The sequence below is a fragment of the Miniphocaeibacter halophilus genome (assembly GCF_016458825.1).
Taxonomy (GTDB): Bacteria; Bacillota; Clostridia; order Tissierellales; family Peptoniphilaceae; genus Miniphocaeibacter; species Miniphocaeibacter halophilus.
In genome coordinates this window covers 1,157,923-1,215,593 of sequence record NZ_CP066744.1, presented here as the reverse complement: position 1 = coordinate 1,215,593, position 57,671 = coordinate 1,157,923, and the positions used below count along the sequence as shown (strand labels likewise).

Sequence of the window (57,671 nt, the reverse complement as noted above, 5' to 3'; positions counted from 1 at the left end):
TACTCCTGCATCATATTTTACAACATGACCTTTTTCTATTACACCGTCCTCTGGAATAGTAAGTCTTGCACCGTTGGGACCTGTAGAAAACATGGACCAACTACTAGGCACACAAACTCCTGATTTTATTACATATTCCTTAAAACATTGGGACATTTCCTTTTCAGTAGTTCCGATACCAACTATTTTACTTACTTCATAAAATCCATTATCTGCTACTTTGCAAATAGTTCTAAATATTTCTATTTCCTCTTCAGTCTTAACTGATCTTGAAAAAATAAATAAATCCGATATGTTTTTAAATTCTGCAAGGGGCAGTTTTTCCTTTAATTGATTGTAGTAATTAATTGGTAAATAATCCAATTCTAAACCTATAACTTTATTTTCTAAATCCATTTCTTTTATTGACTCTAACATCACTTCAAAGGAATTTACAAATTTAGGCTCTTCCGGAACTGTGCCCTTAAGCAAATCTGACCATTGTCTTACCCCAACCCAAGTTGTGTATTGTTTTATAATATGGGTGTTATCTTCATTCTTTTTTACAAATGTAGGATATTCAAAATCCATAGTTATTCCATGGGTCTTTATTTTTTCATCAGATGACATTACTGCTAGAGTAAAACCAGCTTGGCGTGAAACCGTATGTTGATGTCCTCCAAAACCAAGTATATAATGAACGTTTTCCGGTGATGATACTATAGCTCCATCTATACCTTTTTCTCTTAATAATTTTTTAAACTTATTTTGTTTAGACTTCATTTTTAACCTCTTTTTAAAACCTTTACTTAATAAAAAATAGATGCTCCTGGTCCAATTGGTAATCCCAGTAGATACCAAATTATAAACATAATTATCCAACTTACTAAAAATCCTAATGAATAAGGTAACATTGTTGAAACTACCGAACCAATTCCTGCTTTTTTATCATATTTTTGGAAAAATGCCACTGTTAAAACAAAAAACGGCATTAATGGTGCAATTATATTTGTGCTGGAGTCTCCTATTCTATAAGCTAACTGGGTCATTTCAGGAGAAATTCCTAACTGCATAAACATTGGAACAAAAATCGGTGCCATCATTGCCCATTTAGCTGAATCAACTGCAATAAATATATTTATAAATGCAGTTAATATGATAAATGCAATTAATAACGGAAGCCCAATAAACCCAATATTTTGTAATAAATTTGCTCCTTTAACAGATAGTACTATTCCCATATTGGAGTATTCAAAAGCTCCATTAAACTGTGCTGCAAAGAAGATTAATACAATAAAACTGGCTAATCCTGAAATGGCCTTTTCCATTAATTTTATAATATCTTTTTCGCTTTTTAATGTTTTTGCTCCGTAACCATATGCAATACCCGGTATTAAGAATAAAAGCATCATTATAATAATAATACTATTCATAAATGGAGATTTTAATATCCCACCAGTTTCTGGATCACGAAGTAATCCATTTGTTGGTATTACTAAAACCGCTACTATAATTAAATAAATTAAGGTAGCAATACCAGCAAATTTAATTCCTCTTTTTTCATCAGCTGTAACAGAGTCAGCTTCTTCTTTTACGTCTGGTTTATATGCCGGAAGTCTTGGTTCTATTATTTTATCTGTAATAAAAGTTCCCACTATTACTAATAAAAAGGTTGACGCAAACATAAAATACCAGTTTGCTACTGGCTGAACTACATAATTAGGGTCTAATGTTTGTGCTGCAGCTGTAGCCATACCTGCAAACATCGGGTCATTACTACCAATTAAAAGGTTGGCACTCCATCCACCGGAAACTCCGGCAAAAGCAGCTGCCAAACCGGCAATTGGATGTCTACCAAACGCCATAAATAAAATGGCTCCCAAAGGTACTAATACAACATAACCTGTTGAACTAGCTATATTTGACATTATTCCTAGAAAAATGACTACAGAAGTAATCAATGCCTTTGGAGTATTTAAAGCCACTCTTCGCATTAATGCAGAAATTAATCCTGAACCATCTGCAACACCAACCCCTAGCATTATAGTAAGTACAGTTCCCAATGCAAAGAAACCGGTAAAATTGCCTATGGCACTTGTTAAAATATGTACTAAGCCATCTCTACTTAAAAGATTTTTTACTAAAACTGTTGTTTCTTCAAGTTTACCATCAACAATAGCATCATAGGTAACTTTAGTACCTAGCTTGTTAAAAACAAATGATAGAATTATTACTATTAAAAATAGTATAAAAAATAAAGTAGCAGGACTTGGCAATGCATTTCCAACTCTTTCAACTCCATCAAGCATTCTTGACGATAATTTCCCTTCTTTTTTCTTGCCCATATTACCCTCCTTTTCTTATAAAAACGTTTTTCTATACTAGACAATATATTAGTTATATTATCCTTTAAACGATAATATAACTAATTAACTGTTAAGTCAATTAACTATATAGTATATAGTATATATTTAAAATAGACTTTAATATTTATAATTATTTTAAACTAAATATTTTTCCAATAAAAACCTTTTTTCTTCCTTATCTACCTTTAGTGCATTTTCTATATAACCATCTAAGGAGCCATATATCTCATTAGCCTTATTAATAGAGGAGATTAAATATTCCTCTTTTACATTTAATGCTATGTCCATGGCTCTCAATTCATTTTCTTTAAAACCTAATTCTTTCATTTTAGATATTATTCTATTATTTTCTTTTTCCCTCATTTTATTAGTTAAAAGATAGTCGTATAATATGTTTTCTTTAGATACTCCTAATATATTTAAAATAATAGCTGCAGCAAAGCCAGTTCTGTCCTTACCGGCAAAACAATGAAAAACTAAGGAACCATTATTTTGATTTAATAATAGATCAATAAATTGCCTATAACCTGTAATTGCCCCTGAATCAACAATAAAATCTTCATAGGTTCTATTCATTAAATTGTTAATAACTTCCGGACTAGGCTCTTCTTTAAAATTTTTCAAAGATGTAGCCCCATTAGAGTTGTTTTTTAAAATATCTATGTGAAAATAATCCACTCCATCGATTTTTGTATCCGGTGCTTGTTCTTTTTCCTCTTCACTTCTAAAGTCTACTATGGTTCTAAGGTCATAATTGTTGAGTAATATATTTTTATCCCTTTCAGTAATATTGGTAATTTCTCCGGAACGAAGTAAGGTCATTTTCTTAACAGTCTTTCCTTCCATTCCTTCATAGCCACCTATATCCCTTAAATTTACAGGCCTTTCTACTAATGTCATAATAATCACCTTCTTATATATTTTAAAATAATATCTTAATATTATCATTTATTATTATATTAAACCATATTACTTAAAAAAGCTGAAATAATTATATAATTACTTCAGCTTTCTACCTATCTATCCTTATTTTTTCTTTTTTTAAAATAAACTATTCCTATACCTGTTACAGCGACTACTGTCACTGCTCCTAATAAAAATATTTTTCTTAAACTTATATAGCCTCCACCTGTTCCTTCTACAGCTTCTAGTTCCATAAATGTTGGACCTTTTAAAAGTCCTATATGATTTTGTTTATCCTTTGCATAAGCAGAATAGTAAAGATAGATTTCCTTGTCCTTTATTGCCAGTGATGATTTGTATATATTATTATTATCAAATCCATCTTTTGTCGGTTCAATTACCTTTACCGGATTTTTAAAATTAATTCCATCTTCTGAGTCAAAGGCAAACAACACCGCTCCCTCTGCCTTTTCTTGTGGATAGGCCATATTCAATGCATAATATTTTCCATTTATATAATCAATTTCAATATGCCATGCATGAAAATTGCTCCAAGTTGGACCATAATCGAACGTTACGGCTGCAGGTTCTGTCCAGTTTTTAGTGTCTTTAGACTTTCTATATACATATCCTTCTCTAGTCATGTCCATATGCTCCCTATAGTAAAGATTGTATTCTCCATCCTTAAATACTATAGTTGATGCACCATAACCATAACCACCTGTGCCATAATCAAATATTACTTCTTCCTTGGACCAATTTATTAAATCCTTAGATTTTATTCTACATAATTTTGACAGTCTTTTTTCTTTATCACTTTGACGATACCATAGTTCTATTTCCTTACCATTTATGAAAATATCCGGATCTGAATAGTGGGTATTTTCCGGTACAACTTTTCCCACTATTGGATTTTCCAATCCTTCTGGATTTTTCCAGTTTATCCCATCTTCCGATACTACTATACTAGGATTTTCCTTTTGGTCATCCATAAAACTATAAGGAGTAAATACCATTATCCAAGGATATTTAAATTGTTTATTCTTATCGTAGATAACCCTAGGATGTACTGCATGGTTGTCAAATTTCACATAGGTTTTAATATCCAATGGTTTTTTTGGATTACCGTTTTTCCTTTCATTACCCTTGGATAAATCCCCTAAAAGTCCTATTTCTACAGATGCTTCTGTAGGATTTTCTTGTCTTACTTCATCTGCCTGTGCATTGTTTTTTATAATATTTATATTAAAAATACCTACTAATAGTAGGATTATTAAAATCTTCTTCTTCATATTATTTATCCTCAATTCCTAATTTCCTCTTACAATTTTCATCCGTTACATATGATATCATACAATTCTTTTAATATATCTAACAATTTTGTAATATAAGCTTTGAAATATTTTTTAATTGGCGTAAAATAGAATGATAACAAGGAAAGGATAAATTTATGTTTTCTCTTTTAAAATATGCAAAAAAATATAGAGTTCAAATAATACTCGGTCCAATTTTCAAATTTTTAGAAGCTGTTTTTGAATTGTTATTGCCTATTTTCATGGCAAAACTAATTGATGAAGGAATTAATAACAAGGATTCAAGCACCACTATAAAAATGGCCCTTGCCATGTTTGTAATGACCTTAATAGGTTTGGTTTGTGTGCTTATTTGTCAATATTTTTCTTCTATTGCTTCTCAGGGATTTGGAACTGAACTTAGAAATGAAATGATGAGGAAAATCAATAGTTTTTCCCATGTTGAAATTAATGAATATGGTACCTCAACTTTAATTACAAGAATTACCAACGATATTAATCAATTACAATTGGCTTTAGCTATGCTTATTAGATTAGTTGTAAGGGCACCTTTTTTAAGTATTGGTTCCATCGTAATGGCTTTTATAATAAATCCTAAAATAGCCTGGATTTTTGTAATTACTTTACCGCTATTTAGTATTTTATTATTTTTCATTATGAAAAAAACAGTGCCTTTGTACAAGAAAGTTCAAGAGAAACTAGACTCCCTAAATCTAGTTGTTAATGAAAATTTAAGTGGAGTTAGGGTTATTAGAGCCTTTGCTAAAAAAGATGAGGAAGCAAAAAAAGTAGCCTCTGTTACAGATGATTTAGCAATATCTTATAAAACCGTTGCAAATATATCGGCTCTTTTAAATCCTATTACAACTTTAATTATGAATGGAGCAATAATCTTTCTTCTTTATATTGGTGGTAATCAAGTAAATATTGGTGGAATGAAACAAGGGGAAGTTCTTGCTTTAATTAATTATATGACACAAATGCTACTTGCCTTAATTGTTGTAGCTAATTTAGTGGTTATTTTTACAAGAGCCTTTGCTTCTGCTAATAGAGTTAATGAAATTTTTAATACAGAGCCTTCTGTTACAGACCTGGTAGACCAATCTGCCTCTTGGAAAAAGGAAAATGAAGTTTTAAAATTTTCCAATGTAGGTTTTAAATATACTGAAAAAAGTGGCTATACTTTAAAAGATATTAATTTTTCCTTAAAACAAGGAGAAACCCTAGGTATTATTGGTCCAACGGGAAGTGGAAAAAGTGCTTTAATTCAACTTATTCCACGCTTTTATAATATAAATAAGGGTAGTTTGAAAATAAATAATAAAAATATTATAGATTATACTTTAGAAGTATTAAGGGACCATATTGCAGTAGTCCCACAAAATTCGGTTTTATTTACCGGAACTATAAGAAGTAATCTATTATGGGGTAAAGAAAATGCCACTGATGACGAGTGTTGGAAAGCTTTAGAAATAGCTCAATGTGCTGACTTTGTAAAATCCTTGCCGGAAGGTTTAGATTATAAGGTCCTTGCCGGAGGAAAAAACTTTTCCGGTGGTCAAAAGCAAAGAATTGCAATAGCACGAGCTCTTATTAAAAATCCCAATATTTTAATTTTAGACGATTCTTTAAGCGCCTTAGATTATAAGACGGACTTAAACTTGCGAAATGCTTTAAACAATTCTATGAAGGAGACTACTTTAATAATTGTTTCCCAAAGAATTAGCTCTGTAAGGTCTGCCGATAAAATTTTAGTATTAAACGATGGAAAGCAAGATGGTTTTAATAACCATGAAAACCTCTTACAAATATCAAAAACATATAATGCTATTGCAAAATCTCAAATTGAAAAGGAGGAATTGTAATGAGTAAAAAGATTTTTAAAAGATTCTTCCCCTATTTGAAAATATATAAAAAAGAAATATTCTTTGCCCTCTTTAGTGGAATTATTTGCGGAGCTACTTCCGTCTTAATTACCTATTTTATTGGTAAATCCGTTGACACTATGACTGGACTTGGAAAAGTAGATTTAACTCTACTTATTAGTATTATTGGATTAATAGCTCTTTTAATTATTACAAATGCAATTTCCCAGTGGTTTGTTCAAGTATTGGGAAATAGGGTAGCTTATTTATCTGTTGCCGAATTAAGGAAGGATATGTTTAATCACTTAAATACCCTACCCTTAAAATATTTTGATAATACCTCCCATGGCAATATTCTCAGTAGATTTACAAACGACTTAGACTATGTTTCAGAGGCTACTACTGCAATTTTTAATAATATTTTCAGTGGAATGACAATTGTTATTATATCTTTAATTACAATGTTAGTACTTAATATGCCCCTAACTCTTGTTGTAATTATTGGTACTATTTTAATTTTTATAGTGAATTATATTGTTGCAAAAACCAGTCAAAGTAAATTTATGACTCAACAAAAAATCGTCGGCGATATTTCAGGTTATATTTCTGAAATTGTAGGAAACCAAAAAATAGTTAAGGCCTTTCAATATGAAAATAGATCCCAAAAAACTTTTGAAAATATAAATAGTGAATTATATACCGTTGGAAAACAAGCCCAATTTGCTTCTTCTTTAACTAATCCTTTGTCGAGATTTATTGATCATATAAGTTATTTGTCAATAGGTTTAGTTGGAGGATTATTGGTTTTAAATAGTGTTGGCAATGTTACCGTAGGACTTATTTCCAGCTTTATAATCTATTCTACACAGTTTTCAAAACCATTTATTGAACTGTCGGGAATAATGACACAAATTCAATCCGCCCTAGCTGGACTACAACGTACTTTTGAAATTATAGATGAAAAACCGGAAACTCCAGACACTAATAATATATTAAATAAGGAAAAATTATCGGGAAAAGTTGAGTTTAAAAATGTTTATTTTTCCTATACAAAGAATCAACCATTAATAGAAAATTTTAATCTCTTAGTCGAACCTGGGGAGTCAATTGCTATTGTAGGCAAGACCGGTGCGGGAAAATCCACCTTAGTTAATCTCTTAATGCGATTTTACGATGTAGATTCAGGTGAAATAACTATTGATAATGTACCAATAAAAAACTACAGCAGGGATTCTTTAAGACGAGCCTTTGGAATGGTTCTACAGGACACTTGGCTTTTCGACGGAACAATAAAGGACAATTTAATATTTGGAAATCCTAAGGCTACAGATAACGAAATAATTGAAGCCTGTAAAGCTTCTTCTATTCATTCCTTTATAGAAAAATTACCAAATGGATATAATACGGTAATAGGACAGGGAGGACTAAAAATATCAGACGGACAAAGTCAACTTTTAACTATTGCCAGGACTATGATTAGTAAACCTCCAATGTTAATACTAGATGAAGCTACCAGTTCTGTTGATACTTTAACAGAAATCCAAATACAAACTGCCTTTTTAAATATGATGAAGGGTAAAACCAGCTTTATTATTGCCCATAGGCTTTCAACTATTAGAGAGGCCGATAAAATTTTAGTTATGGATAGTGGTAAAATTGTAGAAGTTGGAAACCATAAGGAACTCTTAAATAAAAAGGATAGTTATTATGGTAAACTCTATAAGGCCCAGTTTGAAAATATAAAAGAGTAATGTTGCAATAAGTAAGTATATTAAATATAATCTATGTAATTATATAGATTGTAAAAATATATTTTCTTAGGAGTTTGTTATGAATTTTTTTAAAAAACATAGTCTTATTTTTATATTTTTAGGAATAATTGCTCTTGTAGGATTAATCTACTACAAATTTTCTCCCATTACTCCTGAAAAATATTTCAAAAACAAATATACACAAAAAGAAGAATATACCTTACTAAAAGAAACCAAGGATGGTAATTATAGTGCCTATTTAAGTAAATACAAGGAAGATATTTATTTGGATATTTTCCACAATAACGGTTATTTAGGCGGTATGGAGGTAGACAAGGACAATAGAGGAAGGGAAGAAGTTCATATTTTTAACTTTATTCAAGAAAAAACTCTTATTATAATATTTTCAGAAAATACCTCAAATATAAGGGAATATGAATTAAAGGTTGAAAGTGATAAAAAGGACCCTAAGATAATTACTAAAAAGACCGATGAAAACAGTCCAATTCTTGACATACATCTGTTAGATAAGGAATATAATTCCTTTCCTGAAATAAAAACCAGTAAATAAAATTTACTGGTTTTCTAACCTGCAAAACTTTTAAGATTTTTATAAAGAAAAACACAAGACTTTAAATCAATAAGGCCTTGTGTTTTTAAATTATTTCTTCTTCTGTCTTTTTTCTGTTTCCTTCTTGGAGAAATATCTGCCAAAAAAATGTGAGATTATTGCAATTCCTACTAATAATATTAATAATAAATTATATAAAATTTCAATTTCCAATATATAGGATGTTATTATTACCACTATACTAAGTAGCAAAATATAAATTCCCGTTTTCTTCAATAGCTCCTCTTTAGTAAAGTAACTGTAGGAGATATGTCCAAAAATCATAGCTAGAGCAAGTATTAAAAAGATACAAGCCGCTTGTAAGGTTTCAAGATTATAAATTTTTTCTAATTTCTTTCCTATTTCTAAATCTTCTACAAGAAAATTATTCTTTAAATACTGTGAAACCATATATCCTATTGTTAATAATCCTGATACTCCTGCATATATTTTATAAATATGTTTTTTAATAACTTGCCTCCAAATATTTTAATCTATTCTTTTTATTTTTGATGGAATATTTGCCTGTCTTAATAAATCTCCAAAATGACTGGTTATTCCAATATTGCCAATTAATTCTATTCCTATGTTTTTATCCTTAATATTTTCAATTTCATTTCTTAAGGACTCTAGCCCTTGTGAAGTATAAAACTTTTTATAATATCTCGGATTTCCCTCTACTATTATGTCCTTACCATAATACTTCTTTAGTTGGTTCATTTGAACTAGCCAAACTTTTTCATTATCACAAACCCATTCTATACTTATATCTCCTAAATAGGAATAGTATTTTCTTATTTTCTTATTTAACTCTTCTAACTTATTTAATATTTCAGTTGGTAGTTTTTCAATACTCTTCCTTCCAACCATAAAATTATCACCTTGGCCTTTTACTCCTTCAACAATACTTTCATCTTTTGTTATTATTGAAGCTCCTGAGTATATTCCTTCTACGGCATCTTGTGATAAAAGTGAAGCAATGTTAATGTCCTTTTTCCCCTTTTTTTCCTCTTCATTCATTAATATAAAAGGGTCTACCCAACCTTTACCTGTAAAATATTTACCTGCCTCTTTTTCAATAGGACTTGTTCTTATCCATTTTTCAAAGGAGCCTGTCTTTTTACCAAAGTAAAAAGGCGCTACATTTCTATTGACTACTGTAGCATAGGGCACATCAAAACCAAGGCTGTCTAAAAGCAAAAGACCAAAAACCTTATCTCCTAAAAATTTCGAAAAATTATTTGGCCATATTATTCTTTTTTCAGTAGAGCTACCTTGTAATTTTTCATATTCCCAAATTATAGTATGCTCTTTTAAAACCCCTTCTTTATTTGGATGAATACTAAACTCTACCCTATAATTTTCATCAAAATTAATTTCCGGCTTAAAACCATATACCTTTTCTAAAATATAAAATCCAACTTCTTTTGGAAGGGAACATACTCCCTCTTTTTCTACAGCTTTAGGAGTGTCCTTGGGTGAAAACTCTATTAAATTCCCCATTACTACACCGGAAACGCCACCGTCGTTAACATCTATTGTTTCATTAACTATTGATACAAAATTTTCCCTACTATTTTTTTCAATTATATTAATAATTTCATCTATATTTTCAATTCGTAAACCATAAATTAATTTATGTCCTTTTGTACTACCTTCCCTATAGCTTCTAATATTAACTGAGTGACTTTTAGAAGAATAAAGTAATTCCTCTACTAATAATTTAATAGTCTTGTTTTTATTATTGTGATTGTTTATATGTATATAATTTGGCTTGTTATTAACAAAACTTACAAATTGAGCAATGTTTCCCAATGAATTTTCTACTATATAATTTAATTTTTCATCCTTCATAGTATACCTACTTTTTATTTTTGCTACCTCTTATTATATAACAAAAGACACAGATTTTTTATCTGTGTCTTTAAAATATTTAAGCTTTTGTATATCTATTTCTATAATGAGTGTGAAGTAATTCATGAGCCTTATGGGAATTTGGCTCCCCTAAGAATTCTTCGTATATTTCTTTTATTTCCGGATTTTCATGAGATTTTCTTATGTCATGTTGCTTGTCATCCTTGTATAATCCTTCCATTCTGTCCTCTCTGGCATCGTGTTTAATTGTGTAAGGTTGTCCACCTCCACCAACACATCCTCCCGGACAAGCCATTACTTCAATAAAGTGGTAATCTGCTTCTCCCTTTCTTATTTTCTCTAAAAGTTTCTTTGCATTTCCAAGACCACTTGTAATAGCCACCCTAACAGGAATATCTCCTACTTGTACTTCTGCTTCTTTAAAATCGTCATGACCTCTAACTGCTTCAAAGTCAACATTGTCTAATTCTTCTCCCGTTACAACTTCATAAACAGTTCTTAAAGCCGCTTCCATAACTCCACCGGAAGTTCCAAAAATAGTACCTGCTCCTGTACCATGCCCAATTATAGAGTCGTAATCCTCTGGCTCTAGCTCACTAATATCCAGTCCGTTTTCCTTAAACATTCTAGCTAGTTCTCTAGTAGTTAAAACTACATCTATATCCCTATAACCTGATGCGTCCATTTCCGGTCTTTTGCTTTCATATTTCTTTGCAATACAAGGCATTACGGAAACTACAAACATATCCTTAGGGTCTACGCCTAATTTTTCTGCATAATATGTTTTAGTTATAGCACCAAACATCTGCTGTGGTGATTTACAGGTTGAAAGATGGTCTATTAGGTCAGGATAATTTTTTTCAACAAAGTTAATCCAACCTGGACTACAGGAAGTAATCATTGGCAATGTCCCACCATTTGTAAGTCGGCCTAAAAATTCCGTTCCCTCTTCCATTATAGTTAAGTCGGCACTAAAATTGGTGTCTATGACTTTATCGGCTCCTAGTCTCCTTATTCCTGCAACCATATGGCCAGTTACTATTTCCCCAGAGCTATAGCCAAATTCATCTCCTAATCCTACCCTTACAGATGGTGCCGTCTGAAATACTACAAATTTATTTTCATTTGCTAGAGCATCCCAAACTTTTTCAGTATCGTCTTTTTCCCTTAAGGCACCTACTGGACAAACTGTTATACATTTACCGCATAATACACAAGTTGACTCATCTGTAGCTTTATCAAAGGCCTGTCCTATACTATAATTAGTACTTCTTCCATTAAAGCCAATAGCCTTACTTGCTTGAATTTCCTCACAGGCCTGAACACATCTTCCACATTTTATACATTTACTATTATCCCTAACTAAAGAAGGATTATCGTCCTTTATTGGAACCGGCTCATAAATTCTTTCAAAAGGATTGTCCATAATATTTTCTTTTTGAGTTAATTCCTGTAATTCACATTTTTGATTTCTTATACAGTTTAAACAATCCTGTGGATGATTAGCCAATATTAATTGTAAAATAGTTTTTCTTACTTCCTTTACTCTTTTGCTATTTGTAATTATTTCTTTACAGCTATCTACCGGTTGATTACAAGCGGTTTTTAATCTTCTGCTTCCTGTATCCTCTACAACGCAAATTCTACATGTTGATTTAGCTGTTAAATCCGGATGGTTACAAAGGGTTGGTATATGTACCCCTATTTTTTTAGCCGCTTCTAGTATTGTTGTTCCTGAAGGCACTGTAACATCTATTCCATCTATTTTTATTGTTATATTTTCCTTATTATCTTTACTCATTACATAACCTCCTTTTTGAAACATTTACTACATTCTTTATCTACATGGGCTAAAAACTCAGATTCCCTATGCCTTAATGCAGACATTAAGGCTGTTGGTGCAGCTTGACCAAGTCCACAGAAAGACGCTTGCATCATAGCTTCAGCTAAGTTCTTCATAGTTTCTATGTCCTTTTCTGTTCCTTCACCTTTACTAAATTTATCTAAGAGTATATACATTTGTTGATTTCCTTCTCTACAAGGATTACATTTACCACATGATTCGTCTATAAAAAATTCAAATACCTTCTTTAAATAATCTACTAAACAAACTGACTCATCTACTATTACAATAGCACCTGTACCTATTGAAAGTCCGGCATTTCTTAAAGATATATGGTCAAAGGAAATATCAAACTGCTCCGGAAAAGCAAGGGGACCGGATTGTCCTCCAATATGAACAAACTTAACAGGTTTTCTAGTTGAAGTTCCTCCTGCTAATTCCTCATCATAGATTATATCCTTTAAATTTGTTCCAACTGGTACTTCGAAATAGTGTCTGTTTTTTGCATGACCTGAAGTACAAACTATTAAAGACCCACCACTTTCCTCTGTTCCTACTGACCTATAATACTCTGCTCCTCTATCTAAAATAATTGGAATATTGGCAAAAGTTTCAACATTATTAACTAAAGTCGGTTTACCAAATAGCCCTACTTCTGCTAAACGAGGTGGTTTTACTCTAGGTCTACCCGCTTGTCCTTCAATGGAGTTTAAAAGTGTTGAATTTTCTCCACAAACATAAGCACCTGCCCCTGATATTATATTAATATCAAAGTCAAATCCTTCAATACCTAGAATATTTTCCCCTAAATATCCAGCTTCTTTGGCATTTTTTAATGCTAATTCAAAACCTTCAAATAATCCTCTATATTCCCCTCTTATATATATATAACCTTCCTTAGAACCAAATACATATGCTGCAATTAACATTCCCTCAATTACAATTAAAGGATCTTTTTTCATAAATAACCTATCTTTAAAGGTTCCCGGTTCTCCTTCATCGGCATTACAAACAATATATTTAGGTTCCCCTTCTACACTGTATAAATGTCTCCATTTTATTCCCGTTGGAAAGCCTGCACCACCACGACCTAATAATTTAGCATCTATTATTTCCTGTATAATGTCTTCCTTGTCCATTTTTACAGCATTATTAAGACCGTTAAAACCCCTATGGGATTTATAGTCCTCTATAGAATGCATGTAGGATTTATCTACCGTACCTGTAATTAACTCTATTGTTTTAGTCATTCTATCCTCCTATAAATCCTTATTGTCCCTAAGTTCACCAATAATACTAGCAACTAATCGTTCATTTAAATTGCCGTAAATTTCGTTTCCTACTTTAATTATTGGACCAATTTCACAAGCTCCAACACATGAGCATTTTTCAAATTCAAATAGCCAATCATCAGTATGTTCCCCTAACTTAATACCTAGATTTCTTTCTACAATATCCACTAATGAGTCACTTCCATTTAAGTAACAAGATGCACATGTACAAACCTCTATTTTATATTTCGCCCTTGGTTTAGTGCTAAGCATATCATAGAAAGTTAATATGTCGTATAAATCAACTAATGGAATGCCTATTTTATCTGAAACAATCTTTGCTACTTCCTCCCCTATATACTTTTCCTCTAAAGAATCCTGTAATTCTATTAAGGTATTAAGTATATCTTTTTTAGTACTACCATTCTTTTCAATGATATCGTTTACCATTTTAGTCTGTTCTTCTGACAACGGTTTTGATACTAGTTTATAACTCATATTTCTACCCCTTTTCCCTATTATATATTCAATTATAATATAACGTTTTATCATAAGTCAATCAAAGAATATATAGTTAATAAATTATCACTTTTAAAATTAAAAAGGCACACTTATATGCGCACCTTTTTAATCCATTTATCATATTCTCTTTTAATTCTCTTTATTATCTAATGTCATTAGCACTATAATTTAATAATATTAAATTCATTGTATAGTAAATCAACTAATAGTAGTTCGCCTTCTAGTATTTCCTTTTTCCCTGACAAATATTTTAAAGCTTCACTTACTTGGACAGAGGAAATTATTTGAGGAATAAAGCTAGGTACTGAAAAATCAATTTCGCTACGCTCACCATTTAGTGTTTTTTCTGAATATATTTTCTTTATTAAATTATCATTTGGAAATATATTTGCCACTTGTCCATACCACTTTGATATTGCACCATGGACCATTACTAAATTTTCTTTTGTACAAAGTTTTGAAAGTAGCATTCTTGAAGGAACATTGTCAAGACAGTCTATAACAAGATCATGGTCTTTTAATATTTTTTCACCATTCTGCTCATTAATCATTTCAGGTATTGCTACAATATTAATTTCAGAATTTATTTCCCTTAAATTTTCTGCAACTGCTTCAGCCTTATTTGTTTTAGAATCAATAAGCTGATAATTTGAAAATAACTGGCGGTTTAAATTGCTTTCCTTAAAAACATCTCCGTCTACTAGAGTAATTTTTCCAACTCCAAACCTTGCAAGGGCATTGGCACAGTACCCGCCTAATCCTCCACATCCTATTATGCAAATTTTCTTTCTTCTTATTTTTTCTACTTCCTCTAAGGTAAAGGTTCCTAGATTTTTTTCATATCTTTCTTGAATATTCAAAACACACCTCTTGTATGTAATTTTAGTATAAAAATAAAGGCATATTAATGCCTTTATTTTTAAGTTCTACCTAATATAAGACTAACCACCGGCAGCCATAGAGAATATATGGACAAAATCCCCTGGCTTTAAAATCTTTTCAGACTCTTCAATGAAACGAATGTCCTTTCCGTTTATCATAATTCTAGACCAATCATCAACTTCACCGGTTTCAGTATACAACAAGGACTCCATTTCCTCACCATAGTATGAACTTATTTTTTTTAATAGGTCATAGATTGTAGTAGGTTTTCCTAATGTTTCCTCTTCAATTTCAACTACTATTTCCGGAGAGTTAGCAATTTTTCTATATAGTCCTATTAACCTTACTTTAATTTCAAGCATTTTTTATGGTAGGTCCTTTATGGCAAATTCTAAACCTAATTCTTCAAGTTTTTCCGGAGTTGGCATTCCTTCCTGGTCCCAACCTCTTGCTTCATAGTATTCGTCTAACATAAAGTCCAATTCCTCTTGAGTTGTAACTGCACCTTTTGACAAGCCACTAGGTATAGGCTCATTTTTTACCCTTGTTGGTAGAGAGTCATCTTTTCTTGTAAATCCATTTCTAATATTATACATTCTACAAAGATTTATAAGTTTTTCTCCCATTTGCCATGCATCGTCTTCCGTATATTCAAATCCCATTATTCCACTTAGTAGCTCAGCTGTTAATGCTTGAAAATTTTCTACTAATGCTGCTTGTGCAGGGAATTCACAAAATGTTACTATGTCGTATAATGAAGCAAAATCCTGGTTAAATTTAGTTAATTTCCCCTTGCCTTCAAGGGCTAATCTATCTACTGCATGAGGATAAGGTGTTCCAAATACCTCTTGGAAGGCATATCCTTTATTATGGTCAGCACCTGTAAAGGATGTTGCAAAGTTTAAAGCCTGAGCCTTTAACCCCCTTGCATCATAAGCCGGTAATTCCAAGCCTTTTACTTCAAGAGTGTAGGCTTCACTACCTTTACCAATTATTTCAGCAGCTTTTTTAGTTCCATCTGTTAATACAGCTCCAAAGCCTTCCCTAAAAGCAATTTGTTTCATAAGGGTTAAAGCTGCATCTTCATTTCCAAAATTAAGTTCTAAGCCACCGGTATCTTCTTTTGTTATAATTCCCTTTTCATAAAGCTCCATTGCAAAGGCTATAGCAGCTCCTACAGATATATTGTCAATACCCAGTTCATCTGTTAATCTATCTGCAACTATTGTAAATTCTGCAGATTTTATACCAAGAAGAGTTCCTAGTGAGAACATCGATTCATATTCAGGTCCTTCAGATGATATTCCTGAATATTTTCCCTTTCTTATAAGTCTAACCTGGCTACAAGCAATTGGACATCTGTCACATGGGTTTCTCGTAATATTATACTCGTTTAAAACCTCTGGTCCCATAACTTCATCCCAATCTATGTCTTCTGAGTTTAACCAGTTATATGACGGAAGAACCCCTAAATTACTCGTTACCTCAAATGCAACAGATGAGCCTTTTGTACCAAATTGTGGATAGGCCATAGGACTTGCCTTAAAGTATTTTAGCATTTGGGATATGGACTTTTTAGATCTTGCCTTATCAGCAACTGGAATTTCATCTGTACCTCTAATGGCTACAGCTTTTAAATTCTTACTTCCAAGTACTGCTCCTATTCCTTTTCGTCCTGCTGCTCTGGCTTCATTAATTACACAACCCATTGTACTTAGTTTTTCGGCTGCAGGACCTATACATGAAATACGTATATTTTGATCCCTTAATTGTTCCTTCATGTACATTTGAGTATCAAAAACATTTAATCCCCAATATCTTGTAGCATCTCTAAATTTTACAGTTCCATCTTTTATAAATACAAAGGTAGGTTTTTCAGCTTTGCCTGATATTACAATAGCATCGTAACCTGCTCTTTTTAATTCTACCGGGAAATACCCTCCACTTAATGAGGTGGTTATTGTGTTAGTTAAAGGAGATTTAGTAACCATACATAATCTACTTGCACATGGTGTATCGGTTCCTGTTAATGGTCCTGCTGAATAAATTATTTTATTATCTTCACTTAATGGATCCATTTTTGGATCTGTTTCATCATACATGATTTTTGCACTTAAAAGTGCACCGCCTACATAGTCTTTGTAAAACTCCAATGGTGGAGTTTCTTCGTAAAATTCTTTATTTGTTAGGTCAATTCTTAAAATTTTCCCCCTAAATCCTCCTGTTGTCATAACAATAATTTCCCCCTTAAAAATTTATTTTATAATATAATTTCATTTTATTATAACAATTTCTCCTGTTTTTTCAGTAGAGTAGCCACCCATTTGAATGAGTTTATTTTTAAATTCATGGCTTTTTAAAATTTCTATAAAGTCCTTTACCTGTTTAAGTTCTAAGTTTTCTACAGGAATTGCAAAATCGTATTCTTCATTTGCTATAGGAATAAAATCCAAATCCACGGCTTTAGCTGCCGATAAAATTCCCATTCCTGCATCGGCACTGTTGTTTTTAATAGCTACAGCTACTGCCATATGAGTTGCTGCTTCCCTGTCGTAACCTGTAATTTCCTCTGGAGAAATTCCCGCTTCTTTAAGTTTGAAATCCAACATAATGCGGGTACCTGCTCCTCTTTGTCTGTTTATATATCTATGTTTTATTAAGTCCTTTATACCTTTAATTCCAAGTTTATTTTCCTTTTGAACCATTATTCCTTGGATTCGTCCTACTCCCTTTATTAAAGCCATAGGCCTGTCTCCTAGTATTTCTTTTACTATTGGAATATTATATCGTGATGTTTTATCATCTAATATGTGTATTGGTGCCATATGAGCTTCTTCTCTTTTTAAGGACAGGAGCCCTGCCATACTGCCTACATGGCTACTGGACAAATATTCTCCCGGGTATTTTTCAGACATCATGTCCGCAATTATATCCAATATTAAGTCATGGCTTCCTATGGAAACCAGAGTCTGTTCAAGTTCTGAAACTCTTTTATTAAGTAGGATTTTTACTCTATCTCCAGCTTCTAATCCTTCTAGGTTTTGGTCAATAATACAAAAGCCATCTGCCCTAACTAATGACATAGCCGCTCCTGCTCCCCTAGCTAAAGGAATTGCCACATATCTTTCTCCGACTTTTCCAACCTTAACCCGTATATATTCCTCATGTTTTATTGAAGAAACAACTCTTCTAGCAATATTTGCCTCTATGGTGTCCTGTTCTTTTTTTACCTTATTTCCCATTAATTCCAGTATAGGAACAACAAATTTCTGATAGGTTATATAGGCAGACACCGGATATCCCGGAAGTCCTATTACAGGCTTATTATCTACTATTCCCAATATAACCGGCTTCCCTGGTTTTATTGCAACTCCATGAACTACTACTTCTCCTATTTCCTTTAATATATTAGCAGTGTAATCCTCTGTTCCTGCAGATGAACCTGCATTTATAATTAACATATCATATTCTTTTATAGCGTCTTTTATTGTGTTTTTTATTAATTCATAATCATCCGGTAATGCACTGTGCCTAAAGGGAATACTTCCATTTTCTTCTATTAAGGCAGAAAACATCATTGAATTTGATTCTATAATCTGTCCTATTTTAGGATTGTCCCTTGCTTCTATCATTTCAGTTCCCGTTGGATAAATACCGACTTTTAATTTTTTTATAACCTCTATTTCAGTAACTCCACCACTTATTAAAACACCAATATCTATTGGTCTTATTTTGTGAGATGATGGTAAAATCATTTCGCCTTGAACAATATCCTCTCCAACAGGACGTATATGTTGCCATGGTGCTGCAGCCTTCCTAATTAAAACAGAACCGTCTTCTTCCTGTTCAATGTTTTCAACCATTATTACACTATCAAAAGGTTGAAAAACCGGGTCCCCTGTGTCTATAACAACATAGTCTTCCTTTTTTAACATAATCGGCTTGTTTTCCCTAGCTCCTATGGTCTTTTTACTTTCTACAGCTATTCCATCCATAGCCGCTGAATCATATAAGGGAGAGTTGTATTTTGCAAAAACAGCTTTTGAGGTAATTCTACCTAAGGCTTTTTCAACAGAAATTGTTTCAGTTTCATAGGCCTTTAATACTTTTTTTTAATCTATCTTTATATAGCTTTAGTGCTTCATCTGCCGGTAAAGCATTTAAATAAAAATTTCGTTTGGACATTATTTCCTCCATTATCTAATTATTTAAAATAATTTTACCCAAACCTCATCTCCTTTTTCCAATCCTTCATGGTTTCTATTTACAGAGAAATAACCATCAGCTCCTAAAAGAGAGGTTATTAATCCCGATTTTCCAAATATGGGTTTAGCTAAATATCCACCTTTATCCTTTAATAGCTTTACAGGCCAACAAGTTGTCTTGCCTGGAGAGGAGGCTAAATTAGTGGTTACTTTAGCTGGAATTTCAAGTTCTTCTTCTACTTCCATTAATTTTTTTATCATCTTGTTAAATAAAATATCAAAAACCAACATAGCCGATACTGGATGACCAGGAAGTCCAATTAAAAGTGTTTTGCTATTTTCATCATAAGCAACTATTGTTGGTTTTCCGGGTTTAATTGCCATTCCATGGGTAAAGACCCCCGGTGATGAAATATTGTCAAGAACTTTTGCCGTAATATCCTTCTTGCCTTGAGAACTACCACCTGATACTGCTACTAAATCACTTTTTTCCATAGCTTTTTTTACAGTTTCCCTTAATAAATCCTCATCATCCTTTAAAACGAATATATCAATTACACTGTAACCATTTTTTTCAGCTAACGCCTTTAAAGCAAGGCTGTTTATATCTCTAACCTTGCCTAGTTCCAAAGGTTTTTCCGGTGAAACTATTTCATCCCCTGTTGAAATAATAGTTAAACTCAGTGGCTTATAAACTTTTATTTCCGTAATTCCCAAGGCGGAAAGCACACCAATACTTTGAGGTAATAGTTTACTTCCCTTCCTTAAAATCAACTGCCCCTTTGAAACATCTTCATTAGGATATACAACATTTTCACCTTCTGAAATACTTGAAGATACAGCAACTCCATCTTCACCAAAATTCTCTGTATACTCAACCATTACAACACCGTTAGCACCTTTTGGTAGCATTCCTCCTGTGGAAATTTCTACACACTGGCCGGATATTATTTCCAAATCTGAAGCTTGTCCCATTTCTATTACACCAATATTTTTCAAAAATACCGGAATACTATCTCCTGCTGCTGCTGTATCCTTTGAAAAAACAGCATAGCCATCTACTGTTGAACGTGTAAAACCGGGAATGTCTTCCTTGGTAATAATATCATGGGCTAAAATTCTTCCTGAAGCTTCACTAATATTAATAATTTCTGTATTCAAGTTCCAATTATTTACAATGTTCCATATTTTTTCTTGGACCCTTTCTACTTCATCAACTTTTAATAACTTCATCTTTTCACCTCTTCTTAAGATAGGGAAACTGTCTGTAAATACCTTTTAAGTTCCGGAATTTTTGGATTATAAATCATATTTTCCCTATCTCCTTCGGCTATAACCTTCCCGTCCCACATAAAATATATGTAATCACAAAGTCTAGAAACACTGGATATTTGATGACTAATAATTATCCATGTAGCAGGATTTTCCTTTTGTCTTTTTAATATTTCCTTTTCAAAGGTAAAGGTGCTTTCTATGTCTAAATTTGAAAAGCCCTCATCTATAATCGTAAATTTTGGAGAAAAAATCATAGCTCTTATTAATGCTAATTTTTGCATCTGGCCACCGGAAAGTCCCGGTGCATATTTGTTAGCCTCATTGTTAAAATCAGCAAGTTTTAAATATTCATCTACTATTTCCCTTCTTGGTTTTATATTTCTAATTTCTAAGGGATAAACAAGATTATTATAAACAGTATCATGTATCATATAGGATTTTCTTGGGACCATTGTTATATCCTTAGAAGTTAAACCCTCATAATCTATTTTACCAGAGTCCTTTTTTATAGTATTGGCTATAATTTTCACTAAAGTCGATTTCCCACAACCATTTGGTCCAATTATTCCATAAATTTTCCCTTGGGGAATATGTAAATCATCTATTGATAAGGTGAAGTTTTCAAATGTCTTTTTCAAATTATATATTTTCATTTAACTCCTCCCTTTTTAAAATCCAATCTAATACAGTTTGAATAATAAAACTCAGTAGCAATAAAATTACTCCAAGTACTATAGCATCGTTGTAGTTTCCCTTATTTCTTAAGAGAGTAATAGCTGTTGTCATTGTTCTAGTCTTATGTAAAATATTTCCTCCAACTATCATAACCGCTCCAACTTCGCTTATGGACCTGCTAAAACCTGTAACTACAGCAAAATAAATCTCACTTTTTAATTCTCGTATTACCAGCTTATTGCTTTGCCAAAAATCAGCTCCCATAGTTGTTGCAAAAGCTCTAATTTTAGGTCCTTTATGTTGTGCAGATTCACAAATCATACCGCTTATTATAGGAGTTATAATTAAAACCTGTGCAAAAATCATTGCTTGTAATGTAAAAAGAATATTTAAAAATCCTAACACACCTTTACGCATTAACAAAAGATACACAATAAGCCCCATAACTACCGGTGGCGTTCCCATTAATGTCCTATTGATTCTCAATATAATTTTCTTACCTATAAAATTAGCTCTTTCAAGAATCAATCCTAGGAAAACTCCTAGGACTGATGAAATAAGAGTTGAAAAAAAGGCCATTTTTAATGTTAACCATACTATTTCAAGTATGTCTTTGTTAAACCAATTCTCCAATTTAAATACCTCTAATTAATATCGTATTATTCTATTTAGCGTTTGGTGTAAATAATGATTGACCAAATTCCTTTTCACCAAATGTTCCAATTAATTCTTGAGTTTCCGGACTAATTATCCAATCAACGAAAGCCTTAGCTCCTTCTTCATTTACACCTTCATTTTTTTCAGGATTTACAGCAATAACTCCATAATAGTTTAACAAATCCTCACTTTTTTCACATACTATATCCAAGTCACCCTTATCTTCAAAAGTTAACCAAGTTGCCCTATCTGTTAAACAATATGCATTTTTTTCAGCTGCCATTCCTAAAGTTGCTCCCATCCCTTGTCCTGCACTTACATATTCAGGTAGGTTTGCCACATCTATGTCTAGATTTTCCCAAATACCAACTTCTTTCTTGTGAGTACCTGAGTCATCTCCTCTGGAAACAAAAGGTAAATTGTCATTAGCTATAGTTTTAAATGTTTCTTCCACATCTTCATTAGGTGAAATAGCTCCATCTTTAGGACCAACTATAATAAAGTCGTTATACATTACATCAAAACGCTCAACACCATAACCCTCTTCTACAAAAGCCTCTTCATCGGCTTTAGCATGTACTAAAAGAACATCTGCCTCACCGTCTTTACCCATTTGTAAAGCTGCTCCTGTACCTACAGCTATAGTATCAACTTCAATACCTGTTTTTTCAGTAAAGTCAGGAAGTATAAACTCCAATAAACCGGAATCTTCTGTACTGGTTGTTGTTGAAAGAATTATTTTTCCATTTTCTTCCACTTTTGCCTTTCCTTCAGTTGGTGTAATCGTTTCGCTTTCCGGAGTTTTTGAATTTGTACATCCTACAAGAACCATCATTAAAACTAAACTTAATGCTAAAAATTTTTTTCTCATTGTTTCCCCCTTGTTTTTTTAATAAAAAAATTACGAATGTATAAATAATAACGAAAACGTTATCTCTTTAAAGAAATAAAGCTATTTTTTATACATTCCTTATATATAGAATACCTAATTATTATTACTTGGTCAATATTTAAACAATTTTAAAAAAGCAATTTCAGTTTATAACAAACTGAAATTGCTTTTTTAGGAAACTATTTTCCCACTTCTCTTTATAATTATATTTCTGTATTTTCTCGATGTTATTAAATAGGCTATAAAGTAAATTACAATATACATTAATATAGTTATTAACTCTATTGTCTGTAGGGTTTTACTAGATATTAAACCAAAACTTAGGGCAAATAGATTGATTATATTAATGGCAAAAATATAATGAACTATTGCTGTTAAGAGGGGTAGAAAGAAAAATATGGTTATTTGCTTATTAATTGTAGTGTTTATTTCATCCTTAGTAAGACCTACCTTATATAGCTTTTTAAACTGCTCTGCATCTTCGTAACCTTCTGACAACTGCTTGTAGTAGACTACTATAAGGAAGTTCAGTAAGAAAATTATTGTTAAATAAATTCCAACCACAATAAAGGGAGCTACGCCCACCTTATCACCAAAATACATATTATTCGTTCTCCATGTATATCCCTTTGTTTCCAACTTATTTATTGAATTTATTTTTGAATCTTCTAATAGATATTTATCAAAAAAATCTTTTTTCTCTAGCTTATCACCACTAAGATTATAACTTTGCTCTATGAAATAATTCTGTATAGGAGCTTCTGTAACTATTTCTCCCTCCTTGTTTTTAAATCTTCCATCGTCTAGGAATTCATATACAAATTCTTCCTTAATATAGTCAAAATAATCATCCGGAATAACCAGGGTTAAATTATAAAAATAGTGCGCTAAATCTTCTACAACGATTTTTTCTTTTAATTTAAAATCCTTCCCAAAAATATTTATATTTTCCTTTATTTCCTTTTCTAAAATAGCTTCATATTCAAATAAATTATTAGCAAGTAAAATAACCTCGTCTTCCTTTAATTCTATTTCTTTATCAGCTAATTTATTATAATCGGACATTTTTAATGCACTAACATATGCTTGTCCTTCGGATTTATAAATATCTATAATATCTTTATTATCCCTTCCCGGATAAGTTGATATTCCTTCAATTATTTCAAATCTTTTAAAATCTTCTACTTCTAGCTTGTTGTTTTTCAAATCTTCTCTAAAAGCGCTATCTATATTAGAGCTATCTTCTTCCTTAAAAGTCCCCAATAAAATATCATAAGGTTCTATATTATGAACAAAACTTACATAGGCTATTATACTCATGCAAAGTGTAACTATTATCATACAGCTTAAAATACAAATTGTTGCTAAACTTACAGCATTTTCCTTAATTCTAATGGATAAATTGGAAATTGCTATAAAATTATTGTTTTTCTTGTATATATTTTTTCTCTTTTTTAAATAATTAAATATTGAAACTATAAGTCCTTGAAATATTAAGTAAGTTCCCACAACAACAAATATAACAGCTATTAATGCTATATATATAATATTAATTCCTTCTAAAAAAACATATTCTACTGCCATAAGATTACTTGGTTCTAAGATAACCGCAATTATATAACCGATAATTATAAAAATTATTCCAACTATAGCCATAAATGCGCTTAAGACGGATTTTCTTTGAATCTTCTTTTTAACATTTAAAATATCCAGTCCATTTTTCCTAATAACCTTGTGACTTGTTAATATAATTGAAGTAAATGTTATTAAGAAAAAAACTATAATTGTTATAATAACAGCCTTTAAACTTAAGGCAGACTTTAAGGTAGATTCAAAATTTAATGCTCTTGAAATTATTAGAAAGTTTAATTTATCCAATATTATAGAAGAAAACACCCCTATAATAATACTAATTATATTAAGAATAATATTTTCAATAAATATTAATTTTTTAATATGTCTTTTATCCATTCCCAGTAAGTCATATACACCGTAGTCTACACTTCTTCTTTTATTTAAAAAGCTGTTAACATATATATTAAATATTAAACTCATAACCCCTATAGCTACGGCAGTAATATATAACAGTATTTTTAATGTATTATAGCCGTAATCTAAATTTATACTTTCATTAAAATATAGGTTTAGAGTTAGGTAAAAGAAAACTACCGACAAAACTACAGTCAATATATAGGGAATATATATTTCCTTATTTCTTTTTAAATTATCCTTAGCTAATTTAAATAACAGTTTCATTTACTCTTCCTTTTCATTCATTACAGTTAGGGTATAGGATATTAATTCATAAAAATCCTCGTTACTTCTACTTCCCTTAAATAGTTGATTATATATTATTCCATCTTTTATAAAAAGCACCCTTTTAGCCTTACTTGCTGCTATTAAACTATGGGTTACCATTAATACCGTTTGACCTTGCTCATTTATTTCCTTTAAGTTATTTAAGACCATAGTTGATGACTTTGAGTCCAAGGCTCCTGTTGGTTCATCTGCCAAGAGTATTTTAGGGTTTATTATTATTGCCCTTCCAATTGCTACCCTTTGTTTTTCTCCACCTGATATTTGATAGGGATATTTATTTTTAAGTTCCAAAATCCTTAATTTTTTCATTACTTCTTCACTTCGTTTTTCTATTTCATCAGGATTAATATTTGACAAGACCAAGGGCAGCTCTATATTTTCCTGAACATTTAGGGTTTCCAGTAAATTAAAGTCCTGGAAGATATAGCCTATGTTTTCCCTTCTAAATTTTGATATGCCTGACTTACTTATGCCTGAAATATTTTTTCCTGCTATATATAGGTCTCCGGCTGTTGGCTCATCTAAGGTAGCTATTATATTTAATAGTGTGGACTTTCCCGAACCGGATTCTCCCATTATTGCTACAAATTCGCCTTTTTCTACTTCTATTGTTATTTTCTTCAAGGCTTCTACTGAAACAGCCGAAAACTTTGATGCATATATTCTCGATATATTTTTAAGCTCTAATAAACTCATACCTACCTCCTGTGTATATATTATAATATTTATTGCAAATCTATATATTAGAATATCCTTACAGAATTCTTTATATTTCTAACAAGTTTGTAATTTAGCAAGTAAAAAGACATATAAAACTAAATTTCATATGTCCTACTTAATAAAATATGCCCTTGTTAGTCTTTTATTCTCGTCCTGTTCAAGATTATAGTTCTATATTTCTTTAAGGTTATATAGTAGATACCAATGTAAAAAACTATATAGACTAAAATTGCAATAACAATATACCTTTTCATTTCATTATTAGATGAAATATTTATATACACTACAATATTAGACAGTATTTTGCTGGAAAATATAAAATGTATAACGGAAATTACCAAGGGCAAAAAGAAAAATATATTTATTTGCCTATTCATGGTTTTTACTATTTCTTTTTCATCAAGACCAATTTTAAAAAGTTTTTTAAATTGGTCTACATCCTTATAACCTTCTACTATTTGTTTATAGTATAAAATCATAAAGAAATTAAGGGCTAGTAAAATAGTCAGGTAAATACTTGCAAATATATAGGAGCCTCTAGTAATAATATTTGAGTCTATAAACTTTGGATTAAAATGATAAGTAAAATAATATGATAAATCCTCATCATATAATTCTGTACCATTTGTACTTATACTTTTCATAAAGTTATAGATTTTATTTTCATCGCCTTTGAATTTGTAGATTAAATATTTACTAGATTTATCAATTGGACTGTAGACCTTCTCCCCTGTATCGCTTATATAATTTCCCTCTTCATCAATATCTACGACATTTTCCGGAACTTTATAATGTTTTTCTTCAAGTTCTTCATATAATTTATCTGGAATAAGCAGTAAATATGAATTTCTAAAAGATTCTAAAATTTCATTGTCATCACTACTTTCAATGGCTTTTACTTTTAGTTTTTCCCCAAATAAAGTAATAGTAGGTAAAATTTCCCTTTCCATTTCTTCCTTTGACTCTAAAATATTTCCAAAGATTATAGTTTCATCTTCTCTTAATTTAACATTTTCTTTAAATACCCTATTATATTCTGAAACTTTTGCTAAGGATAAATATCTAATAAGCTTATGGTTTTTTAAAATTTCTATATTATCCTTTTCCTTAACCTCTATTCCTGCTAAAACTCCCATTTCGTAGGAGCTATCTATTTCAAAACCTTCTTTTTCTACCACTTTAGAAACAAAGGATTTTATATCTTCTGTATAGTTTTCATCAAATACTTCTATATATAAATCCCCCTGTTTTTCTTCCTTAGTAAAGCCATAATAGGATACTAGGGATAAGAATATAAACAATAATAGCATAAGTCCTAGTATTGTTATAGTCCCTAAGGATACGGCATTTTCCCTTAACCTATAGGATAGGTTGGATATAGCAACAAAATTATTTTTTCTTTTATAAATTCCCTTAAATTTTTTTATAAACTCTATAATTACAGTAGTAAAGCCTTGAAAGAGTAAATAAGTTCCCAGTATAATTAAAAATATTACAAGGGCCAATTTAGGCAGCTCCATAAATTGATCTTCCTTATATAAGCTGGAAAACGAATACTTTGAAGCAAAAAAATACCCCAAGCCTATAAGTAAAATACCTAGTATAGAGAATACTATATTGAAAATAATCCCTTTATTTTCCGACCTTTTACCATATATTAATTCCAGTGTTTTTTTACTACTTAAATAAATTGTAGTCCACAAGGAAGAAGTTAAGGTAATTACTATAAATAGGATTAGCGTATAAATAATTGCCCTAGGACTAATGTAGGACTTAATTATTTCATCTAAATTAAAAACCTTACTCATTGTTAAAAAATTAAATCTATCTAACACAATTCCTGTTATTGTACCAATAAAAATAGCCGTTAAATTCAATAAGGATATTTCAAGGACTACTAGTTTGTTAATATGCTTTTTATCCATACCTAAAACATTATAAATTCCATAATCCATTGAGCGTTTTCGGTTAAGAAAGTTAACTGAATATAAATTAAAAATAACCGACATTACAGCAACCATAATTGTAGTCTTAAATAATAAGCTCCTTAATCTAATATAGGTGTCTCCAAGTTCAGATGTTCTAACCTCCCTTTCATTTTTTATAGTATAACTTCCCTGTTCATTCGAAATACTTTCCATTCTTTCATACTCTTTTATTTCTCCATCTATACTAGGATTAAGGGCAAAATTAACTATTAAAAAAAAGATAACTACAGAAATTATTAAAGTAATAAAATATGGTAAATATATTTCCTTATTTCTTTTTAAATTATCCTTAGCTAATTTAAATAACAGTTTCATTTACTCTTCCTTTTCATTCATAACAGTTAGGGTATAGGATATTAATTCATAAAAGTCCTCGTTACTTCTACTTCCCTTAAATAGTTGATTATATATTATTCCATCCTTTATAAACAGCACCCTTTTAGCCTTACTTGCTGCTATTAAACTATGGGTTACCATTAATACCGTTTGACCCTGTTCATTTATTTCCTTTAAGGTATTTAAGACCATAGTTGATGACTTTGAGTCCAAGGCTCCTGTTGGTTCATCTGCCAAGAGTATTTTAGGATTTATTATTATTGCCCTTCCAATTGCTACCCTTTGTTTTTCTCCACCTGATATTTGATAGGGATATTTGTTTTTTAATTCCAAAATCCTTAATTTTTTCATTACTTCTTCACTTCGTTTTTCTATTTCATCAGGATTAATATTTGACAAGACCAAGGGCAGTTCTATATTTTCCTGAACATTTAGGGTTTCCAGTAAATTAAAGTCCTGAAAGATATAGCCTATGTTTTCCCTTCTAAATTTTGATATGCCTGACTTGCTTATGCCTGAAATGTTTTTTCCTGCTATATATAGGTCTCCGGCTGTTGGCTCATCTAAGGTAGCTATTATATTTAATAAGGTGGACTTTCCTGAACCGGATTCCCCCATTATTGCTACAAATTCACCTTTTTCTACTTCTATTGTTATTTTCTTCAAGGCTTCTACTGAAACAGCTGAAAACTTTGACGCATATATTCTTGATATATTTTTAAGCTCTAATAAACTCATAACTACCTCCACCATATATTAATTATATACTTTAATTCCCTTGTATATATTAAAAAATCCTCACAATTTTAATAAAACAAAAAGTACCAATAATATATTTTGGTACTTTCTAATATTTAATAACACTTCCTTTAATAATCAAGCTATTATATTTTTTTGATGTTAATACATAGGTTAAACTATAGATTATTATATATAAGATTATGGATACTAAAAATGTAATATTCATTTCTCTCATTGACGTTACATCAATATATGAAGCCATATTGGTAGATAAACTTAAGGTTAATAAAAAATGTATTATGGATATTAACAAGGGTACAAGGAAAAATATTTTTATTTGTTTTTGTACACTTTCACCTATTTCCTCTTCCGATAAGCCTATTTTGTATAATTTTTTAAATTGATTAGCATCCTCATAACCTTCAACTATTTGTTTATAATATAAAATCATGAAAAAATTAATTAAAAATATTAAGGTTATATAAGTTGAATAGAAAACAGCAGCACCATTAATTACATAAATAAAGGATAAATACCTTGCATTAACTGTAGAAACTACAGTTTTCTCCATTCCGACATTAAATGCTTTACTGTAATGGTCTTCAACCTTATTTAAAAATTCTTTAATAGTTTTAAAATCTCCATCAAATTTGTAATCCTGTACAATATAAACCGCACTGACAAGTTCTAAACTCTCCTGGTTTTTAAATTTACTACTATTGATTATTTTTTCATAAATATTATCTGATACTATTAAACCATAGCCATCAACAAGGGAGTCTAAATTTTCATTACTGCTAATTTCCCTTATAGTCTTTACCTTTAAATTGTTTTCAAATAAAGAAATTTCCGGAAGAATATTATTTTTCATCTCTTTTCCATAATATAAGCTATTTCCTAGAATTATAACTTCATTGTCTTTTACCTTTTCTTTAATTTTAGAAATATTATTGTACTCTGAATTCCTTATTATTGTAAAATACCTTTCATAGTTATTGGAATTATTAACTACCTTAATATTATTTTCATCATTAGCTAGAAGGAAATTAAGCACTTCATATTTCGTTTTTTCCTTTACACCTAGTCCATTTTCTTCTGCTAGATTAATAATTTTTTTATTTAAAAGTTCACTGTCCTTTTTCGTCTCCGTAGCTGTATATAAATCTATGTCATTATAATTATTAACAAAGCCATTATAGTTTAAAATACTGGAAGCTATAAAATTAAGTAATATACACCCTACAATACTAATAATAGTTAAACTTATGGCATTTTCCCTAAACCTAAAGGCTAAATTTGAAAGTGTAATAAAATTATCTTTCCTTTTGTAAATCCTTTGTTTTTTAACATAAGAAAAAACTATAACCGTCAGTCCTTGGTAAATTAGAAAAGTTCCAATTAAGAGCAAAATAGAAACTTCGACTATGTCATTAAATTGTATAATGTTTCTAGCGGTAATTTCTCCTGTATATCTGTTTCTAAAAGACAAATAATATGCAAATAGAATTAATAGAATTCCAGCCAAACTTTCAAAAATATAAAACTTTTTCTTTCTTAAATTATACTTTTTCTTTCCTATCATTTGTAAAGCATGGCTAAAGTATATTTTAAAAAAATAAATAACACATAAAATAATTTCAATAGATAGAAAAACTACAAAGGTAATACATATGCTCTTAAGGCTTAGTTGAGATTTTATGTTTTCACCAAAATCCAGTATCCGAGATATAAATAAAAAATTTAATTTATTTAAGGCTATACCGCCTAAAATTCCAAGTAATATACTTGGTAGGCCAAGAATTAATATTTCAGAAATTACCAAAAACTGAATATGTTTTTTATCCATGCCTAGAATATCATATACGCCATAATCCATTGACCTTCTTTTATATATGAAATTTCCAATATATAGTGTAAAGATTAGGCTAATTATTCCAATAACAATACTTACATTCTGAAATTGTTCCTTTAAAGCATCGTAGCCGGCGCCTATTCCATTTACATATTTTTCCCCTTCTATTACAATATATCCATTTTTAATTTCTTCATTTAAAAAATCATTAAAGGTTAAATTAATACACAAAAAAAATAGTACAACAGAAAGTATTAATACAAATATATAAGGCAAATATAGTTCCTTATTTCTTCTTATATTTTCCTTGCTTAATTTAAAAATTAATTTCATACATTATCCTTTTATTTTAGTAAAAAAGAGAACTTTATAAGTCCTCTGTAATTTTAATATATACTTTTGTACCTTTGCCTACTTCTGATTCTAAATGAATACCCGAACCTAAAGTTGTTAATATTTTTTTAGACATATATAAGCCAAGTCCTGTAGCTTTTTTCTTAACCCTTCCGGTGTAACCTGTAAAACCTCTAGTAAAAAGTCTTGGAATATCCTCTTCTTTTATACCTATACCCGTGTCTTCAACAACCAAGTAGTCATCTGAAACAAATATTTTCACTTCTCCATTTCTAGTATATTTAACAGCATTTGAAATTACTTGATCCAAAGCATAGGCAAACCATTTTTCATCTGTAACTATTTTTCTTTTAAAATCCTCTAAAATTAACTTATTGCCCTTATAATTAAAATACAGGGCGTATTTTCTAACGGTATTTTTTACTAGATCATATAGGTCATGGGTTTCTATTTCTAGGTCTTTATTAATATCCTGTAATCGTATATTAGTTAAGGCCATTTCAGTATATTGGTTAATTTTAAATAACTCTTGTTTCATGTCGTCCTTTAATTCCGAGTCCATACTGTCTATTATTAAGGACAAGGCAGAAATAGGAGTTTTAGCTTGGTGAATCCAAATAGAATAATCCTCTTCCAACCTATCTAATTCTTTTTCTCGTATTGAATTTAATTCGTTTTTTTCCTTAATTAAGTCACTTAGTTTTTTTATATAGGATTCCTCTAAAATATCTTTAGGACTTATATCTACAATATTATCTTCATTAATATTGGTAATATATTTAAACTTTTCCTTAAATTTAAAATATCCCCATAAAAAATATGCTAAATAAAAAAACAAAAACAAAAATATAGTGTACCAATAATTTTCATATACACCAACACTTAGAAACATAATTAAGTAATTTAAAAGAAAAATAGAAAATATTATTATAATCTCACTCTTCTTGGTTTTAATATATTCCTTAAACATTTTTGCCCTCTATAAGACCATATCCTATACCTTTTTTTGTTTTTATAATATCTCTAATGCCGCTTTTCTTAAATTTATTTCTAATTCTATTTATATTTACGGCAATAACATTATCGTCTACAAAAGCATCTTCACTCCAAAGTCTAGTAATAATTTCATCCTTGGAAACATATGAATTGGCTTTTTCAAATAGTATTTTTAAAATTACAAATTCCGTTTGAGTCAGATTAATAGAATTGTCGTTAAATAAAATTTCCCTTCTATTTATATCCAATGTTACATCATTAAATTGGAAAATTTCCAACTCATCGTTAAAAGAATATGTCCTTCTAAGTAAGGCCCTAATTTTAGTAATAAGTAAGTCCATGTCAAAAGGTTTTGTTATATAATCATCTCCACCTAAATTCATGGCCATAATCATATCTAATTTATCGCTTTTAGAGGATATAAACATAATTGGAACACTTGAAAATTCCCTAATTTTCTTACACCAATAAAAGCCATCATAATATGGCAAAGAAATATCCAATAAAATTAGATTTGGGTTATATTCTTTAACTTCAGCTATTATATTATTAAAATCCCTTATTTCAAAAATTTTATAATCCCATTTTTCTAAATTTTTTGTAATTTCCCTTAATATTATATTATCATCTTCTATAATTAAAATATTCATAATCAACCTCTATATTATAATAACAATAGTATTTTTTTATAGCAAGATAATTAATAAAACTTAATCTTTTTGTAATAATTACCTAGAAAACATTAAACACATAGGAAGTTATCCTATGTGTTTAATATAATTAATATAGTTAATATTTTATTATTTAATTGGTTCCTCTGCTGTTAATTCTACATCAGCTTCTCCAAAATTATTTAGATTTCCGTCTTTATCTACTATAGACCAATCATAATATTTTATTCTCTTATTAACAACAAATCTAGCTTCATTAAATGTTGCAGGTATAATTGGTGCAGCGTCAAATATTGCTTTGTCAAAGTCATCAAATGCCTTTTTCATATGTTCATTATCGAAAGAAGCTTCACCATTTATATCTTCTAAGGCCTTGTCCATATTTTCATCAGTATATCTTGTAAAGTTAAACGCTGCTGTTTTATCATAAAACTGTGTAGGATTAGGACTAGTACCTAAACTCCAATACATAAAATATACATCTATTTCTGGATCATCTGTTTGAAGTCTTTCATAGAAGGAATTCATTTCATGTAATCTTCCATCTAATAGTTGTACATCTAATCCTATAGCTTTCCACCATTGTAAATATGCTGTTGCCACCGGTTCAGCTACTTCTCCACCAGACATTGCTGCATAATTTATAGTTAATTTTTCTCCATTAGGATCTTCCCTTAAACCATCTCCATCAACATCTTTATAACCTGCTTCATCTAGAAGTGCTTCAGCTTTTTTAGGGTCATAAGTATATTTTTCAGCATCTGGATTGTATAAATTAACAAATCTTGGTAAGGTTACAGAATTTGCTCTAAAGGCTAAACCTTGGTAGAATTTTTCTCCAACTGCATCTATATCTAATGCATAGCCCATTGCTTTTCTTAAATTTACATTTGCCATTTTAGCATTAGGATCTGTATTTACTTCGCCCTTTTCATTATCCCAAGTACCTAATTTAAAACCTATAAGTCCTAAACTTCTTCCAGCCCTTTGAATTACAGAATATCCACTTAAGTCATCTAATTCTTCATTTTTAATATCACCAGGTATAGCATTTAACAAATCATATTTTCCTGATTTTAAAGAGGCTAGTACATTTGACACTGGAACCCTCTCTATTTCTATTCCATCTATTTTAACATCTTTATAATAATGTTCATTAACTTTATATTCAACTCTTTCTCCAGGAATAACATTGGTTATAACGAAAGCTCCACTGGATAAAGGATTAATTCTAATTTTATCGTTAGAGATCATATCTTTTACAGGTACATCCCCTAAATAATGGTAAGGTTGGGGAACTTCCATAATTCCTTCACCCCATAGGATATTTGGCAAAAATTCCTTAAAGCTAATTACAATTGTTTTATCATCTGGAGTTTCTATACCTGATATAGTTTCAGCCTCTCCGTTATGGTATTCTTCCATTCCAACTACATTTTGGTATTTAACATCATATCTAACGCCTGTATATTCAGGGTGTCCAACGATTTCATAACCAAATAGATAATCCCTTGAAGTAACCGGTGTTCCATCAGACCATTTAAAAGTATCTTTTATGGTAATTGTAACTTTTTTATTATCCTTGTCAAAATCAACTTTTCTTAATTCATCTTCTTCAAGCCATCTTCCATCACCATCTTTACTAGGATATTCAGCCATATAGTCAAATAATTCCATATCGTCTGCATTAGTAGAAAATAGGTCATTGAATATTCCGGTAAATGGAGAGTCAGTTACAAGGCCTATTTTTAGTACCCCGCCATCTATTACTTTACCTTCATGTTCTGCAATACTGCTTCTTTTTACAGTATTTGTATTGTTTCCCGCCTCTGAAGATTTCTTTGAATCCTTGTTACCGCCACATGCTGTTAAGGCTATAGTTAGCGATAAGAATAAGGCAGCAAATTTAATAAACTTTTTCATTTCTTCCTCCTGCTATGTTTATATTATGTATAATATAATGCATTATGCATCATATTCTTGGATAACATAGAGATATAGATTTCTTATTATTTTCATTCTCAATATTCTATACCTCTACGTTATTTATTATACCATTTTTGTTTCGAATATCAATATAATTGATTGTTTTTTCATAAAGATATTACCTAGAAAATATCTTACTCTTTAATTGGTGCATCTGCAGTTAATTCTATATCTGCCCAGGTAAACGGATTTTCTTGCCCATAAGGATAAGACCAATCGAAATATTTTATTCTATCGTTCACTACATATTGAGCAATCCTATACATAGTTGGCACAGTAGAAGCAGCATCAAACATTGCTTTATCAAAATCTTTATATGCTTGCTTTCTAAATTCAGAATCAAAAGCATTTTCACTTGCCATATTATCTAAGGCAGTTTGAATTGCATCATCTGTATATCTTGAAAAGTTAAATGCCGAATACTTAGAATAGGTTTCATTTTGATCTGGATTATTTCCAATTTGCCATCCACCACTAAAAACGTCTATATTAGGATCGTCATTTTCTACCATCTCATAAAATAATTGAAATTCTAATAATCTTCCATTTGTTAATTCTACATTTAATCCTATTTCTTTCCACCACTGAATATACGCCATTGCCATAGGCTCAGCAACTTCTGAACCAGACATAGTAGCATAGTATATTACTAATTTTTCTCCATTTGGATCTTCTCTAAAGCCATCATTATCTACATCTTTGTATCCAGCTTCGTCTAAAAGCTTTTTAGCTTTTTCCGGGTCATAGCTATAACCTTCAGCATTTTCATCCCTAAAATCTTTAAAAATAGGAATTAGCATTGAGTTAGCCGGTATTCTTAGCCCTTCATAGAATTTATCTCCTAAAGCTTTTTGATCTAATGCATAAGCCATAGCCTTTCTCAAATTAACATTTGCCATTTTTGCATTTGGGTCAACAATTACTTCACCTTTTTCTTCATCCCATTTCCCCAATTTAAAGCCCATATAAGATAAATTATTATCATCTCTTTCTAATAAAGAATAATTTTTTAAATTTTCAAGTTCTTCTGTTTTTATAGTTGAAGGTATAGATGTTACTAAATCATACTTGCCAGATTTTAACGCTGATAATACATTTGAAGAAGGCACTACTTCAAATACTACTCCGTCTAGTTTTGGAGCGCCCCTCCAATAATATTCATTTTTTTCAAATTCAACTTTTTGTCCTGGTATAATTTCTTTAACTACAAATGGTCCTGTTGACAGAGGTTTTTCCCTTAGCTGAGGGCTAGCTTCCATCTCTGAAACTTTTAAGTCTTTTAAATATTCATAAGGTACAGGTTCTGTTACTATTCCACTTCCCCATAATATACTAGGCGTAAATTCTTTAAAAGTTATTACTAGGGTTTTGTCATCTGGAGTTTCTAAACCAGAAATAGTATCTGCTTCTCCATTTCTAAATTCTTCTATACCTACTATGTTTTTATGGTCAGCATCATATCTTACGCCTTTATATTCTGGATCTGCTACAATTTCATAATGAAAGGCAAAGTCCCTTGAAGTAACTGGAGTTCCATCTGACCATTTAAAAGAATCCTTTATTTTTATAGTAGCGGTTTTAGCTTCCTGATCAAATTCAATATCTACTGCATCATTTCCTTTTAATTTTAATTCACTATCTGTTGAAAAAGTTCCCCACATAGTAGGATTTGTAATATTAGCATCAACTGAATCATTGGAAAACTCTACTGAAAAGATACCTTTAAAGGGAGAATCCGAAACCAATCCTACTTGCAGAACTCCTCCTTTTATAGGAGTTCCTTCATTTTCTACAATAGTTCCTCTTGTTGAAATTGAATCTTTAGCTTCTTGTTTTTTATCTTCACTTTTATTCTTACCACCACATGCTGTTAAGGCTATGGTTAGCGATAAAAATAAGGCAGTAAATTTAATAAACTTTTTCATTTTTTCCCCCTGCTATGTTTATATTATGTATAATATAATGCATTATGCATCATATTCTTGGATAACATAGAGATATAGATTTCTTATTATTTTCATTTCAATATTCTATACCTCTACGTTATTTATTATACCATTTGTATGTACTTTTTCAATCTAACCGTTTTTTATTTTTCAAATTATTGTTAAATAAATTTTTACTGTATAATCTACTTCTCTAAAATATAGTGAGTCCATTTTTACTATATTTTTAAATTTATAGCCTTTAATTGTTATTATTTTATATTGTTACTCTTTTTATAGAATATTATAATTCAAAATAATTATCTATTTTTTTACTGTTCTTAACGCATAATGCATTATACTAGTTTAAAAAAATATCTTTTACAGCTAACTTTAAATTACATATTCTAAAATCTAAATTTAAATCTAAGAAGAAATTAAAAAATAATTTTTCATAAAGATGGTCTATAATGACCATCTTTATGAAAATAATTTGTTACATAGGTTTATCTGCTGTTAATTCTATATCTGAAAATCTAAATCCTGGTTCATCTGATCCATCTGGATATGACCAATCATAGAATTTAACTCTTTTGTTAATTGGTCTTAATTCCTTTCTAAATAAAGTAGGAATTACCGGTGCTGATTCAAACATAGCTTCATCAAACGCTCTATATGCTTCTTTTCTAAAATCTGCATCTAAAGATTTAGAACTTGCAATATCATTTAAAGCCTTTTCTATATTTTCATCAATATATCTTGGACGGTTAAATGGTGCATATCTACTATATAGTCCATTAGGATCTGGATTAGAACCTGTTCCCCAAGCAGCTTGGTAAATATCTATACCAGGATCATCTGCATCTACCATTTCATAGAAAGCTTGGAATTCAATTAATCTATCGTTAGTAAGTTTTACATTTAAACCAATATCCTTCCACCATTGAATATATGCCATTGCTAAAGGTTCAGCTATATCTCCTCCAGACATTGAAGCGAAATTAATTACTAGTTCATTTCCATCTTTGTCTTCTCTATATCCGTCTCCATCAACATCTTTAAATCCAGCTTCATCTAATAATTTTTTAGCTTTTTCTGGATCATAATTATATCCTTCAAGTGTCTCATCGTGGAAATTAGAAAATACAGGTATTATTAATGAATTGGCCTGTCTTCTTAAGCCATGATAGAATTTTTCACCTATTGAATCATTATCCAATGCATAACCCATTGCTTTTCTTAAATTAGGGTCTGCCATTTTAGCATTTGGATCTACTTCTACCTCATTTTTTTCTGCATTCCATTTACCTAGTTTAAAGCCAATATATGTGTAGGCAGCTTCATCTCTTTCTAATATAGTGTATCCATCTAAATCTTCTAAATCTTCTAATTGAATATCTCCTGGTAATGGAGTTATATAATCATATTTTGATGATTTTAAAGAAGCTAAGGCACTTGATGAAGGAAGAACTTCAACCTCTACTCCATCTATTTTTGGAGCACCTTTCCAAAAGTGTTCATTTTTAACAAATTCTACTTTTTGACCTGGTGTTACTTTTGATATTACAAAAGGTCCAGATGATAATGGCGTTTCTCTTACTTCTGGTGCACCTTCTAAATCCTTTACAGGAATATTTTCTAGTTGATGTTTAGGTGCTGGGTTAAATGGAATACCTCCACCCCATAATATACCTGGAGTAAATTCTTTAAATGTAATTTTTATAGTTTTTTCATCTGGCATTTCTATTCCAGAGATTTCATCTGTTTCCCCTGCATGGTATTCGTCCATTCCTACAACATTCATGTAATCTGAGTCGTATCTAATACCAGTATATTCTGGATGTCCTATTACTTTATATACAAATTCCCAGTCTGCTGCTGTTACAGGAGTACCATCTGACCATTTAAAAACGTCTTTGTTTACTATAGTAACGGTTTTAGTTTCTTCATCGAATTCAATATCTACAGCTCCTGAGCTTTTAATTTCTTGGTCTGCTCCTGATTCAAAAGTTGCATACATTGTATCTCCCATTATTTCCCAATCAAAATTATCTTGATATAGCATCTCAGAAAATACACCTACAAATGGAGAATCTGTTACTAGTCCAATTTTAAAAACTCCACCTTCTATAGGGTCCCCTTCATGTTTTGCTATTGCACTTCTTTCAGAAGTTGTTGTTGTTTTTTCTCCTTTACCTGCAGAACCGGTTTCTTTTTCAGCGCCTCCGCCTCCACAAGCTGTTAGAGTCATAACTAAGGTCAGTGCCAAAGCCAGCACTCTAAAACGTTTCTTCATTTTCCAATCTCCTCTTTCCTTATTATATTTATTTATAAATAGTTCTTAAGAGAATTCTCTTAAGAACCATCTATTATCCTAACCTAATCTCTGTTTAGCATCAGATGCCCTTCTTAATGCTTGTCCAATATAGTTTATACATAACATCATAACTAATATTAATAATGATGCTGGCAACCAAATATATAATCTGTCAGCTATTACTTCCGGTGACCTTGCATATCCTATTAATGTTCCTAAACTTGGTGTTGCTGGTGGTAAACCGAATCCTAAGAATGACAACCCTGTTTCTATACCAATATTAGCAGCCAAACTTAAGGTAGCATCTACTATTATTATTGAACTTATATTTGGCAATATTCCACCTAACATAATTTTCCAACTTTTAGTTCCCATGGTTTTTGAAGCACTAACATAATCCCGTCTAGCTTCAGTTAAGGCTTTACTTCTAACTAGCCGAGCATTTCCTACCCAATAAAACACAACCATTATCATAGTAAAGGTCAGCATATTATATTTAGGAATAATTGTTACAATAACTATTATAATCATCATTGTTGGAAGAACTTGAATAAAATCTATTATTCTCATAATAGCATTGTCTATTTTTCCACCATAAAATCCTGCTATTAATCCAACTACTATACCAATTATCGTAGTTAAAATCGTTACTGAAACTCCAATTAATATAGAGTTTCTACCACCTATTATCAACTGACCTAGTATGGACCTTCCACCATAGTCTGCTCCTAGCAAAAATCCATTTTCACCTGGTCGTGCATATGAAGATAAAATATCTACATACATTATTTCATCTTGGTCTAAAACAGCAGCTCCAATGAAAATAGCTAACCAAAGTACTGCTAAAACAATCAAGGAACCCATTGCTAATTTATCTTTTTTAAATTCTTTAACTATAACTTTAAAACCTGTAGGATTTTCAGTAGCTGCTTTATCTAACATTTCTTCTTCAACTTCATATTGTTTTTCCATGCTACTTCCTCCTACTCAATTCTTATTCTTGGATCTACTATACTCATAATAATATCTGAAACTAAACTACCTATTAAAGTAAGTAAACCATATAGTAAAACTAATGCTGTCATAACGGAATAATCCCTTTGTGTTACTGAATCTATGAAAAGAGATCCCATTCCTGGATAAGCAAATACGGTTTCTATCATTACTGAGCCTGCTAAAAGACCTGTTATTTGAAATCCAAAAAACGCCGCTATTGGTAAAAGTGAATTTCTAAATATATGTTTATTGTATACTGTTTTAATTGGCACACCTTTACTTCTTGCTGTTCTTACATAGTCTTGACTTTTTGCATCAACTATTTCATTTCTTAAATACTGTATAGTACTAGTAGTTGTTAGTACTGCATAACACAGTGCCGGTAATATCATATGGTATAATCTGTCAAGCATATAGGTTATACCGGTTAATCCACTTGTTGATACTGTACCACTTGTTGGGAACCAACCAAGTCTATATCCAAATATTAATAGCATTACCAAATAGAGTACAAAGCCTGGTATGGCCAATGCTATAAAGTTATAGGAAGTAATTACCTTATCTATCCGACTACCGTTGTACCTACCTGCAATTATTCCCAGTGGTAAAGCTATAGCATACATTAAAACTAAAGATAGTAATGATAATGAAAATGTATTTGCTACTCTTGAACCTATAACTTTAGTAACTGGAAGTTGTTGGGTGTAACTTCTACCCAAATCGCCTTTAGCAGCATTTTTAATCCAATTTATATATTGAATATGTACTGGATCGTTAAGACCAGCTTCTTCCCTAAGTCTTTCTATTGTTGCTGCATCGGTGTCGGGAGTTATTAATCCTGTAAAGGGATCTCCTGGCATAAATTGAGCTAGTACGAATATCATTATACTTAAAATAAATAATTGAGGTATCATAACTAAAAATCTTCTTAAAATAGTTTTCCACATTATACTGTCACCTCTTTCTTTCCAGCTACAAAGTGAGTTCCTTCATGTTGTATAAGATCATATACTTTTCCTTTTTCATCATAGTAATCTTTTTCTTTGTTTTCAAATTCAATTTCTTCTTTTATTCTATGTTCTCTTAATTTGTCTCTGTTTGCTGGATCAATTTCTGGAATTGCTGCAATTAATCTCTTTGTATATATGTGTTGAGGATTTTGATATATTTCTTCCCTATCCCCTGTTTCAACAAACCTTCCTCTATGCATTATATTTATATAATCACACATATGTTTTACTACTCCTAAGTCATGAGAAATAAAAATATAACTTAATTGTAGTGCTTTTTGAATTTCTTTCATATAGTTTAAAACCTGTGCTTGAACTGATAAGTCTAAGGCAGATACAGGTTCGTCTGCAATTATTAGTCTTGGTTTACAAGCAACTGCTCTAGCTACACCAATTCTTTGTCTTTGTCCTCCTGAAAACTCAAAAGGATATTTGTATATTGCATCTTTTGGCAAACCTACTATTTCAAGTAAATCAAAAACCCTTCTCTTCTCTTTGTCTTTATCCAATCCTTCATAATTTCTAATTGGTTCAGCTATTATATCTATTACCCTTTTTTTAGGATCCAAACTAGACATAGAATCTTGAAAGATCATTTGTATATCTTTATTGTAATTTGTTTTTTTCCTACTTCTAGGTCTTGTAACATCTTGTCCCTTGTAAAAAATTTGGCCAGATGTGATTTTTTCCAAACCTACTATTGCTTTACCTATTGTTGATTTTCCAGATCCTGATTCTCCAATTAGACCATATGTTTTTCCTTCTTCAATTTTCATGCTTATTCCATCAACAGCATAAACATAGTCTTGAATTGTGTTGAAAAACCCTCCTCTAATAGGATAGTGGACTTTTAAGTCTTTTATTTCTAAAAATGACATTATTTTTCCCCCTCATCTTCTTCAAAATAGAAGTTTTTCCAACATGTACATCTTACATAATGTCCATTGCCTAAATCATGTAATACTGGATTTTCCTCATGTTCTTCTTCAGGTATCCATGGAATTCTACTGGAAAATCTGCATCCTTTTCTTGGCATATTTTTTAATGAAGGAACAACACCTTGTATTACATGTAATTCGTCATCATCATTATCCAATTGAGGAATAGAGTTAAGTAAACTTCTAGTATATGGATGTTTAGGATTTTCAAACAATTCTATAACAGGTGCCAATTCTACAATTTGGCCTGCATACATTACTGCAACTCTATCTGCTATTTGAGATACTACTCCTAAATCGTGGGTTATTAAAATAATTCCCGCATTTATTTCATTTTGCAAATCCCCCATTAAGTCTAGAATTTGAGCTTGAATTGTAACATCTAATGCTGTTGTTGGCTCATCTGCTATTAAAACTTCCGGCTTACATGAAAGTGCAATTGCAATAATTACCCTTTGTCTCATACCTCCAGAAAGTTGATGTGGAAATTGCCTGTATATTCTTTCCGCATTTGTAATTCCAACTTCCCTTAAGATTTCCAAGGTCCTATTTTTTCTTCCTTCCTTGTCTAAATCCGTATGGTATACTAAGGCCTCTTCTATTTGTTCACCAATCCTCATAAGGGGATTTAGTGCAGCAAGTGGATCTTGGAATATCATTCCAACATCTCCACCTCTTACCTTATTGTATTCTTCTTCCTTTAGCTTTAGTAAATTTTTACCTTTATAATTAACTTCACCACTTACCTTTGTGTAGTTCATATTATGTAAACCCATTACTGTTGTTGCTAAAGTACTTTTCCCACAACCCGACTCTCCAACTATGGCAAGAATTTCATTTCTATATAAATCTATGGAAACATCATCAACAGCATCATAATACTTATCATTTATTCTAAATGCTGTGTGCATGTTTTTTACTTCTAAAATCTTTTCTGAGCTTTTCAAAATATACCTCCTTCTCTATTAAAATTAATTACATAAGTGTATTATACCAAATTCACATTTACTTTGACAATATATAAGTAAAGTATTTTCACATAATATAAACTTTGTTAATAATTGTCTATTTGTTATAGATTTATGAGAAAAAAATAATTATTTTAAATCATACATAAACGCTTTGCAGTAACATAAATTATAGATACTGTATATTAAATTATTATTAATCTTAATAATTACATATATAATAATTAGTAATAATGAATTTAAATTCATAAAAAAAGCCCCTTTCCATAATTGGAAGGAGCCTGAATACTAAATTTTATTAATTTCTTTTACTCTTAAACATGCTACATAATGACCCTCTTCTATTTCCTCTAATACAGGGTCTGTATTTCTACAAATATCTTTTGCATATTCGCATCTGTCTGCAAATCTACATCCCGGTTTAGGGTTAATAGGGCTTGGCACTTCACCTTTTAATTCTATTCTTTCCCTTTCTTTTTGAGCATCGGGATCTGCTATTGGTATAGCTGATAGTAAAGCTTTTGTATATGGATGTAAAGGATGCTCATATAGTTTTTCACTACTTGAAAGTTCAACTAGTTTTCCTAAGTACATTACGCCAACTCTGTCTGATATATATCTTACCATGGACAAATCATGAGCTATAAAAAGTAGCGTAAGTCCTAAATTCTCCTGTAAATCCTTCAAAAGATTTACAACCTGTGCTTGAATGGAAACATCCAATGCCGAAATTGGCTCATCACAAATAATAAATTCTGGATTTAATGCCAATGCTCTTGCAATCCCTACTCTTTGTCTTTGACCACCTGAGAATTCATGGGGAAATCTTTGAGCATGCTCTGAACTTAGTCCAACAATATCCAGTAATTCTATTACTTTTTCCTGTCTTTCTTTTCCCTTTAATATTCCATAAATCTCAAAAGGCTCTCCTACAATTTCCTCAACTGTCATTCTAGGGTCTAATGAAGCATAAGGATCTTGGAAAATCATTTGCATGTGTTTTCTTACTTCTTTCATTTCTTTGTCGGAAAATTCGCAAATATTTTTCCCCTTAAATATAACTTCTCCTGCTGTTGGCTCATAAAGTCTTAGCATTGTTCTACCTGCTGTAGATTTTCCACAACCGGACTCTCCTACTAAACCAAAGGTTTCTCCTTTGTTGATATAGAAACTAATATTATCAACAGCTTTTAAATCGCCACCTGAAACTTTAAAGTATTTACTTAAATTATTAACTTCAACTAATTTTTCTTTTTCCACTACAAAGCCTCCTCTCTATTCTTAGAACATTGAGGATGATTTAGCCAGCAACAACTACAATGGCCATTTCCATGGTCAGCAAATTCCGGCATATGTTCTTCACAAATTACCATTGCGTTATCACATCTATCGTAGAAGGAACACCCTTTTGGTGGCATATACAAGTCCGGTGGAGAACCTTCAATTGAATGAAGTTCTTCATTTTTATCCATATTTAATTTTGGTACGGAAGCTAAAAGCTTTCTTGTGTACGGATGTTTTGTATTATAGTAAATATCGTTTAGTTTACCTTTTTCTATAATTTGACCTGCATACATTACTACAATTTCATCAGCTATATCTGCAACTACTCCTAAGTCATGAGTTATTAATATTATAGATGTATTCATTTCATCTTTTAGTTTTTTCATTAAGTCCAATATTTGAGCTTGAACTGTAACATCTAAAGCCGTAGTAGGCTCATCTGCTATTAAAAGCTCCGGTTTTGATGCCATTGCAATAGCTATCATAACCCTTTGTCTCATCCCTCCTGAAAACTCATGGGGATATTGATTTACCCTTTTTTCAGGTTGGGGTACAGAAACTGTTTTAAGCATTTCTATAGCCAGTTTTTTTCCTTCATCTCTTGAAATTTTTTTATGTTTTCTTACACCTTCAACTATTTGATTACCAACCTTCATAGTTGGGTTTAAAGAGGTCATTGGATCTTGAAAAACCATAGATATATTATTTCCCCTAATAGAGGTCATTTCTTTTTCTGATTTTTTCAGAAGATCTTCTCCATTAAAAATTACTTCCCCATTTTTATATAGTGCAGGCGGTTTTGGCAATAATTGTATAATAGAATTTGCTGTTACGGACTTTCCGCAACCTGACTCTCCTACTATTGCTAATGTTTTTCCTCTTTCTACATTAAAGGATATATTTCTAACAGCTTCAACTTCTCCAAAAAAAGTTTGAAAGGAAACTGCTAAGTTTTTTACTTCTAATATATTATCCATTTTCCACCTACTTCCTTAACCTAGGATCTAAGGCATCTCTTAAACCATCACCAAGTACATTAAATCCAAACATAATTATAGATATAAAGAATGCTGGAAAAGCCAGTTGATAGAAAATATTAATTCCCATTAGTCCTAGTCCTTCACTAATTAATTTTCCCAAACTCGGTTGTTGTGCCCCTAATCCTAAAAAGCTTAGTGTAGCCTCAGCAAAAATAGCCCTTGGTATTGCTAAAGTAATATTAACGATTATAGGCCCTATTGAATTAGGAATAATATGTTTTTTTAATAAATATCCGTTAGAAGCCCCTAATGAAGTTGAAGCCATTACATATTCATGTTCTTTTATTTGTAACACTTGACCCCTTACTAGTATTGCCATAGGTATCCAACCGGTAATACTCATAGCTAAAACTATAGTAAATAAATCAACTCCGCTATCACTTGAAAAAGTTACGGAAATTAAAATTACAACTAACATATATGGAATAGCATATAATACTTCGGCTATACTCATCATTATTGAGTCCACTCTTCCTCTTGCCATTCCTGCAATTCCGCCATAGGATACACCTATAAGAAAATCGAAGGCAGCTGCTAAAACACCAATTAAAAGAGAATATTTAATACCAAAACACACTCTAGCAAAAATATCCCTACCTAATGGATCGGTTCCAAACCAATGTTCACTATTAGGTCTTAGGTTTTTCATAGCTGGATTAGTAGTTTGATAATCAAATTTACTTATTATTGGTCCAATAATAGCTAATAATAAAGATGCTACAAGTAGGAATAGTCCAAACATAGCTAGTTTGTTTTGTTTTAATCTTCTAAAGACGTCCTTCCAATATGAAATAGTCGGTCTTGTTATTCTATCTTTATTTAAATCTTTTTTTGCCGGTTCAAATAACTCTTGAGGGTATTTTTTATAATTATCCATTACTTATCCCCCTTAGTTAATTTAATCCTTGGGTCTATTACTACATATAAAATATCAACTATAACTAAAATAGCAACTAATACAACAGCATAGAAAACAGTAGTACCCATTATTAGTGTGTAATCCCTATTACTTATTGAAGTAACAAAAAATGTTCCTAAACCAGCTATTCCAAAGATTTTTTCTATAACAAAAGAACCAACTAATAAATTCGATAAAGTAGTACCCATTTGAGAAACAACTGGTAAAATTGCATTTCTAATAGCATGGTTCATTATTACTTTTAATTTTTTTAAACCCTTAGATTGAGCTGTCTTAATATAATCCTGTCCTAAAACTTCCAACATTGATGACCTCATAAGCCTTGCTGTTGATGCCATAGGCATAAGCGATAAGGCTATTGTCGGCAGTATTGTATGAGCAAAGGTACCCCAACCAGAAGTTGGTAAAAATCCAGAACCCTTAGCAATAAATTGAATAAAAAGACTGGCCATAACAAAACTAGGGACAGAAATTCCTATTAAAGCAATTATCATCATAAAATAATCCGGAGCCTTGTTTTGATAAAGTGCTGCAGCAGCCCCCAGTACAACACCAAAGAACATTGACAATATAAAGGCTTGTCCACCTAGTTTTGCAGAAACCGGAGCTCCTCTTTTTATCATTTCATTTACTGTTTCTGCATTTGATTTCATAGACTCGCCAAAATCTCCCTTTAAGAGATTTTTTAAGTAAATTACATATTGTTCAGATTTAGGTTTATCTAAACCGTATTTTGCTTGTAGATTATTATATACCGTTTCTGGCATTTTACCTTCCTTGGCAAAAGGATTACCAGGTACAGCATGCATTAAGAAAAATGTTACTGTAATAATAATAAATAATGTAGCAAAACCCATGGCGATTCTTTTTCCTATAAATTTAGCCATTTTTTTCCCCTTTTTAATTTAATCTAAATAAAAGATAGAGAATGTACACATTCTCTATCTTTTATTCAATTGTTAATTTTTAAAATTGACTATTCAATTTCTGCAAAAGTCATAGTAGGGTAATTTAATAATGTTTTATATATTCCCTTAACATTTGGTTTAACCATATATGGTTGAGTATAGAAGTAAATTGGTATAACAGCCATATCTTCTACAACTATTTTTTCAGCTTTTCTCATAGCTTCAAATCTTTCAGCTGCATCGTTTGATGTTTTTGCTATTTGAACTAAATTGTCATATTCTTCATTAGCATAGTTGGCATCGTTAAATGAGCCTTCTGTTTCCCATAACTCCAAGAAAGTCAATGGGTCTGCATAGTCTCCTATCCAACCAGCTCTTGAAACATCATAATTTCCAGCTTTTTCATCATTTAATTTAACTTGGAATTCTGTATTTTTTAATCCTATACTAATTCCTAAATTCTTATTCCACATATCTTGAACAGCTTCTGCCATTTTTTGATGTTTATCATCTGTATTGTAAAGAATATTAAATTTAGCGGCATTAAATTCATCTAAAGTCATGCCTTCTTCTTTCAATCCCTCTTCAAATAGTGTTTTAGCTTGTTCAACATCCTCAGTAATTAAATTACCTACAGCATCTCTGTATTCCTTGTTGTTTTCATCTTTCATTCCAAATGGTACAACACCTTCTGCCGGTACCTCACCACTTTGTGAAACATTTTCAACTAAGGTCTTTCTGTCTAGTGCCATAGACAAGGCCTGTCTTACTTTAGGGTTAGTGAAAGGTTTTGTTTCATTGTTTACATTATAGTAATATACTGCAACATCTGTACCTATAACTAACTCTTCGCTTCCCTCAGCTTGTTTTTGTGCAACAACGTCAGCTTGAGGAGTTACAATAATATCATATTGGTCTGAATCATAATTTTGCCACTCAGTATTTTTATCTTCAAGAATATCAAAATGAATTCCGTCTATTTTTACTGCATCGGCATTTTGGTAATTTTCATTTTTTTCAATTATAATTTCTGCCCTATGTTCCCATGTTGTTAATTTAAAAGGTCCATTAGATACATGGGTTTTTGCATCTTTTGCCCAATCAGGGTTTTCAGTAACAACTTTTTCAGATACTGGGAATAATGAATAGAAAGCTGTTAATTCAGTAAAGAAAGGAGTTGGATTTTCTAAGGTAACTTCTAATGTTAAATCATCTACAGCCTTTACTCCAACTTCATCAACAGCAACTTTCCCTTTATTAAAAGCTTCACCATTTTTTAAATAATAACCTTGATGAGCATAGTCAGCTGCTAGGTCAGGATCTAAAAGTCTTTTCCATGAAAATTCAAAATCCTTAGCTGTTACCGGTTCACCATTTGACCATTTTAAACCTTCCTTAAGTTTGAAAGTATAATTCAAACCGTCTTCAGAAATTTCAGGTTCAGCTTCTGCAGCTCCCGGTACAACGTTTCCTTCTTCGTCATAGGTCATTAAACCTTCAAAGGTATGTTGTAATACCCATGACTCATGAGTACCTTGTGCTAAAGCTGGATCTAATGACCCTGGCTCTGAAGTATTATTAGTTCTTAAAAACTTTCCTTCTGTACTAGCAGTCGTACCACCGGCGCCTCCTGTTTCTTTATCATTTGTCTTACCTCCACCACATGCAGTAAGAGCAAATGTTAGAGCAAGTAGCAAGGCTACTATTCTAAATTTTTTCTTCATACAATATTTTCCCCCTATAAAATTTATATTTATACATATAATTTTATGTACTGTAAACTATTATACTACATTATAACTTTTAGGTAAATGACCATTTCGTTAATTTATTGTGTATCTTTTAACTATATATATTTAAATTTCCAGTAAATAATTTAAATATATTCAAAGTTTCCATTATTGTTATAACTATTGTTTGTGAAAACACTTAATTTTTTAATGAAAAAATAATCATTTCAAATAATATTTTTAAATATTTTTCTAGTGCCTTTTCTTGAAACTTGAAATTTCAACATTTTATGATTACGTTTTCACCATATTTTTTACAAAATTTGAAAAAAAGTAAAAAATAAGATAAAATTTTTCTATTATTTTTTACTTAAAAACATTTATATATTATGTTGATTTCTACACCTTATATATAGTTCATTTAAAGCAATATTTGCTATTTTTTTTCTAATTTCATTTCTATTTCCTCTTACATTTATCTTTTTGATAATAAAAAAATTGAAAAGGTTTATTCCTACAAATGCCAGTCCAGCATTTTCTCCTGGTCCTGCATATCCTGTAGTTACAATTATAGAGTCGGCTTTAGTAATATTTTTTAAATTAATTAACATTTCATAACATACTTCTTCACTAACTGCAGTGTATTTATTTAAAGTTTCTTTTTTTACTCCCAGAACTCTATTTTTTATCCTGTCACTATAGGTAACATAACCTTCTTCAAAAATATCACTTGCACCTGCAATATTTACAATACGACTGGCAATTAAACCACCTGTTATAGATTCTGCAGTGGAAATTCTTATATTATTTTTAATTAATATACTCACTAAAGATTTTTCAATATTATGGTAATCCATATTGAGAATTTTTTTTAAATTTTTTTCCACACAAAAAGACTTTTCTATTATCATTTTATTTCCTTCCTTAATATATATTGTTATTGTATATTTTATCAAATAATCTGTATCTAATAAATTAAAATTAATCTGCCGGACTTTAAAAAATTTTTCATATAGTATATAATTGAGTACTGATAGAAATGGAGAGGGTTATGAGTATAAAGTTTTGTTCTTTGTCTAGTGGATCTTCAGGCAATGCAATGTATGTAGAAACAGAAAAGACACGTTTGCTAATAGACGCAGGTTTTAGCGGTAAGCAATTAGAAAAATTGTTGATGAATGCTAATGTATTACCGGACTCAATAGATGCAATATTAATTACACATGAACACACAGACCATATTAAAGGTGCTGGTATTCTTAGTAGAAGGTATAACATACCAATACTTGCAAATGAAAAAACCTGGCTAGCTATGCTAAAAAAAGTAGGCAAAATAAAAGAAGAAAATTTAATAGTATTTAAAAATGATATTGATTTTTCCTTAAGGGATATTGATATCCATCCTTTTAGTACTTACCATGACTCTGCAAATAGTTGTGGATATATAATTAATAAGGATAATAAAAAAATAACAATTCTAACTGATACCGGAATAGTAAATGAAAGAATGAAAAAACTAATTGCAGGTTCAGATGTTTATTTAATAGAGGCTAATCATGATGTTGATATGCTAAAAAACGGTAGTTATTCCTACAATCTTAAAAAAAGAATACTTTCAGTAAAAGGTCATCTTTCAAATGAGGACTGTGCCTTTACTTTAGGTGAAATATTAACGGGAAATCAAGAAAATGTAATCCTAGCTCACTTAAGTGAAGAAAATAATACAGAAGAACTGGCGTTCTCCACAGTTAACAAATATTTACAATCCCTAGGTTTAGATACAAGTAGAGATATTAATTTAACATTGGCCAATAGATATAATGTAAGTAACGAAATTATTCTGGTGCCATAATGAATATAAATATAATTTCAGTAGGAAACATTAAAGAAAAATATTTAAAAGATGGAATAGCAGAATATATAAAAAGAATACAAAAATACGCAAAAGTACAAATAATTGAAATACCAGAAATTAAAGTAAATGAAAACTCTAAAAAAATAATAGAAAAAGCTTTAAAAGAAGAAGGGGAAAAAATAAAAAATAAAATCGGACAGAAGGATTTTGTTATAACCTTGGAAATAGAAGGCAAAAATCTTACCAGTACTGAATTTAGTCAAAAACTAGAATTAGAAAAGTCAAAGGGCTACAATTCCTTTACCTTTATAATAGGGTCTTCCCATGGCCTATCCAGTGAAATAAAATCATTGTCCAATATGAAACTATCCTTTTCAAAAATGACCTTTCCTCATCAGTTGATGAGATTAATATTATTGGAGCAAATATACCGCTCTTTTAAAATAGCAAACAATGAACCGTACCATAAATAAATGCGGTTTTTTGTTTTTTATTTAACAACTATGAATTTAAGAAAAGCGGACTTAAACAGTCCGCTTCTAATTTATCTCTTTTTCATTCAGCATAATATTCATAAAAAGGTTTTAACTTTTTTATCTCCGCTATCTCCACTAACTTAACCTCTCTCACTACTACAATTTAAAATCTAATATTCGTCACTACTATTTTTCTCCTTTAGTTTATTAATTATATATCATATCATTAATGATTCCATCAAAATATATAGAACTTTGATCATTATAATGCCATATTGCCTGTATTTCTGTTGGTTTAATGATACTCTTGTCTTTTTTATAATTCAAGTATTTAACTTCCCAAGGTATTTTGTTTATTTCTCCATCTGTTGATATCATAGTTCTTTGATTTGTTTTAAAAGAAATAACTTTCCAAGAATCATCAAATGTAAAAACTCCAGATACTTCTTCATCATAATATTTTAATGAAACCTTTACATTATAATCATCAATTTCTTCCCATTGGAAACTTTCATTTATCAAGATTGATGGCATTAATATTGACTCGGATAAATAAGTTATCAAACTAGAAATATTAAACTCTTTTCCCCCCTGGTTAAACAATGTTATATTTTTTGCTAAAACTCCTCTCATTGTTCCATCTCCATACATATATTTATCTAAACCTTGAAATGGGATTCCATACATGGAGGTGTCTATTAATGCAATCCTATTTGGTTCCGAAGCTTCATTAATTTGATAGTAATTAATCTTAATTGGAGAATCTCCCCTGTTTAATATAAAATCAGCATCTAAAAATTCAATTTGCATTGAATTAACTATTGGACTTCCAATATATCCATTTGTAACAATATACTTTTGAATCAAACTTGGCAGTGATTCAATATTATCATTCAATAACACTTCACTATTTTGTCTTTTTCCCTCTTCGATTTTCTGACAAATATCCTTATATTCAGAATTAAGAGGAGAATATGGAATATAAAAATAAACTATAACACTAGCTAGAATTATTAATACACACCCGATTATTATTCCCACAGTACCCATCAACCTCTTTCTCATTTCGTTCCTTCTAATCTCTCAATTCCATCATATAATTTTCCCATCATTGAATAAAATTGTTTAATTTCTTCATCCGTGTAATCTTTAAATAACAACTCTAGTTTTTCTAAGTGTAGGTCAGAATTATTAAGAAAAAAATCCTCTGTCTTTTTAGTAATTTTAATTGAATTCTTCCTTTTATCCAAGTCATCAATTCTAAGTTCTATATAATTATTCTTTTCTAATAAGTTAACTAACTTCTTAATATTCTGTCTTGAACATCCTAACATCTTCCCATAATTAGTAAAGGTTTCATTGGGCTTCGACATCTTTATCAAAATAAGAAGCATAAATTGTTTTAAGGTAATGCTTGAATCAAAATTATCAAATAAAGTTTGTAGCCTATTCTGAAAAACAAAGAGACTTGCAAAAATTCCATACATTCTTTCTTCTCTGTTATTATCTCGACTTGTAAAAGCTTTTTTAATATCCAAGAAAAACGCCTCCTATTGTAATATACCAATATAATAGCAACTAGTTACCATTATGTCAATTAAGTAACTAGTTGCTGTATATGTTATATCAGATTAATAATCTTAAAAAATGTAATCCTAAAAAATATGATAAACTTTATTTTAAGCTTCTACGGACCATACCTGTAAAATTTCCCATACTTCTACCCCATGCTTAAAATATAAAAAAAGACAGTAGATTTATACTGTCTTAAATAATGCTTTTTATTGTCCATTCCTTTAAATATTCTAGTTCTTTCGGCTTGTGGATATAATGTTCTGATTTCTCTAAAATAGTTAAATCTATCTTGAAATTCTTAGAGAAATTTACTACGCTTTCTAAATTTGTCATATTATCAAATTCAGGATATAAAATAGATGTTGGAGATTCCCATTTTTCAATTGGGTTATCTATAGTATATTTTAAATATTTCCATGAAAGAGTTTCTCCAAAACTAGTTGGTATTTCTCCTTCTGCTTTCAATTTTTCTAATGTTACAGATTCCCAACTCATCATTTTAAAAATTAGTTCTCTCATATCTATAACAGGTGATACTAACAAACATCTTTCAAAAATATAATCTTGAAAAGCAATCATACTAAACCAAGCTCCGATGCTAGTAGCTCTGAGTCCAATAGTATCCCATTTTTCATTTAAGTATTTCATAATAGTTTTTAATTCTGGAACAATTATCCATGGATTAAATTTATCTTTTTCTTTTTTTCTATCTCCATGTTCTGGTAAATCTATACTTAAAACTTGCCAGCCTTTTTTACATACAATTTCAGCAAAACTTTTTGCTTCTTCTTTATAACCCTGTTTCCCATGTATATAAAGAAAAACTTTATTTTTAGATTCTCCCCAAAGTTTTATAGGTATATTTTCAATCATAAATTGATTTTCTTCCATTTTCTATTCCCTTCTAGTCCATATATTTATCTTTTAAAGTTTCTTTCTACTATTCAATACCCAATCTCATTTAAATAGTTAATATTTTTAACATTTTCCTCTTTTGCGCGGCATAATATACAACTTTAATATCATGATTTAGAGTTGTATTCAAACTTTTATTTAAATTTTCATCTTCAAAGGCCAAAATCATATATACAAGTCCCTCGCAATTGCTACATCATTTTCTAATCTTAGAGAAATGCTATGATAACTAAACCATACGTATGAATAATCTCCCCGCCCATACTTATATTTTTAATAAACTCCCCCACTACATACAAATTCTTTATATTTTTATCAATATTATATTTTCCATTCATCGTCATAATTATCTGCGTTAATTAATGGTATAAATTCACTTTTGTAAATTTCCTTTTTTTCATTTTCAGTGATATTTACACTAATTACTAAATAAATAAGTAATTCTCTAACCATATGTAATAATTGTAATGTGTAGTTCTGAAGTTTTCTTTCAGATATATACCATATATTTTCCTTTTTCTCTAAATCTTCACTTAAAGTTAAGTTACTAATCGTAACGACTATATATTTATGCTCTAAAGCATTTCTTAATGTATGTAATGTTTTAGAATGTGGGTTAGGAGATTTATGTAAATTAACAAAAATGTCTTTGTACAACCATCTAATAGCATTCAATCCATAATTGTTTCTATATGGTAATATATTTAGACTGCCTTCTTTACTGTTCTCCCATAAATTTCTAAATGTAATTTCATTTTCATTAATATTAAGATTATAATACTCATTTAGAAAAAAAGCTGATTTATCAAGAATAGAGTATAGTAACTTAAATGAGTTTTTTAATTTTTCTATCCGTACTGAATATATAGCATTATTCCAATTGTTGATTAGATAAACATCCCTATCTGAATAATGAGTTTTATAGTTAGGCTCCAAAGCTTCATAATATAAAAATCTTGAGCTTATAAATTCTTCCTTTAAATTATTATACATTATATGAAACTTATAATTGATATTTTCCTTTACTGGCATAGTAATGTCTGGTAAATGTACTATGTCCCTGGCAATAAAATTTTCTTTTATTGGTAAGTCATTCATAGGATTTAAAAACAAGTTATTTTCTAAACACCAGTTTCGATAATTTTTTTCTTCATTAGACCTTCCTAATGAATATCTTGGTATATCTAGTTTTTGACTTAAAAACTTTTCAATATATTCAGTATTATATAAGGCTAAATAATACATGAATATCTCCTTTGCACCTTTGTCTACTTCCTCATTTATATTTTTAATTGAATTTTTAAGGTAATGGTATGAAAAATAATTAAGAATATTTTTATGTCCTTTATCACATATAATATTAGAATAAGTCATGTATGATATTCCTAAATTCCCCATAGCCATAGCAAAATTATCATCTAGCGTAAGTACTATTTTAAAATATTTTATCGCTTCTATTATTCTACCTATAGTACTTAATATATTTGCATAGTTAGTGTATAGACTTCGCATCAATCCTATAAAATACGGTTCTTCCTCATCTATATAATTATATTCATCTATAATGTTTATACTCATTCTATGAAAATACAAAATTTTTTCTATAATTTTTTCATCAATTTCACTATTAGATAGTGTAATTAAATCATTATAACCATTAGCAATAGAATAATAAAGTGAAGCTTCCGATAGTTCATTTAAGTCTTTATCTTTAAATGAATTTGTAGCTTTATTTATTAACTCATTTATTTTTTTCTTATCTTTATTATCAAAAGCATTATCAAAATCTTTTTGTAATTTTAAAATCCTTTTATCTAATGGGTTTTTAATATTTTTACTTTCCATGTTTTCTCCTATTATATAATAAATGTCCAAGTTAAATTTCACTTATTTTTTAGCTTAATTTTTGAAAAATAACTTAAAATATCTTAAATATTTTTTCATCCTTAATAATATATCATTATCTTATACTTTATTCATCATTTGAATATATAATATATTTAAGTTATTTAATTAATTTGGAGGATATTTAAATGCATATAAAGTCGGATATAGAAGAAAAAATTATTGATTTGATTAAATCTGATAGAAAAATATATACTAGTACTGAAAAAAGACTTATTCAAAATAAAAATAATTCGAAAATATATATATTATTAGATGCATTTTTCGATTTATTATTTGATGAAATTAACGCCCCTATTCATATTTATGAGATAATAATGCAATTAATCAATAAAGAAAACATGATTGAATATATCAGATTCAAACATATATCTAAAAAAATTAATTACGTTGGTATAAAACATTCTACTAGTTATTATAATTTATTAAAAAATATCATAAAAGATAAACATTTAATAAAACTATTAAACTCTAATTTAAGCTCTATTCAAGATAATTTTGACAATGAAAGAAACAAATTAGCAGACTACATTAATAATATGCGAGACGAATATTCATTTAATAAAGAAATAATACAATACTTAAAAAAAGAACTTAGTACCAATACAAGTTAAGTATATCGTGATAGTAGAAAAATCTATAGTAATCTAGCAACAAATAATAACCCTGGCTATGAAGAATGGTTAGAAACTTCTATTCACAAATTTTCAATCGCAAAATTTAATAAGATACCTTTACACAATATAAATGAAGCCAAGGATTTATTTGAATTGAAAATTCTATCTGATGATAAAAAATTTAATAGCATCTATCAAGCACTTACCTTAATTAAAAGCAAGAAAACCTCTATGAAAAACTTAAATTTCAAAAACGAAAAAAATTTAATGCAATTTTTTTATACGAAGATAGAAAATAGACCTAGCAAAATTAAAAATTTCAGATTTTATAATTTAGAACGATCAATGCAATTTGAAACTAAAAAACTTATATTAACAACTTTAAATGAAAGTAAAGAAATTCACAATTGTACCTTAGATAACCACAACAGATTAAAAATATTATACAGAATAACAGAAATTAAAGATATAAAGCTTTATGAACCATTATGTAAAATTTATATTGAATTTTTAAAAACTAATAAAGTTAAAGATTTCCTAGATATACTTGGGATAGTATATGTTTTCATTGATAGACTTTTGACTATATTAGAATTCCTTGAAAATAATAATGAAATAACCAATTCTGATATATTAGAAGAATTAGAATTTTTTCCAATGATATATCTACATAATAAAACTTCATTTGTTAATCAATTTAAAATCAAAAGTGATTTCTCAAAAAAAGATTATGACGATTATAATGAATTTCATAAAAGTTTGAAAACCAGTATTTATCGTGCTAACATCGAATATTGTAAGCCAACCATAGTTTCTGAATTTTTAAAATTTTTGTTTCTAAATCATCCCAATTGAATATTTAAATTAATAGACCTATAATACTCTAATTTAATTAGAATATTATAGGTCTATTAATTTATGGCTATTTTCCAACCTCTCTATATATACTACACGTGTAAAACCCTTATTTTTTAGCTAAAAAATTTAATTCATGGGTGCTATTATTAATCATAGAAAATTAATTTTCTTGAAATTGAGCGCTTAAAAATAAAATTTTATTAAATAGGAAAGAATCGTTGCTAGCGTTGCAAAATCTGATCAATTTTTCAACACAATGGAATAACAATAAAAAGAAGGGATAAAAATTATGAAAACAATAATTGAAAATTTAAAAGTATTAGGAAAAAGCAAATTAATAGCAATAAGGATTTTAGGAGAAATAATATTATCAGGTGTATTTAACGATATGAGAATTCTAGAAGAGGAACTTTCTCCCCTTCTAGATAAGAACGTGTATTTTTCGCTACAGAGCATCAATGAAAATAATATTAACGTGACAAATAAGCTTGAAGGATGTAAATCTACTATTTCTGATAAGGATATTTTGTTTTATAACTGGATTTTGGTGGATTTAGATCCTATAAGAACTAGCACTACCTCTAGTAC

At 30.1% G+C, this 57,671-nt stretch carries 49 protein-coding genes (2 of these 49 only partly in view); 8 read left to right on the top strand and 41 right to left on the bottom strand.

Annotated elements, in window-relative coordinates; all coding sequences use genetic code 11:
• The 4 genes from JFY71_RS05940 to JFY71_RS05925 form a co-directional block, all read right to left on the bottom strand.
• Positions 1-762, bottom strand: the 5' portion of a protein-coding gene (locus JFY71_RS05940) for a M24 family metallopeptidase (RefSeq protein WP_243659904.1). 420 nt of this gene lie to the left of the window's left edge; 762 of the gene's 1,182 nt are visible here — the first part of the coding sequence; its start codon is at positions 760-762; its stop codon lies off the left edge, out of view.
• 26 nt (positions 763-788) lie between these two features.
• Positions 789-2,324, bottom strand: coding sequence for an AbgT family transporter (locus JFY71_RS05935; protein ID WP_243659903.1), 1,536 nt, complete (start codon positions 2,322-2,324; stop codon positions 789-791).
• Between the two features lie 156 nt (positions 2,325-2,480).
• Positions 2,481-3,245 (bottom strand): tyrosine-protein phosphatase, encoded by a 765-nt coding sequence (locus JFY71_RS05930; RefSeq protein WP_243659902.1) that lies wholly within the window; start codon positions 3,243-3,245, stop codon positions 2,481-2,483.
• Between the two features lie 116 nt (positions 3,246-3,361).
• Positions 3,362-4,540 (bottom strand): glycoside hydrolase family protein, encoded by a 1,179-nt coding sequence (locus tag JFY71_RS05925; protein ID WP_243659901.1) that lies wholly within the window; start codon positions 4,538-4,540, stop codon positions 3,362-3,364.
• A 158-nt stretch (positions 4,541-4,698) separates the two neighbouring features.
• Here JFY71_RS05925 and JFY71_RS05920 point away from each other — a divergent pair, with 158 nt between their 5' ends.
• From JFY71_RS05920 to JFY71_RS05910, 3 genes are all read left to right on the top strand, one after another.
• On the top strand, positions 4,699-6,426 hold the full coding sequence (locus JFY71_RS05920) for an ABC transporter ATP-binding protein (protein WP_243659900.1): 1,728 nt from the start codon (positions 4,699-4,701) through the stop codon (positions 6,424-6,426).
• Entirely contained in the window at positions 6,426-8,177 is a 1,752-nt protein-coding gene (locus tag JFY71_RS05915) for an ABC transporter ATP-binding protein (protein ID WP_243659899.1), read from the top strand. The genes JFY71_RS05920 and JFY71_RS05915 overlap by 1 nt, the downstream gene beginning before the upstream one ends.
• A gap of 79 nt (positions 8,178-8,256) precedes the next feature.
• Positions 8,257-8,748, top strand: a complete 492-nt coding sequence (locus JFY71_RS05910; RefSeq protein WP_243659898.1) for a hypothetical protein — start codon at positions 8,257-8,259, stop codon at positions 8,746-8,748.
• Between the two features lie 90 nt (positions 8,749-8,838).
• Here the strand turns inward: JFY71_RS05910 and JFY71_RS05905 are convergent, their stop codons facing one another.
• From JFY71_RS05905 to JFY71_RS05745, 33 genes are all read right to left on the bottom strand, one after another.
• Complete coding sequence (locus JFY71_RS05905) at positions 8,839-9,198, bottom strand: hypothetical protein (protein ID WP_243659897.1); 360 nt, start codon at positions 9,196-9,198, stop codon at positions 8,839-8,841.
• A 78-nt stretch (positions 9,199-9,276) separates the two neighbouring features.
• A complete protein-coding gene (locus JFY71_RS05900) occupies positions 9,277-10,641 on the bottom strand; it encodes a hypothetical protein (RefSeq protein WP_243659896.1) in 1,365 nt (454 codons plus the stop codon).
• A 79-nt stretch (positions 10,642-10,720) separates the two neighbouring features.
• Positions 10,721-12,463 carry an NADH-dependent [FeFe] hydrogenase, group A6 gene (locus tag JFY71_RS05895; protein ID WP_243659895.1) on the bottom strand — a complete coding sequence of 581 codons (1,743 nt, stop codon included), beginning with the start codon at positions 12,461-12,463 and terminating at the stop codon, positions 10,721-10,723.
• On the bottom strand, positions 12,463-13,755 hold the full coding sequence (locus JFY71_RS05890) for a complex I 51 kDa subunit family protein (protein ID WP_243659894.1): 1,293 nt from the start codon (positions 13,753-13,755) through the stop codon (positions 12,463-12,465). The genes JFY71_RS05895 and JFY71_RS05890 overlap by 1 nt, the downstream gene beginning before the upstream one ends.
• A gap of 9 nt (positions 13,756-13,764) precedes the next feature.
• A complete protein-coding gene (locus JFY71_RS05885) occupies positions 13,765-14,274 on the bottom strand; it encodes an NADH-quinone oxidoreductase subunit NuoE family protein (protein WP_243659893.1) in 510 nt (169 codons plus the stop codon).
• A 185-nt stretch (positions 14,275-14,459) separates the two neighbouring features.
• The gene (locus JFY71_RS05880) at positions 14,460-15,158 is read right to left on the bottom strand and encodes a HesA/MoeB/ThiF family protein (RefSeq protein ID WP_243659892.1); all 699 of its coding nucleotides are present in this window, start codon (positions 15,156-15,158) and stop codon (positions 14,460-14,462) included.
• An 81-nt stretch (positions 15,159-15,239) separates the two neighbouring features.
• Entirely contained in the window at positions 15,240-15,542 is a 303-nt protein-coding gene (locus JFY71_RS05875) for a MoaD/ThiS family protein (protein WP_243659891.1), read from the bottom strand.
• A gap of 3 nt (positions 15,543-15,545) precedes the next feature.
• On the bottom strand, positions 15,546-17,411 hold the full coding sequence (locus JFY71_RS05870) for an aldehyde ferredoxin oxidoreductase family protein (RefSeq protein WP_243659890.1): 1,866 nt from the start codon (positions 17,409-17,411) through the stop codon (positions 15,546-15,548).
• Between the two features lie 42 nt (positions 17,412-17,453).
• Positions 17,454-19,232 carry a molybdopterin biosynthesis protein gene (locus tag JFY71_RS05865; RefSeq protein WP_243662143.1) on the bottom strand — a complete coding sequence of 593 codons (1,779 nt, stop codon included), beginning with the start codon at positions 19,230-19,232 and terminating at the stop codon, positions 17,454-17,456.
• A gap of 156 nt (positions 19,233-19,388) precedes the next feature.
• Positions 19,389-20,618, bottom strand: a complete 1,230-nt coding sequence (locus JFY71_RS05860; RefSeq protein WP_243662109.1) for a molybdopterin molybdotransferase MoeA — start codon at positions 20,616-20,618, stop codon at positions 19,389-19,391.
• 14 nt (positions 20,619-20,632) lie between these two features.
• Positions 20,633-21,313, bottom strand: coding sequence for an ATP-binding cassette domain-containing protein (locus JFY71_RS05855; protein WP_243662108.1), 681 nt, complete (start codon positions 21,311-21,313; stop codon positions 20,633-20,635).
• Positions 21,300-21,968: an ABC transporter permease gene (locus JFY71_RS05850; protein ID WP_243662107.1), complete on the bottom strand. Its 669-nt coding sequence runs from the start codon at positions 21,966-21,968 to the stop codon at positions 21,300-21,302. The genes JFY71_RS05855 and JFY71_RS05850 overlap by 14 nt, the downstream gene beginning before the upstream one ends.
• Positions 21,969-21,999: 31 nt before the next feature.
• Positions 22,000-22,863, bottom strand: a complete 864-nt coding sequence (locus JFY71_RS05845) for an ABC transporter substrate-binding protein (RefSeq protein ID WP_243662106.1) — start codon at positions 22,861-22,863, stop codon at positions 22,000-22,002.
• 192 nt (positions 22,864-23,055) lie between these two features.
• On the bottom strand, positions 23,056-25,140 hold the full coding sequence (locus JFY71_RS05840) for an FtsX-like permease family protein (RefSeq protein WP_243662105.1): 2,085 nt from the start codon (positions 25,138-25,140) through the stop codon (positions 23,056-23,058).
• Positions 25,141-25,899 (bottom strand): ABC transporter ATP-binding protein, encoded by a 759-nt coding sequence (locus tag JFY71_RS05835; protein ID WP_243662104.1) that lies wholly within the window; start codon positions 25,897-25,899, stop codon positions 25,141-25,143. It lies immediately after the preceding gene.
• A 158-nt stretch (positions 25,900-26,057) separates the two neighbouring features.
• On the bottom strand, positions 26,058-28,226 hold the full coding sequence (locus JFY71_RS05830; protein WP_243662103.1) for an ABC transporter permease: 2,169 nt from the start codon (positions 28,224-28,226) through the stop codon (positions 26,058-26,060).
• Complete coding sequence (locus tag JFY71_RS05825; RefSeq protein WP_243662102.1) at positions 28,227-28,985, bottom strand: ABC transporter ATP-binding protein; 759 nt, start codon at positions 28,983-28,985, stop codon at positions 28,227-28,229. It lies immediately after the preceding gene.
• 109 nt (positions 28,986-29,094) lie between these two features.
• A complete protein-coding gene (locus JFY71_RS05820) occupies positions 29,095-31,173 on the bottom strand; it encodes an FtsX-like permease family protein (RefSeq protein WP_243662101.1) in 2,079 nt (692 codons plus the stop codon).
• Between the two features lie 34 nt (positions 31,174-31,207).
• Positions 31,208-32,164 carry a sensor histidine kinase gene (locus JFY71_RS05815; protein ID WP_243662100.1) on the bottom strand — a complete coding sequence of 319 codons (957 nt, stop codon included), beginning with the start codon at positions 32,162-32,164 and terminating at the stop codon, positions 31,208-31,210.
• Positions 32,157-32,840, bottom strand: coding sequence for a response regulator transcription factor (locus tag JFY71_RS05810; protein ID WP_243662099.1), 684 nt, complete (start codon positions 32,838-32,840; stop codon positions 32,157-32,159). The genes JFY71_RS05815 and JFY71_RS05810 overlap by 8 nt, the downstream gene beginning before the upstream one ends.
• A gap of 150 nt (positions 32,841-32,990) precedes the next feature.
• Positions 32,991-34,784 (bottom strand): oligopeptide ABC transporter substrate-binding protein, encoded by a 1,794-nt coding sequence (locus JFY71_RS05805; RefSeq protein ID WP_243662098.1) that lies wholly within the window; start codon positions 34,782-34,784, stop codon positions 32,991-32,993.
• 197 nt (positions 34,785-34,981) lie between these two features.
• Positions 34,982-36,772: an oligopeptide ABC transporter substrate-binding protein gene (locus JFY71_RS05800; protein WP_243662097.1), complete on the bottom strand. Its 1,791-nt coding sequence runs from the start codon at positions 36,770-36,772 to the stop codon at positions 34,982-34,984.
• A gap of 496 nt (positions 36,773-37,268) precedes the next feature.
• Positions 37,269-39,068 (bottom strand): oligopeptide ABC transporter substrate-binding protein, encoded by a 1,800-nt coding sequence (locus JFY71_RS05795; RefSeq protein WP_243662096.1) that lies wholly within the window; start codon positions 39,066-39,068, stop codon positions 37,269-37,271.
• Between the two features lie 78 nt (positions 39,069-39,146).
• Positions 39,147-40,061: an ABC transporter permease gene (locus JFY71_RS05790; protein WP_243662095.1), complete on the bottom strand. Its 915-nt coding sequence runs from the start codon at positions 40,059-40,061 to the stop codon at positions 39,147-39,149.
• Positions 40,062-40,072: 11 nt separating this feature from the next.
• The gene (gene opp4B, locus JFY71_RS05785; RefSeq protein WP_243662094.1) at positions 40,073-41,032 is read right to left on the bottom strand and encodes an oligopeptide ABC transporter permease; all 960 of its coding nucleotides are present in this window, start codon (positions 41,030-41,032) and stop codon (positions 40,073-40,075) included.
• Positions 41,032-41,973 carry an ATP-binding cassette domain-containing protein gene (locus JFY71_RS05780; protein WP_275955202.1) on the bottom strand — a complete coding sequence of 314 codons (942 nt, stop codon included), beginning with the start codon at positions 41,971-41,973 and terminating at the stop codon, positions 41,032-41,034. Before JFY71_RS05780 ends, opp4B begins: the two co-directional genes overlap by 1 nt.
• Positions 41,973-42,944: an ABC transporter ATP-binding protein gene (locus tag JFY71_RS05775; RefSeq protein ID WP_243662141.1), complete on the bottom strand. Its 972-nt coding sequence runs from the start codon at positions 42,942-42,944 to the stop codon at positions 41,973-41,975. The genes JFY71_RS05780 and JFY71_RS05775 overlap by 1 nt, the downstream gene beginning before the upstream one ends.
• A gap of 345 nt (positions 42,945-43,289) precedes the next feature.
• Positions 43,290-44,261, bottom strand: a complete 972-nt coding sequence (locus JFY71_RS05770) for an ABC transporter ATP-binding protein (protein WP_243662093.1) — start codon at positions 44,259-44,261, stop codon at positions 43,290-43,292.
• Entirely contained in the window at positions 44,261-45,262 is a 1,002-nt protein-coding gene (locus JFY71_RS05765; protein ID WP_243662092.1) for an ABC transporter ATP-binding protein, read from the bottom strand. The genes JFY71_RS05770 and JFY71_RS05765 overlap by 1 nt, the downstream gene beginning before the upstream one ends.
• Positions 45,263-45,269: 7 nt before the next feature.
• Positions 45,270-46,202 carry an ABC transporter permease gene (locus tag JFY71_RS05760; RefSeq protein ID WP_243662091.1) on the bottom strand — a complete coding sequence of 311 codons (933 nt, stop codon included), beginning with the start codon at positions 46,200-46,202 and terminating at the stop codon, positions 45,270-45,272.
• Positions 46,202-47,131, bottom strand: a complete 930-nt coding sequence (locus tag JFY71_RS05755; RefSeq protein ID WP_243662090.1) for an ABC transporter permease — start codon at positions 47,129-47,131, stop codon at positions 46,202-46,204. Before JFY71_RS05755 ends, JFY71_RS05760 begins: the two co-directional genes overlap by 1 nt.
• Before the next feature lie 89 nt (positions 47,132-47,220).
• Positions 47,221-48,876 carry a peptide ABC transporter substrate-binding protein gene (locus tag JFY71_RS05750; protein WP_243662089.1) on the bottom strand — a complete coding sequence of 552 codons (1,656 nt, stop codon included), beginning with the start codon at positions 48,874-48,876 and terminating at the stop codon, positions 47,221-47,223.
• Positions 48,877-49,262: 386 nt separating this feature from the next.
• On the bottom strand, positions 49,263-49,793 hold the full coding sequence (locus JFY71_RS05745) for a CinA family protein (RefSeq protein WP_243662088.1): 531 nt from the start codon (positions 49,791-49,793) through the stop codon (positions 49,263-49,265).
• Positions 49,794-49,933: 140 nt separating this feature from the next.
• Here JFY71_RS05745 and JFY71_RS05740 point away from each other — a divergent pair, with 140 nt between their 5' ends.
• Together JFY71_RS05740 and rlmH are read left to right on the top strand one after the other, a co-directional pair.
• A complete protein-coding gene (locus tag JFY71_RS05740; RefSeq protein ID WP_243662087.1) occupies positions 49,934-50,734 on the top strand; it encodes an MBL fold metallo-hydrolase in 801 nt (266 codons plus the stop codon).
• Positions 50,734-51,210 (top strand): 23S rRNA (pseudouridine(1915)-N(3))-methyltransferase RlmH, encoded by a 477-nt coding sequence (gene rlmH / locus JFY71_RS05735; RefSeq protein ID WP_243662086.1) that lies wholly within the window; start codon positions 50,734-50,736, stop codon positions 51,208-51,210. Before JFY71_RS05740 ends, rlmH begins: the two co-directional genes overlap by 1 nt.
• A 210-nt stretch (positions 51,211-51,420) precedes the next feature.
• On the opposite strand, the gene JFY71_RS05730 is transcribed toward rlmH, so the two are convergent.
• From JFY71_RS05730 to JFY71_RS05715, 4 genes are all read right to left on the bottom strand, one after another.
• Positions 51,421-52,278 (bottom strand): DUF6544 family protein, encoded by an 858-nt coding sequence (locus JFY71_RS05730; protein ID WP_243662085.1) that lies wholly within the window; start codon positions 52,276-52,278, stop codon positions 51,421-51,423.
• Complete coding sequence (locus JFY71_RS05725; RefSeq protein ID WP_243662084.1) at positions 52,275-52,751, bottom strand: MarR family winged helix-turn-helix transcriptional regulator; 477 nt, start codon at positions 52,749-52,751, stop codon at positions 52,275-52,277. Before JFY71_RS05725 ends, JFY71_RS05730 begins: the two co-directional genes overlap by 4 nt.
• A gap of 229 nt (positions 52,752-52,980) precedes the next feature.
• Entirely contained in the window at positions 52,981-53,679 is a 699-nt protein-coding gene (locus JFY71_RS05720; protein ID WP_243662083.1) for an alpha/beta hydrolase, read from the bottom strand.
• A gap of 345 nt (positions 53,680-54,024) precedes the next feature.
• Entirely contained in the window at positions 54,025-55,548 is a 1,524-nt protein-coding gene (locus tag JFY71_RS05715) for an LA2681 family HEPN domain-containing protein (protein ID WP_243662082.1), read from the bottom strand.
• A gap of 188 nt (positions 55,549-55,736) precedes the next feature.
• Here JFY71_RS05715 and JFY71_RS05710 point away from each other — a divergent pair, with 188 nt between their 5' ends.
• The 3 genes from JFY71_RS05710 to JFY71_RS05700 all read left to right on the top strand — a co-directional run.
• Positions 55,737-56,222 carry a hypothetical protein gene (locus JFY71_RS05710; protein ID WP_243662081.1) on the top strand — a complete coding sequence of 162 codons (486 nt, stop codon included), beginning with the start codon at positions 55,737-55,739 and terminating at the stop codon, positions 56,220-56,222.
• A 156-nt stretch (positions 56,223-56,378) separates the two neighbouring features.
• Entirely contained in the window at positions 56,379-57,080 is a 702-nt protein-coding gene (locus tag JFY71_RS05705) for a hypothetical protein (protein WP_243662080.1), read from the top strand.
• A 292-nt stretch (positions 57,081-57,372) separates the two neighbouring features.
• On the top strand, positions 57,373-57,671 hold the start of the coding sequence (locus JFY71_RS05700; RefSeq protein ID WP_243662079.1) for a hypothetical protein. The gene runs 1,204 nt beyond the window's last position; 299 of the gene's 1,503 nt are visible here — the first part of the coding sequence; the start codon lies at positions 57,373-57,375; its stop codon lies off the right edge, out of view.

Excerpts from the sequence above, each read along its gene's own strand:
- JFY71_RS05900 (WP_243659896.1), bottom strand. The coding sequence starts at position 10,641 with ATGAAGGATGAAAAATTAAATTATATAGTAGAAAATTCATTGGGAAAC.
- JFY71_RS05920 (WP_243659900.1), top strand. The coding sequence starts at position 4,699 with ATGTTTTCTCTTTTAAAATATGCAAAAAAATATAGAGTTCAAATAATA.
- JFY71_RS05780 (WP_275955202.1), bottom strand. The coding sequence starts at position 41,973 with ATGTCATTTTTAGAAATAAAAGACTTAAAAGTCCACTATCCTATTAGA.
- JFY71_RS05875 (WP_243659891.1), bottom strand. The coding sequence starts at position 15,542 with ATGCTTGAAATTAAAGTAAGGTTAATAGGACTATATAGAAAAATTGCT.
- JFY71_RS05720 (WP_243662083.1), bottom strand. The coding sequence starts at position 53,679 with ATGGAAGAAAATCAATTTATGATTGAAAATATACCTATAAAACTTTGG.
- JFY71_RS05810 (WP_243662099.1), bottom strand. The coding sequence starts at position 32,840 with ATGAATATTTTAATTATAGAAGATGATAATATAATATTAAGGGAAATT.
- JFY71_RS05825 (WP_243662102.1), bottom strand. The coding sequence starts at position 28,985 with ATGAGTTTATTAGAGCTTAAAAATATATCAAGAATATATGCGTCAAAG.
- JFY71_RS05715 (WP_243662082.1), bottom strand. The coding sequence starts at position 55,548 with ATGGAAAGTAAAAATATTAAAAACCCATTAGATAAAAGGATTTTAAAA.
- rlmH (WP_243662086.1), top strand. The coding sequence starts at position 50,734 with ATGAATATAAATATAATTTCAGTAGGAAACATTAAAGAAAAATATTTA.
- JFY71_RS05815 (WP_243662100.1), bottom strand. The coding sequence starts at position 32,164 with ATGTTTAAGGAATATATTAAAACCAAGAAGAGTGAGATTATAATAATA.
- JFY71_RS05775 (WP_243662141.1), bottom strand. The coding sequence starts at position 42,944 with ATGCACACAGCATTTAGAATAAATGATAAGTATTATGATGCTGTTGAT.
- JFY71_RS05820 (WP_243662101.1), bottom strand. The coding sequence starts at position 31,173 with ATGAAATTAATTTTTAAATTAAGCAAGGAAAATATAAGAAGAAATAAG.
- JFY71_RS05870 (WP_243659890.1), bottom strand. The coding sequence starts at position 17,411 with ATGACAACAGGAGGATTTAGGGGGAAAATTTTAAGAATTGACCTAACA.
- JFY71_RS05800 (WP_243662097.1), bottom strand. The coding sequence starts at position 36,772 with ATGAAAAAGTTTATTAAATTTACTGCCTTATTTTTATCGCTAACCATA.
- JFY71_RS05755 (WP_243662090.1), bottom strand. The coding sequence starts at position 47,131 with ATGGCTAAATTTATAGGAAAAAGAATCGCCATGGGTTTTGCTACATTA.
- opp4B (WP_243662094.1), bottom strand. The coding sequence starts at position 41,032 with ATGTGGAAAACTATTTTAAGAAGATTTTTAGTTATGATACCTCAATTA.
- JFY71_RS05910 (WP_243659898.1), top strand. The coding sequence starts at position 8,257 with ATGAATTTTTTTAAAAAACATAGTCTTATTTTTATATTTTTAGGAATA.
- JFY71_RS05730 (WP_243662085.1), bottom strand. The coding sequence starts at position 52,278 with ATGAGAAAGAGGTTGATGGGTACTGTGGGAATAATAATCGGGTGTGTA.
- JFY71_RS05795 (WP_243662096.1), bottom strand. The coding sequence starts at position 39,068 with ATGAAGAAACGTTTTAGAGTGCTGGCTTTGGCACTGACCTTAGTTATG.
- JFY71_RS05750 (WP_243662089.1), bottom strand. The coding sequence starts at position 48,876 with ATGAAGAAAAAATTTAGAATAGTAGCCTTGCTACTTGCTCTAACATTT.
- JFY71_RS05805 (WP_243662098.1), bottom strand. The coding sequence starts at position 34,784 with ATGAAAAAGTTTATTAAATTTGCTGCCTTATTCTTATCGCTAACTATA.
- JFY71_RS05915 (WP_243659899.1), top strand. The coding sequence starts at position 6,426 with ATGAGTAAAAAGATTTTTAAAAGATTCTTCCCCTATTTGAAAATATAT.
- JFY71_RS05885 (WP_243659893.1), bottom strand. The coding sequence starts at position 14,274 with ATGAGTTATAAACTAGTATCAAAACCGTTGTCAGAAGAACAGACTAAA.
- JFY71_RS05835 (WP_243662104.1), bottom strand. The coding sequence starts at position 25,899 with ATGAGTTTATTAGAGCTTAAAAATATATCGAGAATATATGCATCAAAG.
- JFY71_RS05790 (WP_243662095.1), bottom strand. The coding sequence starts at position 40,061 with ATGGAAAAACAATATGAAGTTGAAGAAGAAATGTTAGATAAAGCAGCT.
- JFY71_RS05930 (WP_243659902.1), bottom strand. The coding sequence starts at position 3,245 with ATGACATTAGTAGAAAGGCCTGTAAATTTAAGGGATATAGGTGGCTAT.
- JFY71_RS05935 (WP_243659903.1), bottom strand. The coding sequence starts at position 2,324 with ATGGGCAAGAAAAAAGAAGGGAAATTATCGTCAAGAATGCTTGATGGA.
- JFY71_RS05905 (WP_243659897.1), bottom strand. The coding sequence starts at position 9,198 with ATGGTTTCACAGTATTTAAAGAATAATTTTCTTGTAGAAGATTTAGAA.
- JFY71_RS05760 (WP_243662091.1), bottom strand. The coding sequence starts at position 46,202 with ATGGATAATTATAAAAAATACCCTCAAGAGTTATTTGAACCGGCAAAA.
- JFY71_RS05895 (WP_243659895.1), bottom strand. The coding sequence starts at position 12,463 with ATGAGTAAAGATAATAAGGAAAATATAACAATAAAAATAGATGGAATA.
- JFY71_RS05765 (WP_243662092.1), bottom strand. The coding sequence starts at position 45,262 with ATGGATAATATATTAGAAGTAAAAAACTTAGCAGTTTCCTTTCAAACT.
- JFY71_RS05860 (WP_243662109.1), bottom strand. The coding sequence starts at position 20,618 with ATGAAGTTATTAAAAGTTGATGAAGTAGAAAGGGTCCAAGAAAAAATA.
- JFY71_RS05745 (WP_243662088.1), bottom strand. The coding sequence starts at position 49,793 with ATGATAATAGAAAAGTCTTTTTGTGTGGAAAAAAATTTAAAAAAAATT.
- JFY71_RS05840 (WP_243662105.1), bottom strand. The coding sequence starts at position 25,140 with ATGAAACTGTTATTTAAATTAGCTAAGGATAATTTAAAAAGAAATAAG.
- JFY71_RS05710 (WP_243662081.1), top strand. The coding sequence starts at position 55,737 with ATGCATATAAAGTCGGATATAGAAGAAAAAATTATTGATTTGATTAAA.
- JFY71_RS05740 (WP_243662087.1), top strand. The coding sequence starts at position 49,934 with ATGAGTATAAAGTTTTGTTCTTTGTCTAGTGGATCTTCAGGCAATGCA.
- JFY71_RS05925 (WP_243659901.1), bottom strand. The coding sequence starts at position 4,540 with ATGAAGAAGAAGATTTTAATAATCCTACTATTAGTAGGTATTTTTAAT.
- JFY71_RS05855 (WP_243662108.1), bottom strand. The coding sequence starts at position 21,313 with ATGAAAATATATAATTTGAAAAAGACATTTGAAAACTTCACCTTATCA.
- JFY71_RS05845 (WP_243662106.1), bottom strand. The coding sequence starts at position 22,863 with ATGAGAAAAAAATTTTTAGCATTAAGTTTAGTTTTAATGATGGTTCTT.
- JFY71_RS05890 (WP_243659894.1), bottom strand. The coding sequence starts at position 13,755 with ATGACTAAAACAATAGAGTTAATTACAGGTACGGTAGATAAATCCTAC.
- JFY71_RS05830 (WP_243662103.1), bottom strand. The coding sequence starts at position 28,226 with ATGAAACTGTTATTTAAATTAGCTAAGGATAATTTAAAAAGAAATAAG.